The organism is Arthrobacter sp. B0316-1-20 (genome assembly GCF_059091865.1).
In genome coordinates, this window is sequence record NZ_JBNHHC010000007.1 from 225,367 (window position 1) to 281,426 (window position 56,060).

Annotated in this window: 57 protein-coding genes (2 of these 57 only partly in view); 35 read left to right on the forward strand and 22 right to left on the reverse strand. The window is 63.5% G+C overall.

Going from position 1 to position 56,060, the window contains the following annotated elements; genetic code table 11:
• On the reverse strand, positions 1–30 hold the 5' portion of the coding sequence (locus AC5RW2_RS14110; RefSeq protein WP_493963251.1) for a DNA cytosine methyltransferase. 1,452 nt of this gene lie to the left of the window's left edge; only the first 30 of its 1,482 coding nucleotides appear in the window; the start codon lies at positions 28–30; its stop codon lies off the left edge, out of view.
• A gap of 559 nt (positions 31–589) precedes the next feature.
• Between AC5RW2_RS14110 and AC5RW2_RS14115 the strand changes: the two genes are divergently transcribed.
• From AC5RW2_RS14115 to AC5RW2_RS14170, 12 genes are all read left to right on the forward strand, one after another.
• Complete coding sequence (locus AC5RW2_RS14115) at positions 590–889, forward strand: DUF3427 domain-containing protein (protein WP_493963252.1); 300 nt, start codon at positions 590–592, stop codon at positions 887–889.
• 641 nt (positions 890–1,530) lie between these two features.
• A complete protein-coding gene (locus AC5RW2_RS14120; RefSeq protein WP_493963253.1) occupies positions 1,531–7,026 on the forward strand; it encodes a DUF3320 domain-containing protein in 5,496 nt (1,831 codons plus the stop codon).
• A 101-nt stretch (positions 7,027–7,127) separates the two neighbouring features.
• Entirely contained in the window at positions 7,128–9,464 is a 2,337-nt protein-coding gene (locus tag AC5RW2_RS14125; protein WP_493963254.1) for a HelD family protein, read from the forward strand.
• Between the two features lie 522 nt (positions 9,465–9,986).
• Positions 9,987–10,463, forward strand: a complete 477-nt coding sequence (locus AC5RW2_RS14130; RefSeq protein WP_493963255.1) for a MarR family winged helix-turn-helix transcriptional regulator — start codon at positions 9,987–9,989, stop codon at positions 10,461–10,463.
• A complete protein-coding gene (locus AC5RW2_RS14135) occupies positions 10,460–11,551 on the forward strand; it encodes a polyprenyl synthetase family protein (RefSeq protein WP_493963256.1) in 1,092 nt (363 codons plus the stop codon). Before AC5RW2_RS14130 ends, AC5RW2_RS14135 begins: the two co-directional genes overlap by 4 nt.
• A 5-nt stretch (positions 11,552–11,556) precedes the next feature.
• Entirely contained in the window at positions 11,557–12,441 is an 885-nt protein-coding gene (locus tag AC5RW2_RS14140; RefSeq protein WP_493950968.1) for a phytoene/squalene synthase family protein, read from the forward strand.
• 47 nt (positions 12,442–12,488) lie between these two features.
• Positions 12,489–14,108, forward strand: a complete 1,620-nt coding sequence (gene crtI / locus AC5RW2_RS14145) for a phytoene desaturase family protein (RefSeq protein ID WP_493963488.1) — start codon at positions 12,489–12,491, stop codon at positions 14,106–14,108.
• On the forward strand, positions 14,105–14,485 hold the full coding sequence (locus AC5RW2_RS14150; protein ID WP_493963257.1) for a lycopene cyclase domain-containing protein: 381 nt from the start codon (positions 14,105–14,107) through the stop codon (positions 14,483–14,485). Before crtI ends, AC5RW2_RS14150 begins: the two co-directional genes overlap by 4 nt.
• Positions 14,482–14,829 (forward strand): lycopene cyclase domain-containing protein, encoded by a 348-nt coding sequence (locus tag AC5RW2_RS14155; RefSeq protein ID WP_493963258.1) that lies wholly within the window; start codon positions 14,482–14,484, stop codon positions 14,827–14,829. Before AC5RW2_RS14150 ends, AC5RW2_RS14155 begins: the two co-directional genes overlap by 4 nt.
• On the forward strand, positions 14,826–15,683 hold the full coding sequence (locus AC5RW2_RS14160; protein ID WP_493963259.1) for a prenyltransferase: 858 nt from the start codon (positions 14,826–14,828) through the stop codon (positions 15,681–15,683). The genes AC5RW2_RS14155 and AC5RW2_RS14160 overlap by 4 nt, the downstream gene beginning before the upstream one ends.
• Positions 15,680–16,336, forward strand: a complete 657-nt coding sequence (locus AC5RW2_RS14165; protein ID WP_493963260.1) for a DUF2238 domain-containing protein — start codon at positions 15,680–15,682, stop codon at positions 16,334–16,336. Before AC5RW2_RS14160 ends, AC5RW2_RS14165 begins: the two co-directional genes overlap by 4 nt.
• Entirely contained in the window at positions 16,333–17,121 is a 789-nt protein-coding gene (locus AC5RW2_RS14170; RefSeq protein ID WP_493963261.1) for a glycosyltransferase family 2 protein, read from the forward strand. Before AC5RW2_RS14165 ends, AC5RW2_RS14170 begins: the two co-directional genes overlap by 4 nt.
• 15 nt (positions 17,122–17,136) lie before the next feature.
• On the opposite strand, the gene AC5RW2_RS14175 is transcribed toward AC5RW2_RS14170, so the two are convergent.
• Together AC5RW2_RS14175 and AC5RW2_RS14180 are read right to left on the reverse strand one after the other, a co-directional pair.
• Complete coding sequence (locus AC5RW2_RS14175; protein WP_493963262.1) at positions 17,137–17,460, reverse strand: GYD domain-containing protein; 324 nt, start codon at positions 17,458–17,460, stop codon at positions 17,137–17,139.
• Between the two features lie 342 nt (positions 17,461–17,802).
• The gene (locus AC5RW2_RS14180) at positions 17,803–18,585 is read right to left on the reverse strand and encodes a FadR/GntR family transcriptional regulator (RefSeq protein ID WP_493963263.1); all 783 of its coding nucleotides are present in this window, start codon (positions 18,583–18,585) and stop codon (positions 17,803–17,805) included.
• A gap of 96 nt (positions 18,586–18,681) precedes the next feature.
• Between AC5RW2_RS14180 and AC5RW2_RS14185 the strand changes: the two genes are divergently transcribed.
• The 4 genes from AC5RW2_RS14185 (at position 18,682) to AC5RW2_RS14200 (ending at position 22,334) form a co-directional block, all read left to right on the forward strand.
• Positions 18,682–19,560 carry a carbon-nitrogen hydrolase family protein gene (locus AC5RW2_RS14185; RefSeq protein ID WP_493963264.1) on the forward strand — a complete coding sequence of 293 codons (879 nt, stop codon included), beginning with the start codon at positions 18,682–18,684 and terminating at the stop codon, positions 19,558–19,560.
• 16 nt (positions 19,561–19,576) lie between these two features.
• On the forward strand, positions 19,577–20,914 hold the full coding sequence (locus tag AC5RW2_RS14190) for an APC family permease (protein ID WP_493963489.1): 1,338 nt from the start codon (positions 19,577–19,579) through the stop codon (positions 20,912–20,914).
• A 25-nt stretch (positions 20,915–20,939) separates the two neighbouring features.
• The gene (locus AC5RW2_RS14195; protein WP_493963265.1) at positions 20,940–21,722 is read left to right on the forward strand and encodes a carbon-nitrogen hydrolase family protein; all 783 of its coding nucleotides are present in this window, start codon (positions 20,940–20,942) and stop codon (positions 21,720–21,722) included.
• 378 nt (positions 21,723–22,100) lie between these two features.
• Positions 22,101–22,334, forward strand: a complete 234-nt coding sequence (locus AC5RW2_RS14200; RefSeq protein ID WP_493963266.1) for a hypothetical protein — start codon at positions 22,101–22,103, stop codon at positions 22,332–22,334.
• A gap of 64 nt (positions 22,335–22,398) precedes the next feature.
• On the opposite strand, the gene AC5RW2_RS14205 is transcribed toward AC5RW2_RS14200, so the two are convergent.
• Positions 22,399–22,707, reverse strand: a complete 309-nt coding sequence (locus tag AC5RW2_RS14205) for a MerR family transcriptional regulator (RefSeq protein ID WP_493963267.1) — start codon at positions 22,705–22,707, stop codon at positions 22,399–22,401.
• Between the two features lie 113 nt (positions 22,708–22,820).
• Here AC5RW2_RS14205 and AC5RW2_RS14210 point away from each other — a divergent pair, with 113 nt between their 5' ends.
• From AC5RW2_RS14210 to AC5RW2_RS14220, 3 genes are all read left to right on the forward strand, one after another.
• Positions 22,821–23,243 (forward strand): Hsp20/alpha crystallin family protein, encoded by a 423-nt coding sequence (locus AC5RW2_RS14210; RefSeq protein WP_493950960.1) that lies wholly within the window; start codon positions 22,821–22,823, stop codon positions 23,241–23,243.
• 121 nt (positions 23,244–23,364) lie between these two features.
• Positions 23,365–23,865: a J domain-containing protein gene (locus tag AC5RW2_RS14215; RefSeq protein ID WP_493963268.1), complete on the forward strand. Its 501-nt coding sequence runs from the start codon at positions 23,365–23,367 to the stop codon at positions 23,863–23,865.
• Positions 23,866–23,875: 10 nt separating this feature from the next.
• Positions 23,876–24,271 carry a hypothetical protein gene (locus tag AC5RW2_RS14220; RefSeq protein ID WP_493950958.1) on the forward strand — a complete coding sequence of 132 codons (396 nt, stop codon included), beginning with the start codon at positions 23,876–23,878 and terminating at the stop codon, positions 24,269–24,271.
• A 67-nt stretch (positions 24,272–24,338) separates the two neighbouring features.
• Here AC5RW2_RS14220 and AC5RW2_RS14225 read toward each other — a convergent pair whose 3' ends face one another.
• Positions 24,339–24,539, reverse strand: coding sequence for a YegP family protein (locus AC5RW2_RS14225; RefSeq protein ID WP_493963269.1), 201 nt, complete (start codon positions 24,537–24,539; stop codon positions 24,339–24,341).
• Between the two features lie 152 nt (positions 24,540–24,691).
• On the opposite strand from AC5RW2_RS14225, the gene AC5RW2_RS14230 reads away from it, so the two are divergent.
• Complete coding sequence (locus AC5RW2_RS14230; protein WP_493941842.1) at positions 24,692–24,916, forward strand: hypothetical protein; 225 nt, start codon at positions 24,692–24,694, stop codon at positions 24,914–24,916.
• A gap of 2 nt (positions 24,917–24,918) precedes the next feature.
• Positions 24,919–25,080, forward strand: a complete 162-nt coding sequence (locus tag AC5RW2_RS14235) for a hypothetical protein (protein ID WP_493950956.1) — start codon at positions 24,919–24,921, stop codon at positions 25,078–25,080.
• A gap of 28 nt (positions 25,081–25,108) precedes the next feature.
• On the opposite strand, the gene AC5RW2_RS14240 is transcribed toward AC5RW2_RS14235, so the two are convergent.
• The 4 genes from AC5RW2_RS14240 to AC5RW2_RS14255 form a co-directional block, all read right to left on the reverse strand.
• Positions 25,109–25,735 (reverse strand): class I SAM-dependent methyltransferase, encoded by a 627-nt coding sequence (locus AC5RW2_RS14240; protein ID WP_493963270.1) that lies wholly within the window; start codon positions 25,733–25,735, stop codon positions 25,109–25,111.
• Between the two features lie 122 nt (positions 25,736–25,857).
• Positions 25,858–26,961 carry a CapA family protein gene (locus tag AC5RW2_RS14245; protein WP_493963271.1) on the reverse strand — a complete coding sequence of 368 codons (1,104 nt, stop codon included), beginning with the start codon at positions 26,959–26,961 and terminating at the stop codon, positions 25,858–25,860.
• Between the two features lie 165 nt (positions 26,962–27,126).
• The gene (locus AC5RW2_RS14250) at positions 27,127–28,533 is read right to left on the reverse strand and encodes a trimethylamine monooxygenase (protein WP_493950953.1); all 1,407 of its coding nucleotides are present in this window, start codon (positions 28,531–28,533) and stop codon (positions 27,127–27,129) included.
• Positions 28,534–28,991: 458 nt separating this feature from the next.
• Positions 28,992–29,615, reverse strand: a complete 624-nt coding sequence (locus AC5RW2_RS14255; protein ID WP_493963272.1) for a LysE family translocator — start codon at positions 29,613–29,615, stop codon at positions 28,992–28,994.
• 116 nt (positions 29,616–29,731) lie between these two features.
• Here AC5RW2_RS14255 and AC5RW2_RS14260 point away from each other — a divergent pair, with 116 nt between their 5' ends.
• Positions 29,732–30,187, forward strand: coding sequence for an Lrp/AsnC family transcriptional regulator (locus AC5RW2_RS14260; RefSeq protein ID WP_241913444.1), 456 nt, complete (start codon positions 29,732–29,734; stop codon positions 30,185–30,187).
• Positions 30,188–30,207: 20 nt separating this feature from the next.
• Here the strand turns inward: AC5RW2_RS14260 and AC5RW2_RS14265 are convergent, their stop codons facing one another.
• The 4 genes from AC5RW2_RS14265 to AC5RW2_RS14280 all read right to left on the reverse strand — a co-directional run bounded on the left by AC5RW2_RS14265 (position 30,208) and on the right by AC5RW2_RS14280 (position 34,351).
• Positions 30,208–31,119 (reverse strand): cation diffusion facilitator family transporter, encoded by a 912-nt coding sequence (locus AC5RW2_RS14265; protein ID WP_493963273.1) that lies wholly within the window; start codon positions 31,117–31,119, stop codon positions 30,208–30,210.
• Complete coding sequence (locus AC5RW2_RS14270) at positions 31,116–31,493, reverse strand: ArsR/SmtB family transcription factor (RefSeq protein WP_493963274.1); 378 nt, start codon at positions 31,491–31,493, stop codon at positions 31,116–31,118. Before AC5RW2_RS14270 ends, AC5RW2_RS14265 begins: the two co-directional genes overlap by 4 nt.
• A gap of 142 nt (positions 31,494–31,635) precedes the next feature.
• Positions 31,636–33,168, reverse strand: a complete 1,533-nt coding sequence (locus tag AC5RW2_RS14275) for an APC family permease (RefSeq protein ID WP_493963275.1) — start codon at positions 33,166–33,168, stop codon at positions 31,636–31,638.
• A 70-nt stretch (positions 33,169–33,238) separates the two neighbouring features.
• The gene (locus AC5RW2_RS14280; protein ID WP_493963276.1) at positions 33,239–34,351 is read right to left on the reverse strand and encodes an aminomethyl transferase family protein; all 1,113 of its coding nucleotides are present in this window, start codon (positions 34,349–34,351) and stop codon (positions 33,239–33,241) included.
• Positions 34,352–34,744: 393 nt separating this feature from the next.
• Here AC5RW2_RS14280 and AC5RW2_RS14285 point away from each other — a divergent pair, with 393 nt between their 5' ends.
• Both AC5RW2_RS14285 and AC5RW2_RS14290 read left to right on the forward strand, forming a co-directional pair.
• Positions 34,745–36,118, forward strand: a complete 1,374-nt coding sequence (locus tag AC5RW2_RS14285) for an APC family permease (protein ID WP_493963277.1) — start codon at positions 34,745–34,747, stop codon at positions 36,116–36,118.
• Between the two features lie 4 nt (positions 36,119–36,122).
• Positions 36,123–37,160: a hypothetical protein gene (locus tag AC5RW2_RS14290; protein WP_493963278.1), complete on the forward strand. Its 1,038-nt coding sequence runs from the start codon at positions 36,123–36,125 to the stop codon at positions 37,158–37,160.
• 73 nt (positions 37,161–37,233) lie between these two features.
• On the opposite strand, the gene AC5RW2_RS14295 is transcribed toward AC5RW2_RS14290, so the two are convergent.
• Positions 37,234–37,794, reverse strand: a complete 561-nt coding sequence (locus AC5RW2_RS14295; RefSeq protein ID WP_493963279.1) for a TetR/AcrR family transcriptional regulator — start codon at positions 37,792–37,794, stop codon at positions 37,234–37,236.
• A gap of 207 nt (positions 37,795–38,001) precedes the next feature.
• Here AC5RW2_RS14295 and AC5RW2_RS14300 point away from each other — a divergent pair, with 207 nt between their 5' ends.
• The 3 genes from AC5RW2_RS14300 (at position 38,002) to AC5RW2_RS14310 (ending at position 41,503) form a co-directional block, all read left to right on the forward strand.
• On the forward strand, positions 38,002–38,514 hold the full coding sequence (locus tag AC5RW2_RS14300; RefSeq protein ID WP_493963280.1) for a flavin reductase family protein: 513 nt from the start codon (positions 38,002–38,004) through the stop codon (positions 38,512–38,514).
• On the forward strand, positions 38,511–40,082 hold the full coding sequence (locus tag AC5RW2_RS14305) for a 4-hydroxyphenylacetate 3-hydroxylase N-terminal domain-containing protein (protein ID WP_493963281.1): 1,572 nt from the start codon (positions 38,511–38,513) through the stop codon (positions 40,080–40,082). The genes AC5RW2_RS14300 and AC5RW2_RS14305 overlap by 4 nt, the downstream gene beginning before the upstream one ends.
• A gap of 140 nt (positions 40,083–40,222) precedes the next feature.
• The gene (locus AC5RW2_RS14310; RefSeq protein ID WP_493963282.1) at positions 40,223–41,503 is read left to right on the forward strand and encodes a multidrug effflux MFS transporter; all 1,281 of its coding nucleotides are present in this window, start codon (positions 40,223–40,225) and stop codon (positions 41,501–41,503) included.
• A 104-nt stretch (positions 41,504–41,607) separates the two neighbouring features.
• Here the strand turns inward: AC5RW2_RS14310 and AC5RW2_RS14315 are convergent, their stop codons facing one another.
• The 4 genes from AC5RW2_RS14315 to AC5RW2_RS14330 form a co-directional block, all read right to left on the reverse strand.
• A complete protein-coding gene (locus AC5RW2_RS14315; protein ID WP_493963283.1) occupies positions 41,608–43,002 on the reverse strand; it encodes an NAD-dependent succinate-semialdehyde dehydrogenase in 1,395 nt (464 codons plus the stop codon).
• Positions 43,003–43,071: 69 nt separating this feature from the next.
• Positions 43,072–43,839 carry a gamma-glutamyl-gamma-aminobutyrate hydrolase family protein gene (locus tag AC5RW2_RS14320; RefSeq protein WP_493963284.1) on the reverse strand — a complete coding sequence of 256 codons (768 nt, stop codon included), beginning with the start codon at positions 43,837–43,839 and terminating at the stop codon, positions 43,072–43,074.
• Positions 43,836–44,222, reverse strand: coding sequence for a cupin domain-containing protein (locus tag AC5RW2_RS14325; protein WP_493963285.1), 387 nt, complete (start codon positions 44,220–44,222; stop codon positions 43,836–43,838). The genes AC5RW2_RS14320 and AC5RW2_RS14325 overlap by 4 nt, the downstream gene beginning before the upstream one ends.
• 4 nt (positions 44,223–44,226) lie before the next feature.
• Complete coding sequence (locus AC5RW2_RS14330; RefSeq protein WP_493963286.1) at positions 44,227–45,060, reverse strand: fumarylacetoacetate hydrolase family protein; 834 nt, start codon at positions 45,058–45,060, stop codon at positions 44,227–44,229.
• Positions 45,061–45,391: 331 nt separating this feature from the next.
• Between AC5RW2_RS14330 and AC5RW2_RS14335 the strand changes: the two genes are divergently transcribed.
• A complete protein-coding gene (locus AC5RW2_RS14335; protein ID WP_493963287.1) occupies positions 45,392–45,967 on the forward strand; it encodes a helix-turn-helix domain-containing protein in 576 nt (191 codons plus the stop codon).
• A 161-nt stretch (positions 45,968–46,128) separates the two neighbouring features.
• Here the strand turns inward: AC5RW2_RS14335 and purU are convergent, their stop codons facing one another.
• The gene (gene purU / locus AC5RW2_RS14340; protein ID WP_493963490.1) at positions 46,129–46,989 is read right to left on the reverse strand and encodes a formyltetrahydrofolate deformylase; all 861 of its coding nucleotides are present in this window, start codon (positions 46,987–46,989) and stop codon (positions 46,129–46,131) included.
• Positions 46,990–47,114: 125 nt separating this feature from the next.
• On the reverse strand, positions 47,115–48,437 hold the full coding sequence (locus AC5RW2_RS14345) for a glutamine synthetase family protein (protein ID WP_493963288.1): 1,323 nt from the start codon (positions 48,435–48,437) through the stop codon (positions 47,115–47,117).
• A gap of 176 nt (positions 48,438–48,613) precedes the next feature.
• On the opposite strand from AC5RW2_RS14345, the gene AC5RW2_RS14350 reads away from it, so the two are divergent.
• Positions 48,614–49,549: a VOC family protein gene (locus tag AC5RW2_RS14350; RefSeq protein ID WP_493963289.1), complete on the forward strand. Its 936-nt coding sequence runs from the start codon at positions 48,614–48,616 to the stop codon at positions 49,547–49,549.
• Between the two features lie 126 nt (positions 49,550–49,675).
• Entirely contained in the window at positions 49,676–50,491 is an 816-nt protein-coding gene (locus tag AC5RW2_RS14355; protein ID WP_493963290.1) for a VOC family protein, read from the forward strand.
• Between the two features lie 3 nt (positions 50,492–50,494).
• Here the strand turns inward: AC5RW2_RS14355 and AC5RW2_RS14360 are convergent, their stop codons facing one another.
• Entirely contained in the window at positions 50,495–51,706 is a 1,212-nt protein-coding gene (locus tag AC5RW2_RS14360) for a PucR family transcriptional regulator (RefSeq protein WP_494074086.1), read from the reverse strand.
• Positions 51,707–51,853: 147 nt separating this feature from the next.
• On the opposite strand from AC5RW2_RS14360, the gene AC5RW2_RS14365 reads away from it, so the two are divergent.
• From AC5RW2_RS14365 to AC5RW2_RS14385, 5 genes are all read left to right on the forward strand, one after another.
• A complete protein-coding gene (locus tag AC5RW2_RS14365) occupies positions 51,854–53,182 on the forward strand; it encodes an acyl-CoA dehydrogenase family protein (protein WP_493963292.1) in 1,329 nt (442 codons plus the stop codon).
• A gap of 26 nt (positions 53,183–53,208) precedes the next feature.
• Positions 53,209–53,550, forward strand: a complete 342-nt coding sequence (locus AC5RW2_RS14370) for a VOC family protein (RefSeq protein WP_493963293.1) — start codon at positions 53,209–53,211, stop codon at positions 53,548–53,550.
• Between the two features lie 311 nt (positions 53,551–53,861).
• Positions 53,862–54,377 (forward strand): flavin reductase family protein, encoded by a 516-nt coding sequence (locus tag AC5RW2_RS14375; RefSeq protein WP_494074087.1) that lies wholly within the window; start codon positions 53,862–53,864, stop codon positions 54,375–54,377.
• 128 nt (positions 54,378–54,505) lie between these two features.
• Positions 54,506–55,036, forward strand: coding sequence for an isopentenyl-diphosphate Delta-isomerase (idi, locus tag AC5RW2_RS14380; protein WP_493963295.1), 531 nt, complete (start codon positions 54,506–54,508; stop codon positions 55,034–55,036).
• Positions 55,037–55,080: 44 nt separating this feature from the next.
• Positions 55,081–55,461, forward strand: a complete 381-nt coding sequence (locus tag AC5RW2_RS14385; protein ID WP_493963296.1) for a DUF1801 domain-containing protein — start codon at positions 55,081–55,083, stop codon at positions 55,459–55,461.
• Between the two features lie 40 nt (positions 55,462–55,501).
• On the opposite strand, the gene AC5RW2_RS14390 is transcribed toward AC5RW2_RS14385, so the two are convergent.
• On the reverse strand, positions 55,502–56,060 hold the 3' portion of the coding sequence (locus AC5RW2_RS14390; RefSeq protein WP_493963297.1) for a putative bifunctional diguanylate cyclase/phosphodiesterase. 1,811 nt of this gene lie beyond the right edge of the window; the window shows 559 of its 2,370 coding nt (coding positions 1,812–2,370); its start codon lies off the right edge, out of view; the stop codon is at positions 55,502–55,504.

Below are 56,060 nucleotides of genomic sequence, written 5' to 3' on the forward strand. Positions count from 1 at the left end.
AAAAATATCGACGATGGGTACCGTTCCCAACAGAAAATCCTCCAGAGTCCGGACAACGATCCTACGGATCGCACGTATACGCGATGGCCCTTCAGCCAGCCAGATAAATCTACTACGAGCCACTGACATAACTACGCCATCCACCGCGACTTGCCGTAACATCGCAACCCGATGCGAGCAAGCACACGTTAGGGTCGACGCGTGGTGAAGGTTCAGACAGTGACTCGAAGCACAAGCGGCATCCAGCCGCATAAGACTGAGTCAATATGTACGTTTCAAACAGTCTCAGGCGTGGACGGAGAAGTCCTCCTACACATTGAACGTATGGATCCGCGGAACGAGCGATGCCTGGGAAAGCGAGCCAGCAGATTCAGTTCACCGAATCGGGCGCCCAGGACCTGCTAGAGGCGAAACGTCCCGCGGGCTCCTCGGCCACAATCGAAACCCGGTGGTTGCCGCCACGGGCACTTGCCAAGCTCGGAGTCCGTAACGCGGAGCACCGCGAGGGTGTGGCGTGGAGCTCTGAGACGGCCACGGATGGGTTCTTCGTCACACTGAATCAGGACGAAAAGATGCACGCCGCTACACCATGTACCGGGATTACGCGCTGAGCGAGAACCTCTTCCACTGGGAGTCTCAGAACACGACGTCCACGACGAGTCCTGTCAGCCGACGCTACCTTGACCGCAAAGCGCACGGTTCGCAAGTCGTTCTGTTCACTCGGGACCGTGCGAAGGATGACTCTGGAATGACCCTGCCCTACACATGTCTGGGTCAAGTCGACTATGTGCAGCACTCGGGGGACAAGCCAATTGGAATTACTTGGCGTAGATCATTCGCGCGGCCAATATTGAGCTCATGCGAAACTTCAACGATAGTCGCAAGCTGATTTTTGGTTGCACGGTTGGGGGCCATTGAACCGCCTCGATGGCAAGCGTGCCATCTTTCGGACCGAGAGTGGGAGAAGCATATGCGTGGCGGAGGTGGCAAGAAAGCGGAGCTCTAAATTTGAACTGACGATATACATCACCGGTTATTTCAGCTGCACCGCGGCGAAAAATGCGCTTAGGCGCATGGCTTTGATCGTGTTCAGAGTACTAAGAAGCCGGTCCTGCCAAAATTGTATCTCGCTAGTGGAAGCGAGGCTTCGGTCGTACTCCTCCCTTGTGACGGCGCCGATTAGAGTCTCAGGTGGATACGTAGTTCGTGGGCGACATGCCGAGTTGCTTCCATAACGCTCATTCCTGAGCTCACGAACTCAAGCACACAGCCCGCGGCCTTCTGCAAAATCTTCGCGTTTACGGTGCCGTGAGTGCGCATCCGCCCGCCCTTCGTTGTTTGGGACCTGATTCTGCAGGTACCTATGCCGGCGTAAATCAACGCTGTTCTTCCGCGGAGCCCAAATCGGGCCAGTGGATCTTACCAAGACCACCTTGGTCGACACGTTTCCGTAAAGCTCCGAGGAAAAGTCGCTCCGCCCAGGTAGGATTTACAAGGATATTTGTACGTACTGTTGGGGGATATGCAGTGGTGTCTGCGCCTAGTGCTCGGCTGAACGGTGAGTCACGCAAGAAGCTTCTTGCTCAAATGAGGTCTTGGCGTGAGGACCTGCTTTCGATCGACCGGCGTCAGAAACTTGTCTACTTCCAGCATCCGAAGAGCGGCTCGTTCGAGATCGTAGAGCCAGGGATGTTATCTGTAGAGCGGCTCATCCGTGCCGGGGACGTTCATCTGTTGGCTGAGGAATCAGACGAGGACGATGTGCTTAGCGCAGCGGACCTAGGTCTCCCGTCAGTTGACGAAAACCGAGTCCTTAGGGTCAGGAACAAGACGAACCAGCAGATCCTCGCCACCTGCAAGCGCCTGTATCAACGCTCAGAACAGGAGTACGCGGACAAGGGCATTTGGATCCTCTACATCGGTCTCGGAATGCTCAACTGGTCTGATCCAGCGGATGGCAAGAAAGTAAGCAGCCCACTGCTCATGGTTCCTGTCCGCTTAACTAAGGCTGGCCAAGTTTACGTTCTTGGGCCGACTGATGATGAGCCGTTCCTGAACTCTGCGCTGGCTCTGAAGCTGCAGCGAGACTTCGGCATTGAATTGCCCGACTTCGACGACGATGACGTATCGATAGTGGATATCTCTCAGCGGGTGCTGCAAGCTGTTAGCGTGCAGCCGACCTGGACGGTTGAACCACGCGTCATCATGATGCCGTTCAGCTTCCACAAAGAGGCGATGTACAAAGACTTAGAGCAAAACGAAGCGTCGATCATCAGCAACGATCTGATCCAGACGTTGTCCCTAGGCCCCGATGCGCCGAACGCTGCTAGCTTCTCGTACGAGCCGCCCACGGATGAAGAGCTGGATACGATCACCGTCCCTGAATCGCTTCACAGCATTCTTGATGCCGACGGTAGCCAGCGCCGCTGCATCATTGCTGCGCGAGACGGCAAGAGTTTTGTGATGGATGGACCTCCTGGGACGGGCAAGAGTCAGACGATCGCGAACATTATTGCTGAGTTGATGGCTACCAATAAAACCGTGCTGTTCGTGTCGGAGAAGGCTGCGGCCCTGGACGTCGTACGTGACCGACTTGCCGACCGCAACTTGGATCCCTTCCTGTTGGAACTCCACAGCCATAAAGCTACGCGGAAGCAAGTTGTGCAGACGCTTCACGCCGAGCTGGTGAAGAAGCCGGTTGCACGAAGTTCATTTGGGTCGTTGGAACGGAACCGTTTGGGACGCACCCGGACGGACCTGACCGACTACTCACAAGCAATGAACGAGATTAGACGTCCACTGGGGAGGTCCCTTCATGACGTGCTTGGGAGATTGTCCCAACTGACCGCCGCTGAAAACTACCCCACCGGAGACAAAGATTCGCTTTCCAACATTGGTGCCGAACAGCTGGCAGCGGTTTTGGAGGAGGCCACTCAACTGGCATCGGTCTGGCGGCCGGCCGAAGAGGGGGAGGCGTTTTTATGGCGCGGATTGCGTGGGGACTCTATGTCGATGAGCGACAGGAAGAGCGCGCAGGAGTCAGCTAGCGCGGCCGCAGAGGCCGTCCGAAGCGTCGTCGCAGGGGCCGAGTTCTTCGATTCCCAGCTCCCGTTCATTGAGCTTGAGATGAACAACGACGGAATTCGGCGCAGGTTGGAAGTGCTCAGGACCTATGGAGTCGGTCGCAAGGTGCCGGCATCGTGGTGGATCGTGAACAGCCTGGCCCAGCTGGATCAGCGAGTAGTCGAACTGCGGCGGCTGGCGGACGAGCGTGCTGAGCTAATCCGTGAGATCGAGGCAGTATTTGGCACCGCATGGGACCTTGACGATCAGAATTTGGCTGCATCGCTGAAAGAGGCCATCGACGAAGACCCTCTGGCATTCCCAGGGCCGCTTTCAACGATGCCGATGGCAGCCATTGGATTGGCGGAAGCCGGGCTCGCGGAGCTACTGGCTGCCTTTGTTCGGCTTAAGTCGCGCGCTGAGGATCTGAGCCATTTTTTCCAAGTGGATCCGGCTTCGATCTCCATGAGTCGGCTGAATGCTCTGATCGCCTTGGCCCGACTATCGCAGTCCGGCAACCTGCCCGAGGCCAACTGGTTGAACCCGAGCGTTCAGGGAGCGCTTGACGAGAGCGCACGCGTGTTGGACAAGCTCACTGCGATGGTTCGTGAGCGGGAAGAGGCCCTGCAGACAGTCTTTAAGCCTGAGGTCCTGCAACTCGACCTAGTGGGGCTCAGGGTCCGTTATACCGAGCGCAAGGGCCTGCGGGTCTGGAGCAAGCAGGCTCGGGAAGACAAGAAGACACTGCGGGCAGTCACTCAAAGTGGTGCGGTGAACAAGGACATCATCGCGAAGCTTGACGAAGCCCTGGGCTGGCAACAGGCTCAAAAGGACTTGGCGGACGGTGAAACGGAATTTTCACCCCGGCTGGGTCAGTACTACCAAGGCACCCGGACTGACTTTGGCAGATTGGGTGCAGCGCTCGAAGTTGCCCGTGAAGCCATTCGCTTGGCAGGCCAAGAGGTCGCACCCGGTGCCCTGGCCGTTCAGTTAGCACGAAACGGCGAGCCGGCCTTTGGGCTGCTGCCGGCGGCGGACAAAGCCCAGTCAGAGCTCCAATCCGTGACCGAAATGGTTCACGCGCTGCTTGGGTCAGACTACGGGCTCATGCTCACCGGGCTTTCCCTGCCAGAAGCGATTTCCCGTCTCGAGCAGGTTGCGAAACACCTGGCTCAATCTTCGAACCAGCGCGTTCGTTTGGAAACGATCGGGGGTGCAACCCTCCGGCTTGAGGACGGTCTTGGCTCTGTAACGCGTATCGGCCAGCTCTATGAATTGGAGCAGTCGGTACACCGGGATACTCCCTCTGATGAACGGCTTATCGGAGAGCGATACCAAGGCTTCCAGACGGACTGGACTGAACTGGATGCCGACCGCCAGTGGTGCAGAGAGGTACGAAGGGCTCTCGGGGCACCTTTGGACGCCTCCGCCATTCCCTACCTTGAGGAATTCCAAACACCGGACCACTCACTTGCCGAATTCGACGTTCGGTGGCGGGGAACGAAGCAAACGCTGCTCAATTTTTTCGACGAGTCCCAGAGCGCTGAGCTGTCTGCATCGCTGGATTCATCCTTGGCCTCGGCTGACGCACTTCTGGAAGACATGGTGGCTTCAGCCGGAACGGATATCGATATCTGGTTTGAATTCAACCGACTGATGAGAAATCTGTCGGATCAGGGCGTCTCTGCCACCCTCTCGGCGTTGGAGGACAAGGGCGTGCCCGCCGAAGAGGTGCGCATCGCCGTCGAACGGGCTTGCCTCGAACCTTGGGCTGAGGCAGCAATCGCCAAGGACAAGCGGTTGAAAACCTATCGCACGGATAGTCGCGAACAGCTGGTGGCAACGTTCCAGGACTTGGACCGGCGGTTGATCCAAGATTCTTTCAGCTCAGTGGTGGAAGCATGTGCAGCCCGGCGTCCGCGGTCGAACGCCGGGCCCGCCTCGATCATTACCAACGAAGCCAACAAGAAGACGCGACACAAGCCGATCCGGCGTCTACTGGCGGAAGCGGGCGGTCTAGCCCAAGCGTTGAAGCCATGTTTTATGATGAGCCCGTTGTCGGTGTCGCAGTATTTGCCCTCAGAACTGAGATTCGACGTCGTCATATTCGACGAGGCATCTCAGGTGATGCCGGCGGATGCAGTTAACTGCATCTACCGTGGCAAGCAGCTGATTGTGGCGGGCGACCAAAAGCAGCTTCCTCCCACGAGTTTCTTCTCAACCGGCGACGTAGATGCAGAGGACGACGAAGCCCCCGATGACTTCGATAGCGTCCTTGACCTATGTAAAGCATCCGGATCGCTGCCGTCGCTGCCGTTGACCTGGCACTATCGGAGCCGACACGAGGACCTGATCACTTATTCGAACTATCGCTTCTATAAGGGCAAACTCAACACCTTCCCTGGGGCTATGCAGGAGTCCGGCGACCTCGGTGTACATCACGAGTACGTCGCCAACGGCGTCTACCGCCGCGGTGGTGACCGCTCGAACCCCCTCGAGGCCGAAAGGGTTGTCGACAGGATCTTGGAGCATCGCCGCACCAACTCCGGCCTGTCCCTTGGAGTAGTGACGTTCTCGCAGGCACAAGCCGATGCGGTTTCTGTGGCGATCGAGCGACGTGCGGAATCGGAGCACCTACTGCGCGGGTTGATGGAGGACCACGATCGCTTGCAGGGATTCTTCGTCAAGAACCTTGAATCCGTCCAGGGAGACGAGCGCGACATCATCATTTTCAGCGTCGGATACGGTCCAGATGAGAATGGCAAATTCACCATGATGTTCGGACCGCTGACGAAAAAAGGCGGTGAACGTAGGCTGAATGTTGCCATCACCCGCGCCCGCCGTCGCGTGGAAATTGTCAGCTCCTTCCGTGCTGGGCAGATGCAAGAAACCGGATCCGAGGGTAACAGGCACCTGAAGAACTACCTCGACTTCGCCGAGCGGGGCCACGCGGCCTTGGCGGAGGATGTGTCGGGGTCGGTGGGCGATGTTGAAAGCCCATTCGAAGAAGAGGTCGTCAGTACCATTCGCTCATGGGGCTACAGCGCAGTGCCGCAGGTTGGATCCGCGGGATACCGGATCGACATCGGCATCCCGCACCCTGATCAGCCGGGAAGGTACGTTCTTGGCGTCGAGTGTGATGGTGCTGCCTACCACTCGGCTAAGACGGCGCGCGACCGAGACAGACTGCGCGAGTCGGTGCTGCGTGGTCTTGGCTGGGACATCCATAGGATTTGGGGCATTAGCTGGTACCGGGACAGGGCCACCCAGGAGCAGCGGTTGAAGTCGGCCATCGAGCAGGCCGTTCGAACGGCCGACGCGCCCGCCGTGGCACCGCCCGCAGTGGAGCATGCGGTCGCGCGTCAGGAAATGGACTTCCAAGAAATCGACCTTGAAGCAGCGCCTGATTGGACCGTTCCTTACCGGAAGTTCAGTCAGCGGAGCAGATGGTACTCCTACGAACCCGGTAAACCTGAGGCATTGCCTGACCTGATCGCCTACTGCGCGGCAGTGCTAGGCGTGGAGGCCCCTATGCATATGGACACCGTATTGGAACGGGTCAAGGCCGACTGGGGAGTCGGGCGTGCGGGGTCATTGATTCAGAAAAACGTAAAGCAGGCCCTAACGATGGCCAGGGTCAACGGGGTACGCGCCAAAGTCTATTCGGATGGCTTCGTTCGGGTGCCCAATGAAGCACCAGTTGCGGTTCGCGTCCCGGGAGACGACGGAGACGTCCGCAAGGTTGCCGTCATCCCGCCGGAAGAGATCGAAGAAGCGGTTGTAGGGGTAGTTGGAGATGCGGTTTTTGCCAACGAGGAACAAATTCGACAGTCCGTGCGCGAAGTGTTCGGCTGGAACCGATCAGGCTCTGACATACAAGCAGCTGTGCAGAAGGCTCTCTTTCAGGTCGTCAAGAAGCACCGGTGCGTCAAAGACGACAACGGTAACTATTTCGTCGCCTAGTTAGGCATCATGCATTCGCCCAGCCACGAAAGTGTCTGCGGTAGCGGTTAGGGTGCAATCGTAAGGGCCAGGCAACGAGGCTTGGCATATCAGGAGAAAAAGTGTCGGTTGGGGAAATGGCGTCAAACGGTAGCAAGTCGGAAGAGCTGCAGCGAGAGCAAAAGTATTTCGACTCTGCCAGAGATTCCAGAGAAAGTGCTGCCGCTGGTTGGGGTGCAGACAATTGGTCCGCCGGTACGGCATTCGAGCGTCGAGCGTTTAAGCGCGCTATTGAAAACCGTCCGAAGCATTCACCGGACGATGAGGTCGCGTTCGGCCGTATCGATCTGGACGACGGGGAGACCTACTACATCGGTAAAGCGCCGATCTTCGATGCAAACCGGAATCTCTTGGTTGTGAACTGGCAAGCACCTCTTGCCGCTGTCTACAATCAAGCAACGGCAAGGGACCCGCAGGGTGTGCTGCGGCGGAGAAAGTTCGATGCGCCGAAGAACCGTATTAAGGATTTTGAAGACACGGTCTTCAAGGAGCTAGCGGCTGCGGTAGCCGAGCTGGAAGGCTGGGAAGAGCCCGACGACGAGTTGCTGAACGCGCTCAATCGCAAACGAAGCGGCTCGATGCAGGACATCGTCAAGACCATCCAAGCTGCTCAGGACAAAATCGTCCGTGCCGACAAGGACCAACTGCTCATCGTGCAGGGCGGTCCCGGTACAGGGAAGACCGCCGTGGCCCTACACCGGGTGTCCTGGCTGCTTTTCAACTATCAGGAGGATATTAAGCCGGAGGATGTACTTGTAGTCGGACCCAACCCCACATTCACGAGGTACATCCGTCGCGTCCTTCCGGATCTCGGGGACAATGACGTCGTCCAGCGTTCGCTGCAGGAACTGTTGGGGCCGGGGCTCTCGCCTGCGGGGAAAGAGTCTGACGAAGTCGCGTCGCTGAAAGGCTCCGCGGTCATGGCCGATGTGCTGGCTGCTGCGCTCGTGGACCGGATCAAGGAGCCGCAGGAGCCGATCCGTATCCAGAGACGGGGCAGCGGCTTGAATGTTTCGATCCCCGCTGAACCGCTGGCTCAGCGAATCCGAGAGTTGAAGACCGAAATCTATCTCGACGGCCGCACCAAATTGCGTGACACGGTGATTAATTTCGCCCTTCAGGAGGTCCCAACGCGCGGCGTTCGCTCGCCGCAGGACCTGCTAGATCCGACATCGCTCAACGACGCAATCAACTCCATGTGGCCGCAGATGACTGCAGCACAGTTTGTCCGCGAACTCTTGGGCTCCAAGGACCGTCTGTTGAAGGCAGCAGGGACGCTGCTGCGAGCTTCCGACGTGGGGCTTCTGTATCGGCCCATGGCGAAGAAAATCGGGGAGGAGCCCTGGACTCTATCCGATCTTGCCCTGATGGATGAAGTATCAGAACTCATGCGTGGCGAATCGGAAATTTTCTCGCATATCGTCGTTGATGAGGCGCAGGATCTCTCGGAGATGCAGCTAATGGCCATCCGCCGCCGGTCCCGCAACGGATCCATGACTGTTGTTGGCGATATCGCCCAGTCGACGGGGCCCTACGCCACTGATTCGTGGGACAACGCCAAGCTCTTGTTGAAGTCGAACCTCTCCACAGAGGTGGTCGAACTCGAGCACGGCTACCGCGTGCCTTCCGAAGTCTTCGACGTTGCCCGGCCCGTTCTCGCCGCCGCTGCACCGGAAGTAAAGGCCCCGGAGATCATCCGTCAGGCAGGAGCAGAACCGGAGTTCAGTGAAGTTGATGGCGACGATGTGCCGTCCGAAGTGGCGAAAATCGTCACCCATCACAGTGGCAAGGGACGATTCGTCGGAGTCATTGCCGTCTCCGAGCAATGGCAGCCGATCCGAGACGCCTTCACCTATCAAGAAATCCAGTGGAGTGAATCAACCTCTGGGGACCTGAGCAACGCCATCAACCTGGTCACGCCCGAAGATTCAAAGGGCCTGGAGTTCGACGCGGTCATCGTCGTCGATCCTCAGACCATTCTCGACATGCACCATGGCGCGCGGATGCTGTACATCGCGTTGACTCGTACCACAACGCGCCTTGATGTTGTTTACCCAACGGGAGGGTTGCCGCACTTGCTGGGTGGACCTGGCAGGGAGAATGAGGTCGGCGACCTTCAGGACGATGAGTCCTCAGAATGGCAAGAAAAGCCGGTCGAGTACTATATGCACGTAAACCGCATACCGGAATGGCCGGACACAGCCAAACACCCGCTGCCCGCCTTCCAACAATTAGTTGAAGGCTCTTCCCAGCTGCAGCCACTCGAGCAGAAGGTAGTTGAAAGCACGGCACAGTTTCTTGCGGAACAGATAACTTCCAGCGTGCATCCTAAGCTCTTTGGCGCAGTTGTCTTGGAGCTTGCGCGCATCGTTCAGGGGCAAGCGTCGGGCAAAGACTAGTGCGAAGGGTTATCAGCACACCGACTGGCTGTAATTAACTGCAAGGGCCGAGCTGCCGCTGGGCCGTTGGAAAACTAGGATGCTGAAGAGCGCATAGAGGGGTGCAAGACCTTACCTAGTTGCTGCCGAACGCATGGATTCGTGGTTGGGTCCGTGCGTTGGGCCACGCGAAAGCATGGCTACCGTGGTTGGGGCTGTGCGATTAGCAGGAGGGCGCTGAATTCGTGGTTGGGTTCAGCGCCCTCCGTTCGATTTTTGAAGGGCAGTAGTCGGAGCGCTACGTGAAGTGCTTCCACGGTGGTATGGGGGAAGCGGTGGCACCCATCTCCGCCCGCGCTGCTGTGTACCCCCCCGGCTAGAAAATGAGAGGAAACTCGGGTCGCCACTCGCGAGGATCATCGCGCGGGAGTGCCCCAACGCTAGCTCGACAAACCCAGTTCCTTAGACCATCATGTAGCTAAACTTTCTGATGATCAGTGGGGTTGGGATTTGCGCGAGGGTGAAGGGCTGAGAAGGCCGGAGATGCATGACGCTTCCGTGTTGATGCGGAAGGTGTTGGTGCTCAACGACGTGGTGGAGTACCAGATGCGTCGAGCCATGGGGACTAACGAGACGGACTTCCAGGCCATGCAGCACCTGATGACCAAGGGACCGATGACGCCGTCGCAGTTGGCGGACGTCCTGCACATCACCACGGCCGCAGTAACCACTGTGGTGGACCGCTTGGTGCGGGCCGACCATGCCAGGCGGGTGCCGCATCCGTTGGACCGGCGGAGCATGTTGATTGAGCCGAAGCCCCATGCGGCCGGGCAGGTGATGTCCAAGCTGATGCCGATGATCCGGCAGACTGATCAGCTAGTCCGGGACATGGAGCCTGCACAGCAGGAAGCGGTGGTGACGTATCTGGCCGGCGTGGTGCAAGCTATGGAGCAACGCATTGCAGAGCTGGAGGGGGAGCAGCACAGCGTCCCCCAACTCGCCGGGAAGGGTCCGCCATGACCGTCAACGCCACCAGGTGGAAGCCCGCCCCGCGGTCGTCAAGCAATGGCAGTTGGAAACGGTTCGGCTCACAGGTCGATGCTGAACTGCATGCCTTTGTGGACGGGAACCGGGCCAGGGCCGGCAGGATCTCGCGGTCCTTCCCCTTGATGTGGAATCACATCGAGTCGGCGTTGAAGGGCGGAAAGCGGCTGCGCCCCAGAATGGTGCACCTGGCCTACGCAGCCTTTGACGGCGAGGATCCCGGCCGCTGCGCGAAGATGGCGGCCGCGTTCGAGCTGCTGCATACCGCCTTGGTAGTGCACGACGACGTGATTGACCGCGACTTCGTCCGACGCGGGCAGCCCACCATCGGCGCCCACTACCGAGACCACGCCTTAGATCAGGGGCTGTCCACGCCGGACGCGGAGCACTTCGGGCACTCGGCGTCGATCATCGCCGGCGACCTGCTGCTCGCCGGGGCGCTGCGGCTGGCCGGCCGCGCAGCAGCCGGACTGCCCGAGGCCGAAGCGCTGGTCGACACCGTGCGCGATGCCGTTTTCGCGTCCGCCGCCGGCGAGCTGGAGGACGTGCTGTTCTCCGCCTCCACGGACCGTCCTGATCTGCAGGACGTGCTGGACATGGAGAGCTTAAAGACGGCCGGCTATTCCTTCGAGGCCCCCTTGAAGGCCGGGGCGTTGCTGGCGGGGGCCGGGCTGGATCAGGCGGAGGCGCTTGCCGCGATTGGCCAGCGCATCGGCGTCGCCTACCAGATTGTGGACGACGTCCTGGGGACCTTCGGCGAACCTGACACCACCGGCAAGTCGGCTGAATCCGATCTGCGCGAAGGCAAGCGCACTGTGCTGACAGCCTTTGCCGCAGAGGCCGACGGGTTCGATGACTTGCTGGCCGCTTTCCGTAGGGGAGACGTGGAAGCGGACCAGGTGCGGTCGGCGCTCAAGGACTGCGGCGCAGATGTCCGGGCCCAAGAGCTCGCCCGCAACCTGGTGGACGAGGCGCTGCAGGAATCCCACAGGCTGCCGCTGCATTCCGCCGCCCGGACCGAGCTCGAACGGGTCTGCATGCACGTGCTGACCAGAGGGAAGTAGGGGCCATGGAACTGAACCCGCTGCTCCGCTATACCGACGCAGCCGGCCGCAGCGCCGGCGTCGTGCTCTCCGCCTATTCCACCTCCTTTGGCCTGGCGTGCAGACTGCTGGGCCCGGAGGGGCGGCGGGATATCGCCAGCATCTACGCCCTGGTCCGCGTGGCCGACGAGGCGGTGGACGGTGCAGCGGCCGCGGCCGGACTGGACGCAGCGGCAGTCCGGGAGCAGCTGGACCGGCTGGAACGGGAAACCGAGACGGCGATGCTCTCCGGATATAGCACCAACATGGTGGTCCACGCGTTCGCTGGAACCGCCCGCCGCAGCGGCATCGGCACCGACCTGACTCGCCCGTTCTTCGCCTCCATGCGCGCCGACATCACCGTGGCCGAACATACCGACGATTCGCTGGAGGAATACATCTACGGCTCGGCCGAGGTGGTGGGCCTGATGTGCCTGCGGGTGTTCCAGTCGATGCCCGGCTCGGTTCCCGGCCGCGACGAGGAACTTGCGGCCGCCGCACGCCGGCTGGGCGCGGCATTCCAGAAAGTAAACTTCCTGCGCGACCTGGCGGCGGACAACCTGGAGCTGGGTCGCAGCTACTTCCCGCGGGCGAATGCAGGCAACTTCGACGAGGCGCTCAAGCTGAAGCTGGTGGCCGAGATCCGCGAAGATCTGGAAGCAGCCCGGCAGGGCATCCCGTTGCTCCCGCCCGGCGCCTGCAGCGCCGTGGAACTGGCCCATGCGCTGTTCACTGCGCTGGTGAACCGGCTGGAACGGGTTCCGGCGGACGAGCTGCTGTCCCGGCGGGTCCGGGTGGGCACGCCGCAGAAGGCGACGATTGCGCTGCGGGTCCTGGCCCGGCAGCGGCTGCGCGGACGGAGCGTTGCCTGATGAGCCTGACCTCGTTCAAGCACCGGTTGGCCGCGCGCCGGGTGAAGATGGGGCCGGCCGCGCCGCCGCGCGGCTCGGCCGAGAAGCCCGTGGTGGTGATCGGCGGCGGCATCTCCGGGCTGGCGACGGCCGGGCTGCTGGCCAAGGCCGGACACCGAGTGACCTTGCTGGAGCAGCGCTCCGGCCTGGGCGGCCGCTCCGGGCGGTACGAGCGCGACGGCTTCCGCTTCGACACCGGCCCGTCCTGGTACCTGATGCCCGAGGTGGTCGACCACTGGTTCCGGCTGATGGGCACCAGCGCCGCCGACCAGCTGGACCTGGTGAAACTGGACCCGGCCTACCGGACCTGGTTCGAGGGGCACCCGGAGGTGGCCGAGGTCCGCTCCGGCCGCGAGCACGCCGTGGGGCTGTTCGAGCAGCTGCAGCCGGGCTCCGGGCCGCTGCTGCGCCGCTATTTGGACGAGGCCGCGGAAACCTACCGGCTGGCCAAGGAGCACTTCCTGTACGACGATTTCGCCAGCTTCCGCGGGCTGGCCCACCCGCAGGTGCTGCGCCGGGCGCCGCGGCTGGCCAAGCTGCTGGGCTGGAGCCTGGACCGCTACGTCCGCGAGCGGTTCGCCGAGCCGCGGCAACAGCAGGTGCTGGGCTACCCGGCAGTGTTCCTGGGCACCAGCCCGTTCCGCGCCCCGGCGATGTATCACCTGATGAGCCACCTGGACCTGGACGACGGCGTGTACTACCCGATGGGCGGGTTCGCCGCGCTGGTCGATGCGATGGAACGGCTGGCCCGCGCGGCCGGCGTCCGGATCGAAACCCGGGCCACCGTCCGCCGGATCATCACCGGGCCCGCCGGCGACAAGGCCCGCTGCGAGGCGGTGGTGTGGACCGACGCCGAGGGAGCCCAGCAGCGGACGCCGGCGCGCACCGTCGTCGCCGCCGCGGACCTGCACCACGTGGAGACCGAACTGCTGCCGGCGCAGCTGCGCAGCCACCCGGAGCCGGTATGGCGGCGCCGCGACCCGGGGCCCAGCGCAGTGCTGGTCTGCCTGGGCGTGCGCGGCAAGCTGCCGGAGCTGGCACACCACAACCTGCTGTTCACCCGGGACTGGAAGGACAACTTCGGCCGGATCCAGGCCGGCCGCGCGCTGGCGCAGGAAACCTCCATTTATGTGTGCAAGCCCAGCGCTACCGACGACGGTGTGGCACCCGAGGGGGACGAGAACCTGTTCATCCTGGTGCCCACCCCGGCGGCGCCGGCCTGGGGATCCGGCGGCGACGACGGCGAAGGCTCGGTTATCGTGGAGTCCGTCGCCGACGCGGCCATCAACCAGCTGGCCGCGTGGAGCGGGATCGCCAACCTGCGCGGCCGGATTGCGGTCCGCCGCACCTACGGCCCCGCGGACTTTGTGGACGGCTTCAACGCCTGGCGCGGCAGCGCGCTCGGGGCGGCACACACGCTGCGGCAGAGCGCGTTCCTGCGGCCGGGCAACCGGAGCAGCAAAGTGGAAGGGCTGCATTACGTGGGCAGCTCGGTGCGGCCGGGGATCGGCGTACCGATGTGCCTGATCAGCGCCGAACTGGTGCTCAAGGCGGTGCAGGGGATCAAGAGGCCTGGAGCGTTGCCGGAGCCCGAACTGGCAGCGGATACCGCGGGGAGCAGCACATGATCTACCTCGCCGTCCTCGTGGCGCTGCTGGGCTGCATGGCCCTGCTGGACGCCCGCTACAAGCTGTTCTTCTTCGCCCGCCCGCTGGCCGCCACCATCACCATGGCCGTGGGGCTGGCCTACTTCCTGGCCTGGGACGTCTGGGCCATCACGCTGGGCATCTTCCTGCACCGGGACTCGCCGCTGATGACCGGCATCATGCTCGGCCCGCAGCTGCCGCTGGAGGAAGCCTTCTTCCTGGCCTTCCTCTGCTACCAGACCATGATCCTGTTCACCGGGCTGCTGGCCTGGGGCAGGCACCGGCGCGCAGTCCGCCGCCCCGACACACAGCAACTGGCGGAGCACGACGGCGGCCCGAAGGCAGGACGTGCGGCATGAGCTTTGTGGAGCTGAACTGGATTTTCCTCGGCTTGGCCATCGCCGTGGTGGTAGCCGCGTTGCTGGCCCGACGGGTGCCTCGAGGAGCCGCAGCGGCCGCCGGCCTGACCATCGCCGCCCTGTGGGTGCTGACCGCGGTGTTCGACAACGTGATGATTGCCGCCGGGCTGTTCGATTACGGCGGCCATGCGCTGGCCGGGCTGCGGATCGGGCTGGCCCCGATCGAGGACTTCGCCTATCCGTTGGGTGCCGCACTGCTGTTGCCCGCGGTCTGGCTGCTGCTCACCGGTGGCCCCCGCCGTCGTCGTTCTGGCACAGCCGGCAGGGGAGGGGAGCACCGGTGATCCGCGAACTGGTGATCACGTCCCGGCCGGTGTCCTGGGTCAACACCGCGTACCCGTTCGCCGCCGCCTACCTGCTGGCCGCAGGCCGGATCGACTGGCTGCTGGTGGTGGGCACCATCTTCTTCCTGGTCCCGTACAACCTGACCATGTACGGCATCAACGACGTGTTCGACTATGAATCCGACCTGCTCAACCCGCGCAAGGGCGGGGCCGAGGGCGCCGTGGTCGACAAGGCCCGGCACCGCGCCATCCTGCAGGCCTGCGCCATCGCCACCGTCCCATTCGTGGTGGTGCTGGCGCTGGCCGGCAGCGTGGCGTCCAACCTGGTGCTGCTGGTCTCGCTGGCGGCGGTGTACGCGTACAGTGCGCCGGGGCTGCGCTTCAAGGAACGGCCGTTCCTGGACTCGATGACCTCCAGCACGCACTTCGTCTCGCCCGCGGTCTTCGGGCTGGTGCTGGCCGGAGCCCAGTTCACGCCCGGGCTGTGGGCGCTGCTGGCCGCCTACTTCCTCTGGGGCATGGCCAGCCACGCGTTCGGCGCGGTGCAGGACGTGGTCCCGGACCGCGAGGCCGGGCTGGGCTCGATCGCCACCGTCCTCGGCGCGCGCCGCACGGTGCTGGCCTCCGCCGCTGCCTATGCCGCCGCGGGCCTGCTGATGCTGGCCACCGACTGGCCCGGACCGCTGGCGGCCCTGCTGGTGCTGCCGTATCTGGTCAACGTGCTGCGGTTCGTCCGGATTGACGACGCCGGATCGGCCGCAGCAAACGCTGGCTGGAAGCGCTTCCTCTGGCTGAACTACGTGGTGGGATTCCTGGTCACCATGCTGCTGATCTGGTACGCGGGGATCCGGTGAGAGCGCCGGGCAAGCGGCCCGGTCCGGCGCAGGACCGGTGGTATCCGGCCGACGCAGGCCGGCTGCTCGGCGCGGTGCTGGTGCCGGTTGCCTGGCTGGCCGCGGGCTGGCCGGCGGCCGCCGCCATGGTCCTGGTGGTCGGCGGGCAGTGGCTGCTGCGCTGGTACCTGCTGGGCCGGTCCGCCGATGCGGTGGGCCAGCTGGTGCTGCTGGCGGCCGGGTGGTTCAGCGTGGTGGGCCTCTACCATCGGGTGTCCTGGCTGGATGCGGTGATGCACGTGCTGGCCAGCCTGGTGGTGGCGCTGCTGGTGGCGGAATTGTTGCGGGCGGAGTTGCAGGTTCCCCAACTGCCGCGGGCGGTGGTGCTGGTCTGCGCGACGGTAACGCTGGGCGTGCTGTGGGAATTGGGGGAGTGGCTGGGCCATACATTCGTCACCCCGGAGATCGGCGTGGGCTACGACGACACCATCGGCGACCTGGCCGCCAACCTTGTCGGGGCCGTGCTGGGCACCGCCGTCGCACTTCACGCCGGGCGCACGCCGTATGGCAACGGGCACCGGCGGCCCAGCCGCAACGGGCTCAGCCATGGCGGGCGCCGTCGTGATGTTGCGGTTGCCGCGGGGCTGGCCACCGGTCACCGGGGCACACGGTGAACGCGCTGCCGGGAGCCGGCGGGGGCCGGCCGCACGGCGGGCCGTCCCTGTCCGTGGTGATTCCGGTGCTGGACGACGCCGCTGCGCTCGCCGACTGCCTGGCGCTGTTGGCACGGCAGACATGTCCCGCGGACGAAATCATTATGGTGGACAATGGCTGCTCGGATGCCTCGGCACAGGTGGCCCGCGACGCCGGCGCGCGGGTGGTCACCGAACCGCGGCGCGGCATCCCGGCCGCGGCCGCCGCGGGCTACGATGCGGCCGCAGGCGAGGTGATTGTCCGCTGCGACGCCGATACCCGCCCGCCGGAGGACTGGCTGGCCCGGATCAGCGCAGCCTTCGCCGACCCCGGCCTGGATGCGCTGACCGGCCCGGGCCGGTTCTACGACCTGCCACGCCCGGTGGCTTGGCTGGCGTCCGCCGCCTATTCGTCCGGCTACCGCTTCGGCGTCGGTGCCGGGTTGGCGGGCACTCCGGTGTGGGGGTCCAACTTCGCCATGCGCCGCACCGCCTGGCAGCGGTGTGCAGCGGGCGTCCATCGCCACCGGGCGGGAATCCACGACGACCTGGACCTGAGCTTCCAGTTGGCACCGTGGGCGACCGTCCGGTTTGACCGGCGACTGCGCGTCGGAGCGGCGGGCCGCATCTTCACCGTCCCCGGCGCCTTTGCCCGGTGCTTCCGCTGGGCCTTCGCCACGTTGAGGTTAAACTGGGCGGTGCAGTCCGCCGGGCAGCGCTGGCTGGAACGGGTCACCGGTCGGCGGCCTGCTATTAGGCGGAGGTGAGTTTCGGAAATCGCCCTATTGCTGTCCGGGCGCGCGGTAGGACGGTGTCTTGTCCGCCGCCGCGTCGAGATCTTCGGGTGTCATCAGCGGGGTCAGGCGCAAGTCCACCGCACCGCTGGCATTGATCATCATGGACAGTGCGGCGGCGCTGGGCTGGTCCGGTATGTCAAAGACACCAACGACGTCGGTCTCCCCGAAGGCGTAGTAGATGCATTCCAGCGAGCCTCCCACCGACTCCAAGGCTTGGACCACAGCCTCCCGTCGCTTGGATCCGCCTTCCTGCATCAGGCCTTTGATTCCCTCGCCCACATACTTTCCCTGGAACAAGTACTTGGTCATGGCAGCTTCCTGTTCTGCTCTTCCAGAACGCGGCCCCCCGTCCAAACAGGTCGGACGCCCTAGGGCAAAGGTCCCGGAGGTTTCCCCGATTGGGGCTGCGGGCGCGAGTATAGGCCTGCACGAAAGAAGCTGGCAATGGCCTCGATTATGCGCTGGCCGGGAGCAGGGAGCCCGCTACCCGGGGCGACCAACCGACCAGCGGTGGCTGGAACGGGTTACCGGTCGGCGGCCGCTTCTTGGCGGACTTGAGTTTCAGCTGCACTCCGGGCAGCAACTCCCGCGACAGACCTTCGGCGGAGAGGGGCAGGGCTTCTGCGAGGGTCCTGCCGGGTCGTTCATCATCTACCCGGCCAGCCCCATAAACATTGTCCGATGCAGGATCTCCACATGCCGGTGGGACACGTCCACCGCTGCGGCCACGTCGCCGGCCCGCAGCGCGGACACCAGCGCAATATGGTCCCGGTTGGACTGGCGCAGAAGCTCGATCGGGTACGGAATGAAGTAGCAGTAAAGCTCGGCCAGGGTCTCGTTGTAGGCCTCCACCGCGCTGCCCAGTCCCGAGGACGCGGCAATCAGCCGGTGGAACCGCTCGTCCGCCTGGTGATAGTCGGACCAGTTCGTTGATCCCGCCATTTCGCCGGTAAGCCGCTCGAGTTCGTCGAGCTGCCCGGCTGTCGCATTCGCCGCGGCGTAGTGCGTTACGGCGCACTCGAACAGCAGACGCCGGTCCACCAGACGGTGGACCGCTTGGGATTCGGCCGGGGACGCGGCAAGCTCCTGCAGCACGTCCTGCGGCGGTTCGTCCGCGACAAATGTTCCGCCGCCGCGGCCGCGCCGACGCACCACGACGCCCTGCTCGGCGAGGCTGGCCATCGCCCGGCGGGCGGTGATCGGACTGACGGACAGGCCCAACGCAACGTCGCGCTGGTCCGGCAGCCGCTCACCCGGCTTCAGCAGCCCCAGCGAAATGGCCATGCCGATGCGCAGCCGCACCGCCTCGATGGCGCTGCGCCGGTCGATGCCGGTTAGGGCAGCCGCCTCGATGGCCGTGGCACGGCCGAGCACGGAGGGTTCCGCTCCGGGCGGCGCGGAGGCTCCGGCACGGCCCGCAAGGTCACTGGTCATACCCGCCACTTTACGGCCCAAGAGTCCCCCCTTTCGTAATTAGCTCAATATGATCTAATATGACACAAGCCACACCGAATACCCTGGAGATATACCGTGCAACGCATCCTGCCCCTCGTCGCAGCCCAGGCCGCACCGCGCCTGATCGGCGAACCAGTCTCGGCGTTTGCCGCCGAGGTTGGCGCTGCCGTCGAGCACCAGCCCCACACCCGGCTGGTCGTCTTCCCGGAGCTGCACCTCTTCGGCGACGGCAGCCCGGACCTGCAGCGCGCCGAGGCGCTGCAGGAATCCGCCGAGCCGCTGGACGGCCCGCGCGTAAAGGAGCTGCGGCAGTTGGCGGGCGACCTCGGCATCTGGCTGGTCCCCGGCAGCGTCTGTGAGCGCGGGCCCGAGGGGCAGCTCTTTAACACGCAGTTGGTCCTGTCGCCCGAAGGCGAGCTCGCGGCCTACTACCGCAAGATCTTCCCGTGGCGCCCGCACGAGCCGTATGACCCGGGCGACCGCTTCGCCACGGCCGATCTGGGTGGCATCGGCCGGGTTGGGCTGCACATCTGCTACGACGCCTGGTTCCCGGAGGTGACTCGCCAGCTGGCCTGGATGGGTGCCGAGGTCATCCTCAACGTCGTCAAGACCACGACGCCGGACCGCCGGCAGGAGCTCGTGCTCGCCCGGGCCAACGCCATTGTGAACCAGGTGTTCATGGTGAGCGTGAACTGCGCCGGCCCCACCGGGCAGGGCCGCAGCCTGATCGTCGATCCCGAGGGCAACGTCATTACAGAGGCGGACGACGACGCCCCGGCGCTGCTGGCCGCGGAACTGGACCTCGGCGTCGTCGAACGCGTCCGCGCGCACGGGACGGAGAACGTCAATCGCCCGTGGTCGCAGTTCAACCCGGGCGAGGCGCCCATTGAACTGCCCATCTACCAGGGCCGGATCGATCCGGCTTCCTGGACCCCTCAGGTCCCCAACCCCTAAGGAACCCTCGGTGACTATGCAACCGACCCTCACCCGCACGCTGAAGCTCCCCTCGCTGGTCCTGTTCGGGCTGGCCTACCTGACCCCGCTTATCGTGCTGGGGATCTTCGGCGTCATCGCCGAGGCCACCGGCGGCGCCTCGTCCTCCGCCTATCTGGTGGCGATGGTGGCGATGCTGTTCACCGCGCACAGCTACGGCCGGATGTCCGTCGCTTATCCGGTGGCCGGCTCCGCCTACACTTATGTGCGCAAGTCCATCGACCCGCGCGTGGGGTTCCTAGTGGGCTGGGCCATCCTGCTGGATTACCTGTTCCTGCCGATGGTGATCTGGCTGATCGGCGGCTCCTACCTGACCGCGCAGTTCCCGGCCGTGCCCATCGCGGCCTGGATTGTAGGATTCATCCTGATCACCACAGTGCTGAACATCCTGGGCATCAAGGTCGCGGACAAGGCTAACTATGTGCTGATGGCCTTCCAGTTGCTGGTGATCGTGCTCTTCGTGGCGCTGTCCATCGGTAGCGTGGTCTCCGCCTCCGGCGCCGGCGGTCTGGCCAGCCCGGCCCCGTTCTTTAACGACACCTCCAGCTTCGGCACCATCACCGCCGGTGCGGCCATCGCCGCCTACTCCTTCCTGGGCTTCGACGCTGTCACCACGCTGACCGAGGAGACCATTGAGCCGCGCAAGAACATGCCGCGGGCCATCATGCTCATCGCGCTAATCGGCGGCGGCATCTTCGTCGTGGTCTCGTACGTGACCCAGCTGGTGCACCCGGGCGGCGTGTTCGAGGACTCCGCCTCCGCGGCCAGCGCGATCGCCCTGACGATCGGCGGACAGCTCTTCGGTGCCGTCTTCCTAGCCGGGCTGGTGGCGGCGCAGTTCGCCTCCGGCCTCGCCGCCCAGGCCAGTGCCTCCCGGCTGCTGTATGCAATGGGCCGCGACTCGGTGCTGCCCAAGGCCTTGTTCGGCCGGCTGAACGCGAAGTTCCACACCCCTGTGGCGAACCTGATCGTCACCGGCGCGGTCGGGCTGATCGCGATCTTCCTGGACGTGGCCACCTCCACCTCCTTTATCAACTTCGGCGCCTTCACCGCGTTCACGCTGGTGAACCTGTCGGTCATCTTCTACTTTGTCCGGGAACGCCGGGCCGGACGGTCGCTGAACCCCATCAGCTACGTGGCGGTCCCAGTGGTCGGCGCGATCGTCTGCGCCTACCTGCTCTCCCGGTTGGACGGCCACGCGATTACGCTTGGCCTGTCCTGGCTAGTGCTGGGCATCGCGGTGCTGGCGGTCATCACCCGCGGATTCAAGACGGCGCCGCCGGAGATGACCGCGACGGAGAAAGCCGCGGTCTAAACAACAGCCGGGAGGAGGCGCACCCGTGCGGATTGCACTGGGCCAGCTGGAGTCAGGGACAGACATCGGGGCCAACCTCGCCGCCATCGACCGCTTTACCGCGGCGGCGGCCGGCGACGGTGCCCGGCTGGTCGCCTTTCCGGAATATGCCACCTACGAAAAGAAGGTGGTGGACGCGTCCTTTCCCCGGATCGCCGAACCGCTGGACGGGCCGGTCTGCACCTCGCTGGCCGGCATGGCCCGGCGCCACGGCATCGCACTGGTAGCCGGCGTCGTGGAGGCTTCCTGCGAACCGGACCGCGCCTACAATACGCTGATTGCTTTCGGGCCCGACGGAGGCCTGCTGGCTTCCTACCGAAAGATTCACCTCTTCGACGCGCAGGGTTTCGGCGAGTCCCGCTTCATCAGCCCTTCACCCACGACGACGCCGGTGGCCTTCGCGCTCGACGGCGTGCAGTTCGGGCTGATGACCTGCTACGACCTACGCTTTCCCGAGCTGGCCCGGGCGCTGGCCGGCGACGGCGCCGACGTGTTGCTGGTCTGCTCCTCCTGGGTGCCGGGCCGGCACAAGACCGAGCAGTGGCTGGCCCTGGCAGCGGCCCGAGCGATTGAAAACAGCGTCTACGTTGCCGGCGTCAGCCAGACCCCGCCAATCTCGGTAGGGCGCAGCGTGCTGGTTGACCCGATGGGCGCGATTCAGGCGGACCTGGGGCTGGAACCTGCAGTTGCCGCCGTCGACGTTTCTTTGGACGTGGTCGCAGAGGTGCGCCGCCAGTTCCCGATGTTACAGCAGCGGCGGCTGGGGTAGCCTTCCGGGGATCAGGCCTGATCGGCTTGTACAGGCTGCCGCCGCGTGCGGTCCGATGGCGCCGCTGAGAGTTAGACTGTGCGGTCGCGCTGGACCGGCCAACCACTCGCTGGGTGCCGGCGATGTTCACGGGCGCGTTCAATGCCTTCTCGGGCTTCCTAGACAGACGGAAAGGTCATGATTTCGGCCATCAGCGTTCCGTCGCCTTCCAGCATCAGTGCGCCGGGGCTGCGCTTCAAGGAGCGGCCGTTCCTGGCCTGATGACCTCCAGCACGCGCTTCGTCTCGCCGGCGGTCTTCGGGCTAGTGCTGGCCGGGGCGGAGTTCACGCCTGGGCTGTGGGCGCTGCCGGCCGCCTACTTCCTAGGGGGCATGGGGCATGGCAAGCCACGCGTTCGGTGCGGTGCAGGACTCCCGGACCGCGAGGCCGGGCTGGGCTCGATCGCCACCGGTGCTGGCCTCCGCCGCTGCCTATGCCGCCGCAGGCCTGCTGATGCTGGCCACCGACCGGTCCGGTCCGCTGGCGGCGCTGCTGGGGCTGCCTTGCTTGGTCAACGTGCTGCGCTTCGCCCGGTTGACGACGCCGGATCGGTCGCCGCGAACGCCGGCTTGATGCGCTTCCTCTGGCTGAACCATGTGACGAGCTGCCGCGGCCTCGGCTGGCGTCTGCCAACGCCTCAGCGGTCGGCGGCCCGCTTTTCGGCGGAATCGAGTTTCTGCTGCAGCACGGCGTTGTCCTCTTCCAGCGCCAGCACCTTGCCCACGCCGGCCAAATTCACGCCGTCCTCGACCAGCTCACCGATCCGGCGGAGCCGGTCCACGTCATCCTGGCTGTACCGGCGCGTGCCGCCTTCGGTCCGCTCCGGTTCCACCAGTCCTCGGCGCTCATAGAGACGCAGGGTCTGTTCGCCCACGCCCACCAGATCGCTGACCACGGAGATGCCGTAAACCCCCTTGTCCGCCTGCGGACGATTCTGCTCGACCACCAAAATTCCTCCCGAAATGGACTTGCGAACATCATACCGCAGAGTCATAATATCTATGCGCTCAGACATAGATTAAGTGAGCGCCGAAGCTAGAAGAACTGAAGGAGGCAGTCATGTTGATGAGAACTGATCCATTCCGTGAGCTGGACCGCCTGACCCAGCAGGTCTTCGGAAACCAGGCCCGCCCGGTGGCGATGCCGATGGATGCGTGGCGCGAGGGTGAGGAGTTCGTCGTCGAACTCGACCTGCCCGGCGTCGATCCGTCCACCATTGACCTGGATGTGGAACGGAACGTCCTGACGGTTGCCGCGGAACGTAAGTCCAAGATCGACGACGGCAAGGACGTGGTGGCCGCAGAACGGCCTAGCGGTACCTTTAGCCGCCAGCTGATCCTGGGCGACACGCTGGATACCGAGAAGGTCACGGCGAACTATGAGGCTGGCGTGCTGGCGCTGCGGATTCCTATCCGCGAGCAGGCCAAGCCGCGCAAGATCGAAATCAGCAGCGGAGACAAACAGCAGATGATCGACGCCTAGTCCATGCTGGTCCAGGCCGGTGGCGCCGTCCCTCCAGGGCGGAGCCGCCGGCCGCGCCGCTTGTCGGCACCGCTTTCACGCCCCGCAGTGGGCCGGCAGGGGGCCAGAGGGGAGGGGATTCATGAACGAGACCGATCTCTATGCTGTTCTGCAGGTTGCCCCGGACGCCAGCAGCGGGGATATCCGGCGCGCCTATCGGGCCTTGCTCCGCAGCCATCATCCGGACCTCAATCCCGACGGCGGTGGATCGGCTCAGCCTGACGCGGAGACCCACGCGGAGGAACGGGCGACGGCGGCGATCCTGCACGCCTACATGGTGCTGGGTGACGCCGAACGACGCGCGGACTACGACCGGAGCAGCTCCCGGCGCATCACGGCACGGCATAACCACGAGTCTGGGGAGCGCAGCGAGGCCGGCGCCGCCGAGGCCACGGAAGCAGGGGCCGCCGAGCGCGCACCGGCCGGGACGCAGCGGCGTCCGAACCGCAGCCCCTCGGTTCTCTCCGGCCGCCCGGTGTACCTGGGGTTCGACGACCCTCTCCCGCCGGATGCAGTCCGACTGGGTGAGCGGCCGCCGTCGTCTTCAGGGGAGTACCGCCGATGGATAGTTTTTGATCGCTAGAGGAGGACTAATGCCTGCTACCAGTTGGCGCCGCTACGACCATCACCTGTTTCCGGTGTTTCATGAGCGGTTCGAGGAGCGGTGGGGGCCGGGAACCGCTCCGTTCCTTGACCCCAGCGTTTTTGAGGAGGGCCAGCCGCGGCCTCGGGCCCAGTGGATCAACGTGGACACCGGCGCCGCCGCGGCAGTGGTTCCGGTCTGGGAAGACGACTCCGAGCACCGGTCCTTCGCCGTTTTCTACCTTCCGCCCGCCGGCGGAATCTGGGTGCTGCGCCCCGGGTTCACCGAGTACACAGAAAGCCTGCAAGACGGACCCGAACAGCTGGCCCTGCGCAACGACTCGTTCAAGAAGGCCGTGGCCCACGCGGAAGAATTCCTCTTCGGCCCGGAAAGCCCCCGACCCTAGACCGCGGACCGTCCTTGCTGGCGCGGTCCGCTGATCGTGCGGGTTTGTGGAAGCCGGGTTAATTCGGCTACTCGGATGACCCGTCGGTGCCCGACCGGTCGATCACGCGCCCGGTTCCCGCGATTTCGCGGGCGAGTTCGATCCCCTTCCTCGCGGCCCGGATGGACGGAAAGGTCACGGACTCGGCCATGAGTTCCCCGTCCGCGTCCAGCATCCTGACGCGGAATCCGCCGTCGGGCGCATCAATCACTTCGAAATGGCCGGCCATAATTTGCACTCCTGTCCCCTGGGAGACGCCACGGCTCTGTGGCGTCCAAACAGTATGCCACCGGCAGCCCGCGGACGTCTGGGGGGGTTGCCACACTTTGGCCGAGTGAGGAAAGTGGACAGTGCGTTAACCCATGTGGATCGGAGAACACCATGCAGATCGACAAGCAGCAGATCATCGACATCCTCAAGCAGCAGGGTAACCAGGACCAAGCCGCCAAGGCCGATTCCGAACTGCCGGAGAAGGTGGACACGGAGAAAGACTCGGGCCTGTTGTCCAGCCTGGGGATCGACGTGGACGCCCTGCTGAGCAAACTTCCCGGAGGCCTGGGGGAGAAGCTCGGCGGGTTGAAGGACAAGCTGGGAGGGTTTGGATAAACATGACCACCGGAAATGACGAAGCGCCTGGCGATCCGCAAACCAACGAGGACGACCAAGAGCAGCAGGATCCAACACAGGCAGGGGCGGGCCCTGATTCCAAGAACGTAGACGGCGAGGCCGAGGCCGAGAACGCCAAGGAAAGCGGCGGCTACGGGTACTGACGGCCGGTCATCAGCCCGGAGGCTCGGCTTAGCTGTTGCCTCCGGGCGTTGCCGTGCCCGCCACCAACGGGTTTACGGGTAGCCATCCCGGCCCCACCGTGAACTCATCCTGCACGGTCACCGTGAACCCTGCCGCGGAGATGGCGGTTACGGTGTTCCGGTTGAGCTGGCAGCCCTGCGCCGCAAAAGACCAAACCGGCCGCAGCAGATCCTGGAACGTGCCGTGCGCGCCGGTGCCGCGGACATGCTCCAGGAATAGCAGCTTGCCGTCCGGCTTGAGCACCCGTTTGGCTTCGGCGAGGGCTGCCGCCTGGTCGGGGACGCTGCAGAGCACCAGGGTGAAGACGACGGCGTCCACGCTGGCGTCCTCGGCCGGCAGCGCTTCGGCGCCGGCGTCCACCACGCGGACCTTGCCGGCGGCTGACCCAACCTTGGCCTGCAGCCGCTTGCGCATATGTGGATCGGGTTCCACCGCGGTCACCTGGCAGGACGGCGGCAGGTAGGGCAAATTCGCGCCGGTGCCGGCACCGACGTCGTACACCATCCCGCTCAGGCCGCTCAGCAGCGCAGCACGGCGCGTGGTGAGTTCTTCATGCTCGGCGCGGCGCATGGCGGAGTCGTACTGCGCCGCGAACAGTGCGCTTCTCAGTCCCATGAGCGTAGTCCTATCGTCGATGGGAAGGGCATGCACTACGGTACTGCAGCGGAAAAGGGGCACCGGATCGTGACCGGAGGCCAGCCGTCTCGGTCTGCCGCGCAGTGACCTGGCGGTTTTTACTACACCACTGACAGGCTGCCGTCGCCGAGCATGCTGATCCGGGTGCCGAAGCCGCTGCTGGCGTCGCCCAGTACGCGACGGAGCCACTCGCCGTCGTCTTTGGTGGTCCGCTCCAGGCGCATCCGCCGCGCCCGCACCGGCACCAGGCGCAAACCGCGCAGTTCCCCGGTGCGCGCATCCAGAGTAACGAAGTAGAGAAGCCGCAATTCGTCGCGGAACTCCTGGTGGCCGCCGATTCCCTCATAGTCGTTGATCAGGTCGCCGCAGCCGTAGAAGATGGGCCGGCCGCGGTAGATTTCGAGCGGACGCGGATGGTGGGACGAGTGCCCGTGCACCACGTCGATCCCGCCGTCGACCAACCAGCGGGCAAAGCGGACGTGCGCGCGGGGAACCTCGTAGCCCCAGTTAGAGCCCCAGTGCAGCGAGGCCACCGTGAGGTCGTCTTCCCGCTTGGCGGAGTGCACGAGGTGGATGAATCGGTTGGCAGTGTCTTGGGACAGACCCGGCAGGAAGCCCAGCCCAGGCCGGTCTGGGCCAGCGGCTTCCGTGGGGGAGATGCCGCTGGATTCCAGCCCGGCGGAGAACACCAGCAGGCGGTTAGGGCCGGTGTCTACCTGCGCGGGCTGCCAGGCCTGATCGGCATCGCGGCCGATGCCAGCCGTTCGCAAACCAGCAGCGTGCAGTGTTTCCAGGGTTTCCGTCAGGCCGTCGACGCCGAAGTCCAGCACATGGTTGTTCGCCAGGACGCAAACGTCCAGATCGGCAGCGGTGAGGCAACCGATGTTGTCCGGATGCATGCGGTAGTGGATGCCCTTGTCCGGGGCGAAGCGGCCGTCGCCGGTGACGCTGGTTTCCAGGTTGACCACGCGCACGTCCGGTCCGGCCTCGCCGATAATGGCCAGTGCATCGCCCCAGGGCCAGGCCGGGTCCGCCGGTTGCGGGATGGGCCCGTTGGCTGCTTCGGCCAGGGCCACGTAGACGTGGGCGTCGCGGATGTAGCCTTCGCGCAGCTTGGGGGCGCCGGGATGCGGGAGGACTTGGTCCACGCCCCGGCCGGTCATCACGTCGCCGGCCAGGAACAGGGTGATCGTGCTGGAAGCCATCGCTGCCACTCGATTCTGACTGCTGGCTCCACTGTAGCCCTCTGGACAGTCGCCGGCAGCCAAGGGATGCCGGCTGCGGTTTGTCCGGGCGCTGGAGGTGACGACGGCGGGTGGCCGGGAGACAGCGCTCCCGTGCCACCCGCCGTCGTAGGCGGTGGGGTTGGCTTACCGCCGGGAGGACGCCTGTTCTGCATCTCCGGTCAGGGCCGCCAGGGCTCCGGTGTCCATGTCCTCGGAGGGGCCGTGGAGGTAGCGGTGCAGGCTGTCATCCATAGCGTTGATCCAACGGGTGTGGTGCCGGCTGGCCATGGTGCCGGTCATGACGGAACGGTGGATGCTGTCCCGGTAGCCGAGGATGTTGTCTTCCTTGTCCTTCATCCACTGCTTGAGCAGGGTGCAGACCGTGTCCAGATCGAACTCCGGGTAGTCCGTCAGGCCGATCAGCTCGCGCAGGTAATCGGTCTGGAACTCGGCCTCGGCGTCGTGGTCGGCGAGCGTGGACTGGCGGTCGAGCCAAGCCTGGATGTCCGCGTCGCGTTCCTCGAGCGAAGGCAGTTCGATCCGGCCCAGCATCACGTCGCGGGCGAACCACGCCTGTGCGTCGAACATGTTAAAGGTGTAGTACTGGTCCTGCGCGCCTAGATAGAACAGGTTGGTGTTCTGCTGCCAGACCACGCCCTTGTAGAGGTTGCCCGGGTAGAGCAGGTTCGGCGACTGCAGCGACAGTTCGGTGGGCAGGAACGGGTACTTGTGCAGGTAGCCGGTGCAGAGCAGCACGGCGTCGAACTCGCCGGTGGTGCCGTCGCTGAAGTGCGCGGTCCGGCCCTCGAAGCGGGTCACCAGCGGGCGTTCGGTGGCAGTCTCGGGCCAGTCAAAGCCCATCGGCGAACTGCGGTAGCTGAAAGTGACGGACTTGGCGCCCATCTTGTGCGCCTGCATGCCGATGTCCTCGGCGGAGTAGCTGCTGCCGATCAGCAGCAGGTCCTTGCCGGCGAACCGCTCGGCGCCGCGGAAGTCGTGGGCGTGGAGCACCTCGCCCGGGAAGCTATTGATGCCGTCGAAGGCGGGCACGTTCGGGTAGGAGAAGTGGCCGGTGGAGACCACCAGCTTGTCGAAGACATGGGTTTCGGTGCGCTGCGCCGCGAGGTCCTCGACCGTGACGGTGAATTCCTGGCTGTCCTCGTTGTAGTCGACCCAGCGGGCCACCGTGTTGAACCGGACGTACTTGCGCACGTCGGACTTCTGGACTCGGCCGGCAATGTAGTCGAACAGGACTTCGCGCGGCGGGAAAGAGGAAATCGGGCGGCCGAAGTGCTCGTCGAAGGTGTAGTCGGAGAACTCGAGGACTTCCTTGGGGCCGTTGGACCACAGGTGCCGGTACATGCTGCTGTGAACGGGCTCGCCGGCGGCATCTAGGCCGGTGCGCCAGCTGCTGTTCCACTGTCCGCCCCAATCGGACTGCTTCTCAAAGCACACAATGTCCGGGATTTCGGCTCCCAGTTTCCTTGCCGATTCGAACGCCCGCAGCTGTGCCATGCCGCTGGGCCCTGCACCAATGATTCCGACTCGCATATAAATGCATCTCCTCATCCAGTGGATCTGTCCGTCAGGTTCGACGCTCCGAATCCACAGAACGGCCGTTTTGGCGCACCGGTAGCGGTGGAAAAGCGCATGGTGCGCAGCGGTCTAACACTGGCGGCGCGAGAGCGCGCCGGGCCCTGAACAATCAATCCCGAGAGGGAGACGGGCACCGTGTCCGCGGGCAGGCGAGGGGCCTGCGCGAGCGATTCGGAGCGGCCAACCGAAGATCCAATAACACCGGCTGGCCTGCAGTCCATGTCAACACCTAAGGGGGATTAAGTCAAAATGGTTTCGGGATTAAGCGCTCCTCAACAGTGTGCCCCTGGGCCGGAATCAGCGCTTGTGGCAAGGCCGGACGCGACGCCGAATCGCGGGCTCGCCGAGGGGAATCCTCGGCGTGTCGAGAGTGACCACTACACCTAGGCCGGGCCTGGTTTGCGCGGGCGCGCTCAGAGCAACTCCGCGGCCTTTTCCAGCAAGATGCCCAGCCCGATCAGCACCATGATCACGCCGGAGGCCCGGGCGACGACGGCGCTGGCGCGGGGCTGGGAGCGCAGGATGCGCCGGGCTAGCAGTGCGACCGCGAAGTAGATGTAGAGGCAGTTGACGACGTGCAGTCCGCCCAGGAAGAGCATCTGCGCCGCCGACGGCCAGCCGGCGGGCGAGGTGAATTGCGGCAGCAGTGCCAGCAGCAGGAGCAATCCCTTGGGGTTGATCCCGCTGACGCCGGCGCCGCGGAAAAACTGGGCGGCCGGGGCGTGCCCGAGGGGAGCGTCGCTGGCGGTAACCTGCCTGGCCTTGCTGACGAGACTGTTCACGCCCAAATAGATGAGGAAGGCCGAGCCGGCGATGGTCAGCACGGTGAGCGACGTCGGGTACTGGGTGACCAAGGCGCCCGCGCCAACGGCGATGATGCAGACCACCACCGCATAACCGAACGCCATTCCCAGCACCGACGGGGCCACCGAGGGTGCCCGCAGGCCAGCGCCGATGGCGTACGCCCAGTCCGCCCCCGGTGTGAGCGCTAGCAGCAACGCCACCACCCAAAATTGGAGGACCAGCGACATATCCATGGAGCTACTTCTTTCCCTGCGACCTTTCCCAACAGCCGTAAATGCTACGCCGAAACAGGTGAAATGTTCTGCGCTTCTCCTGCCAAAATGCCGGTTGCAGTGGAACAATTACCGGCGTGGATGCATTAAGCCGGGAGATTCTTTCACTGCTCCAAGAAGACGGACGGATGAGTGCCACCGACCTCGCCAACAGGGTGGGGCTCAGCCTCTCCTCATGCCATCGGAGGCTGAAGGATCTCGAACAGTCGGGAGCGATCGAACGCTACCGCGCCGTCGTTTCGCCGGAAGCCGTGGGGCTCCACTTTGAGGCGATTCTCTTCGTTACCCTGGGCCGGACCGATCTGGAGACCATCGCCGCCTTCGAGGCGGCCGTCACCGCGGTGCCCAACATCGTGGACGCCCAACGGCTGTTCGGCGAGATCGACTACATGCTGAGGGTCCTGACCCGCGATCTGGCCGCCTACCAAGTGCTCTATGACACCGCGCTCGGCGGTTTGCCCGGCGTCCAGCGGCTCACTTCGACCATGGTGATGAAGCGCTTCGGCCCGATCGGCACGGTGCCCATCCCATAGCCGCTGGCAGTCGCAGTGCTTCAGTCGTGGGCCGGGTGCTCGTGCTCCAGGTGCCCGGCAGGCTCCAGTTGGAACGTGGAGTGTTCCACGCTGACCACGAAGTGCTCGGCCACGCACTGCTGGAGCTGGTCCAGGACCTGCGGGGCATGGCCGTCCACGAAACAGGAATCCTCAATCACCACATGCGCGCTGAGCACCGGGACGTTGGAGGAGATCCGCGACGCGTGCAGGTCGTGCACTGCCAGCACATGCGGCACTTCCAGGATGTGCTGGCGGACGTCCTCCAGGTCGAGGCCCTTCGGCACTGTTTCCAGCAGGATGCTGCCGGCCTCCCGCAGGATCTTGAGGGTCCGCGGCACTATCAGCAGCGCGATCAGCATGGCGGCCAGCGCGTCGGCCTGGGTCCATCCGGTGGTGGCGATAACGATGGCGCTGACGATCACGGCCACCGAGCCGAGGGCATCATTGACCACCTCGAGGAACGCCGCCCGCAAGTTGAGGTTGGCATTGCGGCCGGCACTGAGGACCAGTATGGACGCGACGTTTCCCAGCAGGCCGATGATGCCGAAGACCAGCAGTCCGTCCGCGTTAACTTCCGGCGGGGCGATCAGCCGCTGGACACCTTCGACCAGCGCGTAGATTCCCACTGCCAGCAGGATCGCTGCCTGCGCCCCCGCTGCCAGCACTTCCATCCGGAGGTAGCCCCAGGTCCGGCGCGGTGTGTGCGGCCGCATCATCAGTGTCGCGGCCATCAGGGCGATCAGGAGGCCGCCGGCGTCGGTCAGCATATGTCCGGCGTCCACCAGCAGTGCAAGGCTGCCGGTGACGAAAGCGCCGATCACCATCGCGACCAGGATGGAGGCCGTGATGGCGAAGGCTATGGCCAGCCGGCCGCGGTGGGTCGGTCCGGCATGATGGTGGTGGCCGCTCATGCGGATGCCTCCGCGGCGGCCCGGCTTCCGGCGACAGTGGGGCACAGCTCGACGGCGTAGCCCGTCGCTTCAAGCAAACGCTCCGCGGCAGCCAGGGCTGCCAGCAGTTCGGGCTCGGTGGTCAGCGAGTACAGCGACGCCCGTCCCACCGGGCGCGAGGTGACAAGGCCGCAGTCGTTCAGGCAGGCAAGATGCGCGCTGACCGTGGACTGGGCCAGCCCCAGATGCTCGGTCAGGTCGCGGACCTTGTGCTCACCGGTGGTCAGGTGCTGCAGGATGGTCAGCCGGGTAGGGTCGGAGAGGCTGTGGAACAAAGCGGCCGCCGGCGCCAAGTCCCCGGCTCGGTCCGAGGTGCGCTCCCGTTGCATCGTCATACGGCGATGATATCGGTCAATCGGGTATTTGTCTCCGCAGCGTTGCGACAAGCAAACCAGCAAGACAGAAGGGCGGTCGGCCATCGCGCTGCACGCGACAACCGGCCGCCCTTCTGTAGTAGAGGGGTGCGGAAGCTCAGGTCTATTTCTCCCCGGCAATCTCCATCGTTGCGGATCTCGCACTCAGGGACTGCTCTTGGTCACGCAACTCCTGCAGTTCTTCTGCTTCTTCCGCTGTGTCTCCGGCGGCGAGGCTGCGGTAGTGGAGCGGCCGGTTCTTGCGAAGCCAGAAGCCGAAGGCCAATCCGGCCGCGCCCGCCACGGGGATGATCCAAGGCACGGCGAGCATCTCCGGAGAGTCCTTGCCGGTGATGTAGCTGAATGCGCTCAGCTCGATGATCAGGGCGGCCACCAGCAAGACGGTGGCAAGTATCGGCGCGACGGTCGTTTTCCACCAATGGCGCTCGGAGGCTGGCTGCCGGAGGAAAAAACCTACGGCGGAGCCGGACGCAAGGGCTTGCAAGGTAGTAGCTCCGACCGCTCCCAACCCAAACCCAATGGGGGCGATCTCCGTGTATGGGTCGATTCCGACGACGGAGAAGCCAAGGATGATCACAACAGCAAGGGCAGCGAGGGTGAGGATGGCCGAACCGGGTGAATTGTGGCGGTTCTTCCGGCCAAGAATAGCCGGCAGCAGTTCCTCGCGGGCCAGGCTGTTGAGATAGCGGGCCACAAAGTTTGTGGTCGCCAGGGCGCAGGCCAGTTGGGCCAGCAGCGCCAGCAAGCTCAGCGCCCACACGCCCACCTCGCCTAGATACGCAGCCGTCGTGGCGAAAACGAACCCGGCCAGGTCTGCCCCCACTGCGTCCTGCAATCCGTCAACTCCGGTTACGCCCGTCAGCGCCCAGGCTACGAGGGCGAATGAGGCAACCAGGATGATCAGCGCTCCGTAGAGAGCGCGGGGAACGGTGCGCTCAGGATTCTTCGCTTCGGGCGCATAGAGGGCCCCCGCTTCGAAGGCCTGGAAGCAGAGCATGGCGAACACGAACGCTATCGTCCACTGCCCAACGCTCAATATGTTCGGGGAAAATGCTTCCGCCGGGAAGGCCCCTGACAGCCCTTCCTTGGCGACGATGCCGATGACCAAGGCAAGGAGAATGAGCAGTTCGAGGCCGACAATGACAAAAGTGACGCGTGCGCTGAGATCGATCTTCCGGTATGCCAACACGGTGACAACCAGAAGTTGGACAACGAACCAGACCTGCCAGGGGGCATGGATGCCAAAGCCGGCCAGAATCTCCTGGTTCACCACGGAGGTCACCGCATAAATGCCGATGAGCAGGGTGGAATAAGTGACCACCGCTATCATCGCTGAGCCGACGCCAGTAGGTCGTCCGAGCCCCCTGGCGATGTAGTTGTAGAACGCCCCAGGCCGCGTGATTCGGCGGACCATTTGGACGTAGCCAACACAGAACAGTCCAATGATCAGCCCGGCCACAACATACAAGAGCGCCGTTGAGGGTCCTCCGAAGGCCAGTCCCAGCGGGAGCGTGCCGACGACGACAGACAAGGGCGTAAGGGCCGCGACGATCAGGACGATGATCTTTGTGGACGTTAGCGTTCGCCGTGCGGAGTGCGTTGCTTGCGCTTCGCCCGAGTGGGTGGGAATGGACATCGTTGTCCTCCTATGAACGGGTAATAAAACGGGTACAGATCTGACTTATCGATGGCGGAAGCCGCTACAGCTAGCTCCTGACTCGCACACGTTCTGGGTCGTGCACGGGGGTGGGTCGCACCTCAACAGCAACGTTGCGATCATCCAGACGGATGCTGAGGCGAGTGCCGACTTGAGCGAAGTCTTTTGCCAGCCGGGCGAGGCCGAGAGTGGTTCCACCGAGAACCGGAGAGGAGACGGCCATGGTCACGGTGCCGATTGCCTGTTCCTCGGCATACAAGGTTGCCCCGTCCAATGCTTCGGGTGAGGCGTCGGAAACCACGCTCACGACGCGCAGCGGCGCACTCTTCTTGCGCTCTCGCAGTGCTTCCTGACCGCGGAACGCCGATTTTTCGAGGTCCACGGTCCATCCGAGGCGACACTCGAACGGGGTGATGTCCTGGTTGTAGTCAACGCCGGCCAGCATCAGGCCAGCCTCGATGCGAGCCACCATCAGCGTCCCGCCAGCAAAAGGAAGGATTCCCAGATCGGTTTGAGCGAAGACAGCTTCATAAAGCGCTGATGCGTCGTCGGCACCCACCATCACTTCGTATCCGAGCTCGGCGGTGAAGCCCAAGCGGAAGATGCTCACCAGAACGCCTGCAACTTTGACGTCCGCTAAGAGCGAGTAGTACGGGAACGCCTCGTTGCTGAGATCGACGTCCGTCAGCCGCTGGAGCAGCGCACGACTGTTGGGGCCTTGGACCGAGAGGACGGCGAAGTCCTCTCTGCGTTCCTGCACCGTGGTTCCCCCCGGTGCCGCAGCTCTGAGCGCGTCAGTGACGTCCGGGTTGCCGCCCATCACCACGACTCTGTCAGCGTCGAGCACGCTCACGGTCACGTCATCGACCATGCCGCCGTCATCGGCCACAATGACGCCGTAGGCAATCCGGCCTACGCCGATCGCATGGACATTGCGCGAAAAGAGTGAATCAACGACGGTCTGGGCCTCCGGCCCCTCGACGAACCACTTGTAAAGCATCGAGTAATCCTGCGCGACGACGGTGTGCCGGAGTGCACGGTATTCGGTGTCCAAGCCGGCTACCGTCGTCGGCATCCGGTACCCCATGACCTCTTCCCATTCGGTCACGTCCTCTTCGTACAGCGGACTGAATGCCGTGCGGAGTAGATTCTCAGTCTTCATGGGCCTAGGTTCCTTTAGGTCGATCTTGTGGCTGTTTCCACACAGCCGGCCCCGGTCCCCGATGGTCCGATGGGCCTGGTTCTCTTTACGATGACACGAATACTCGCAAAGTGTACAGGAGGGGAAATGCGGACACTATAGTTTGTTCCTTATAGGGACCAGATGTGTTAGTGCATGGAACACAGAAGAGGCTGTAATCTCTGTTCCCCAAGGACATAGGGGCTCCGGCCCCGGTTGCCTAGAGTGCTTTCAACCTCTGTACGGTTGTGCTCCGCAGCCAATGTCAGCGTTCGGAATGAAAGGCGCTCTGTGTCCCAAGGTCTAGCTACAAGTACATCTCCACAGGTTCAACGCCAGCTGTCCGGGAAGCTGGGGACGGCTTCGATTGTCTTCATGGTGGTGGCGGCAGCGGCGCCTTTGACCGTTGTGGCAGGTGCGTCGATCAACTTGATGCTCAGTAACGGACCGGGCATTGCATTTGCCTACGGTTTGGGCACGCTCATCATGCTGCTGTTCGTCGTTGGATTTACGGCGATGACTCGACACGTGAAGAAGCCGGGAGCCTTTTACTCCTATGTTTCAGCAGGTATCAGCCGGCCCGTCGGCGTGGGTGCTGCCTTCGTAGCCATGCTGACCTACGTCTGCATTCAGATCGCTGTCTATGCCTACATGGGCTTTGTCCTGAGCGATTTGGTAGGGACCTGGACGGGAGGCGCAACGACTTGGATCCCCTGGTGGGGCTACGTGTTGGCTGGCATAGCCTTGACGGCATTCTTCAGCTACCGAAGCATCGATCTGAGTGCCAAAGTACTCGCCATTGCCTTAGTGATTGAAGCCGGGCTGGTGTTGGTGGTCAATGCGGCGGTGCTCTTGCGCGGTGGCGGTCCGGAGGGGTTGTCCGCTACCTCCTGGTTGGCAACGGAGAACATCTTTACCAGCACCCTCGGTTTGGCTGTTATGTTCGGTGTCAGCGTTTTCATGGGTATTGAGGCCACGGCAATTTACCGGGATGAAGCAAGGAACCCGGACCGAACCATCCCGCGAGCAACCTACGTTGCGGTTGTCGGAACCGGAGCATTCTACGTTTTCGCCCTGTGGTCGCTGATTCAGGCGTGGGGGGCCAATGGCCTTCTGTCCGCCGCGGAGGCCAATCCTGGCGACCTGTTCCTGGTGACCGCGACCGCCTTCGTGGGGAAGGTATTCGCGGACATTGTGGGCATCTTCCTGATTATCTCCATGTTTGCCTGTGTCCTGTCCCTGCAGAACGTGATCGCCCGTTACATGCATTCGCTGGGCAACGCCGGGCTCCTTCCTGCGCGGCTCGGTCATGTCCACGCGCAGCACAAGTCGCCCCACGTCGCTGCGGTGGTGACCTCACTGGTCACGCTCGCGGCGGTGGCCGTTTGGGCCGTGCTTGGCCTAGATCCCGCCTTGCAGATCTTTCCGTGGCACATTGCAGTGGGAACCATCAGCATCATGATCCTCTTTGTGATCACCAGCATCGCCGTCATGCGGTTCTTCCGAAAGACCAAGGCGGACAGCCGGGCATGGAACACCTTAATTGCACCGGCACTAGCCGCAAGCCTTCTGGTCATCATTCTGATCCAGACCTATGCGAATTTTGACCTGCTCGCAGGTGAAGCTCCCTTTGCGATCACGCTGTTCCTCCAATTGCTGCCCTTCATCGCCCTGGCGGCAGGCTTGGCTACAGCCCTGCGCATGAAGTCCCGCCGGCGCGCGGAGTACGAGAAACTGAACATCGACTGATTGGATGGAAGCAGTGCAAAATCCCCGCTATCTCGTTTTCGGCCTCGGCGCAGTGGGCGCAGAAGCAGTAGGCTCACTTCTTCGGGACGGGGCGGACATCGTCGGCGCCTTCACCCGCTCCAGCCACGTGGGAGAGGACCTGGCCGAAGTTCTGGGAATGCCGCCCTGTGGCGTCAGCGTCCAGTCGTCGGCCGAGTTCCGAGCAGTGTCCGGCATGGCGGACATTGCCTTGTTCTTCACGACGACGGCGCTCACCGACCTGCTTGGCCCGGCGAAAGAGTGTCTGGACAAGGGCATCAATGTTCTGACCATCGCCGAAGATGCAATGTATCCGTGGGACTTTGACCCAGCGACGGCTGCCGAACTGGACGCCGCGGCCATCGCCGGGAACGCCACCTTGGTGGGAACGGGTGTCAATGAAGTCGCGATGGCTCAGGTGCCTGCCATGTTGGCAGGCGTCGTTCCCGGGGTGAACCGGATAGAGGTTGAGTGCGCCGGCGATTTCGGAGCCTTCGGGGCCGAACTGCTGTCCTTCCTGCAGATCGGCGTCAACCCGGCCGATTTCCAGCCGGAGACTGGTGGCGGCCAAGATGTCATATCCCGGCAGTGCGCCCGCATGATTGCTGGTGTCATCGGCACGGAGGTGGTCTCCGAGGACATCTCCATTGAGCCGACCGTCGCGGCTTCGCCGTTAAACGTGGCTGCACTGGGGCGCGAGTTCCCGGCAGGCGTAGTCAGCGGACTGCTGGAAAGGACAGGCGTCGCTACCGCCAGCGGGGTAGAAATCGAAGTCCGCTTGATCGGCAAGGTGTTCGAACCGGGCGACGAAGAGTATGTGCTGGCAACAGCGCATGCCCCGGCCTTGTCCGCGCCAATTTCCTTGCGCATCAATCCGCTTCCGGGTGTGGCCTGCACCGCCGGCATCGCCCTCAGCCGGGTGTGGGACGTGCTCGAAGCTCCCGCTGGATATCTGCGCGCGGAGAAGTTGCCGAACCTGAGGTTCCGAGCCCCGCTGGCCTTCCAAGCGGTCGCCGGTCAGTAGAGCGACCCGCCCGAAGTCGTACCCTAAGCACCGCCCGAAAGCGCGTCCAAGCCGCTTCGGGCGGTGCTTAGGCTTAAGCCGGATCAATAATCCGGCGCAGAAGTGGCTCCACGTCAGAGGCAAAGAACATGGTGTCTTCCATGACCGACTGCAGCAGGATGCCTTCCAAGGTGTATCCCAGCAGTACCGCCGTCTGCCGGTCGCAGTATGGGGCGACCACCTGGTCCATCCGCCATTCCCTAATTTCCGGCCGCAGTGCCGCACGGTGCAGGGTGCTCAGGTACAGCCCGTACTCCAGCACCAACTGGGGATGCTGCCGGACAGTGACTTCTTCGATGAGGCCGGCCAGCCCGCCGGCCAGGCCGTGCGCCTCGACCAAGGGTTTGAGAACCTCGTGGAACGACCGCTCGTTCCGCTCGCGGATCACCCGGATGGTCGAGACCAACAGGTCGTCCTTATCGGTGAAGTAATACGTGGTCGACCCCAGGGGGACTTTTGCCGTATCGGCAACCGCTCGGAAGGTCAGCGCGTCCACACCGTGCTCGGCGACGACGCGGGCCGCCGCTTCTATGATGCGCTGCCGTCGCGCGGGGTCATTGGGGCGGCGTCGGCCGGTGGTCGAAGAAACGGTCACGTAGTAACTGTACATACCGGTGGGAGCTACATGGCCAAACCAAGATGTCAAGGAAAGTGTGTACAGGTAACTGGCAGCTGTGTAGGCGTCACACTGACAGGATTCTCGCTTGCCATTACTGCCCAAAGGTGCGGTCGTCCGCTTGTTCTTTAAAATAAATTTCAAACCTCTTGTATTATCTCTGTGAGGTGCCTAACATCCATAAGTATGTACAACAGTACGCAAACCTTGATCAGAGAACAGACCTTGGATCCGATGGAATTTCGCCGCACTCTCGGGAGCTTTGCCAGCGGAGTCGTCGTCGTCACCACCGTCGCAGAAGACGGGGGAGTACACGGCATGACCGCTAACGGTTTCGTGTCGGTTTCCCTGGAACCGCCCTTGGTACTGGTGTCGGTTGGAGAAAAGGCAAAGATGCACGCGCTTCTCAGCCACACCCCGCGCTACGGCATCAGCATCCTGGCAGAAGACCAGCTGGACATTGCATCCCACTTCGCGGGCAAGCCAAGAGAGACACTGCCGCAGTTCACCTGGCAGGACGGCATGGCGTTGGTCGACGGAGCCGTGGGGTACCTGTCCTGCAGCATCGTCGACCGCCACCGGGCCGGCGACCACACATTATTCATCGGGCACGTCCATCAGCACAGCCACACCGGCGCCGCCCCCCTCACCTTCCATGCCGGCCAGTTCGGCGCCCTCGCGAAAGGACCCAATTCATGACCATCGTCAACGAATCCACCGAAACCGCCCCTGTCACTCCGGCCTCGACAGGACGGATGCAGACGGGCGACGAGTTCCTCGAAAGCCTCCGCGACGGACGCGAGGTCTGGATCTATGGCGAGCGCGTCGACGACGTCACCACCCACCCGGCATTCCGGAACTCGGCACGGTCGCTGGCTGCACTGTTCGATGCGCTGCATGACCCCGAGACCCGCGACCGGACCACCGCACCGACAGACACCGGAAGCGGCGGACTAACGCACCCCTTCTTCAAGTACGCCCGCACCAAGGACGACCTGCGCGCCAGCCGCGAGGCCATAAGGACCTGGCAGGAACTGGTGTTTGGCTGGATGGGCCGCACCCCGGACTACAAAGCCTCGCTGATCACCGGGCTGGGCGCCAACCCTGAGTACTTCGGCGAGTTCGCCGACAACGCCCGCTTCTGGTACAAGGAAACTCAGGAACGCGTGCTGCACATCGGCCACGCCATTGTGAATCCGCCGGTGGACCGCTCCCGCCCCGCCGAGGAAGTCAAGGACGTTTACGTCCACGTGGAACGGGAAACCGACCAAGGCATCATTGTCAGCGGGGCCAAGGTGGTGGCTACCGGATCCCCGACCACGCAGTATGTCTACGTCTCCCACGCCGGTGCCCCGTTGAAGGACAAATCCCTCGCCATCACCTTCCTCGCCCCGACAAACGGCAAGGGGATCAAGATGTTCTCCCGCGCCTCTTACGAATCAACGGCGGCACGGGCCGCGAGCCCCTTCGACTACCCGCTGTCCTCCCGGCTGGATGAGAACGACGCCGTACTCATCTTTGACCAGGCGCTGATCCCTTGGGAGAACGTGTTGATCTACGACACGCAGCGGATGGCCGAGTTCGACACCGTCTCAGGCTGGGAAGGCCGGGCCGTCCTTCAAGCCTCCACCCGCTTCGGCGTCAAGCTGGACTTCTTCGTGGGCGCGCTGAGCAAGGCGCTGGAGATCACCGGTGCCGGGCAGTTCCGGGGCGTGCAGGCTGCCCTGGGCGAAGTGATCGGCTACCGCCACGCCGTCAACGCCCTGCGCGATGGGATGATCGAGAACGCCACCCAAGGCTGGGGCGATGACCTGGTTCCCAACCGGGCGTACGGGTGGGCCTACGCCTCCATGGCGTCCTCCATGAACCGGCGCATCCGCGAAATCATCGAGACCGTGGTGGCCTCCGGGCTGATCTACCTGAATTCAAACGCCGTGGACTTCCAGACCCCCGAGATGCGCCCGTATCTGGACCGCTACCTGCGCGGCTCCAACGGGAAGACCGCCTTGGATCGTTCCAAGACCATGAAGCTGCTGTGGGATTCGATCGGATCGGAGTTTGGCGCCCGGCACGAATTGTATGAGCACAACTACTGGGGCCAGCCCGAGCTCTGCCACCTGACGCTCAACGAGTCGGCACAGCAAGACGGCACGCTCGATCATGCGCGGTCGCTCGTGGAAAAGTGCATGGATCAGTACGACCTCAATGGTTGGACCAGCGACAAGCTCTTCTCGCCCGATGATGTGAACTTCATAAGCCAGCGTTGAGCCATTCGGCCGGTAGGCGCCCCGCTTGGGGCGACCACATGGATAACGGCTAACGACGGCGGTGCTCACTTTTGGTGGAATTCCCACCTTGGGAGGGCGCCGCCGTCGTCCTCATGTTTGAGAAGAACAGGAAAACCGAGATGGCCAGAGACTCCATGCTTCCCGGTGTGGGCCACCCCGCCCGGGACGGCGATCCGATACCGTCCGGCAGTACCACTGCCGATTCCCCGTCCCCGATGGTTCCACCGTCGGCGTTCCTGGTGATGGTATTGGCGGCAGTGTCAGCCGTGCCGCAGTTGGCCATCGACATGTACCTTCCCGGGTTCCCCGAGCTGGCCGGGGAGCTTAACGCTCCGCCGTTCGCCGTGCAACTGACCTTGACGGCCTTCATGATCGGGCTTGCGGGCGGCCAATTGGTTATTGGACCTTTGTCGGACCAGTTCGGCCGCCGTAAATTGCTGCTGGCCGGCTCAGCGCTCTGCGCTCTTGCCACGGCGCTGTGCGCTATGGCTCCAACTGTGGAGGCGCTGATCGCTGCCCGCTTCCTGCAAGGGGCCTCGGGCGCCGCCGGGGTAGTTTTGGCCCGGGCTGTGCTGGCCGATCGTGCGTCGGGACGCCAAGCCGCACGCTTGTTTTCGCTCATGATGGCCATCCAAGGCCTCGCCCCGATCCTCGCTCCCTTGGCTGGCGGCGTGGTGGTACCGCTCCTTGGGTGGCGTGGAGTGTTCTGGGTCCTGACCATCCTGAGCGTGCTGCTGTGGCTCCTGGCGCTGCTGTTTATCCACGAGAGCCTGCCAAAGGATCAGCGGCGGGCCGGGGGAGTTGCTGAGCTGATCTCTCTGACCCGGACTGTCCTGCTAAACCGTGCTTACCTCGGCTATTGCCTCGCAGTGGGTTGCGGGTTGGGAGCGATGTTCTGCTACATAGCGGCTTCGCCTTTCATCTTGCAGGAGACCTACGGCTTGGGCACCGGTTGGTTCTCGGTGATTTTCGCAGTGAATTCCGCTGGGCTTGCCGTTGCCAGCCTGATCAGTGCCAAGCTCGTCAACCGCTTCAGGCCGGCAGCCGTGATGATGCTGGGACTGGTGCTGATGATGGCCGCTTCGGCGCTCTACGCCGTCATGGTGTTTACCAGCCTTGCGAGTCTGGCGGCCACGGTGCTGCTGTTCTTCCTGATCGTTAGCAGTTTGGGGTTCATCCTCGGGAACGGTACCGGACTGGCGGTGGAAGAGGTCCCGGGCGCGGCAGGAACTGCAGTGGCGGTGATCGGTGCCGCGGAATACTTGATCGGTGCCGCGGCGGCTCCATTGGTCGGGCTGGGCGGCGCGGACCTGCAGATATCGCTGGGCGTCGGCATGCTCGCCTGCGCGCTGTTGGCGGCCGGCGGCGGATGGGCCGCCATCCGCCAGCGTTCCCGTTAGACGTCCAGAAATAGGCAGGCGCCGGGTTCCGGACAGGAACGGACCGTGGTCTTCGTCCTGACCAGAACTCGGCGCCTTGTCAAGGGCTGAGTCTGTCTGCGGTGTTAGATCCGCACCAGCTTCAGGTTGGCGAACTCGTCCATGCCCCACGGTCCGAGCTCCCGGCCGAAGCCGGACCTTTTGACGCCACCGAAGGGCAAATCCGGTTCGGAATCCGGAGCTTGGTTGATGAAGACCATGCCGCAATCCAACCGCTCCGCCAGGTCCAGCGCACGCTGTTCATCGGTGGTGAAGATGGATGCCCCTAGCCCGTACGCTGAATCGTTGGCCAGAGCGACGGCTTCGTCTTCGTCCCGCACCGGGTAGACCACAATGGCCGGGCCGAAGAGTTCCTCACGGAAAGCGCGCATGCCGTCGACGACGCCGGTCAGGACCGCAGGGGTCACGAATGCCCCGGGACCGTCCAGCCGCTGGCCGCCGGTGTGCAAGATGGCTCCTTGCGCAACCGCATCGGCGATCTGTTCGGTCAGTTCGTCCGCAGCTGCCGCCGAGGACATCGGCGCAATCGTCGTGGAGGCGTCGGCAGGGTCCCCGGGAACCAGACCGGCGGCCAGAGCCGAGAGCTCGCGGACAAAGGCATCGAAGATTCCCTCCGCGACGATCATCCGCTTGGGGGAGTTGCAGGCTTGGCCAGCGTTGCTCAGCCGGGCACGGAACGCCTTGCGCGCGGTGGCAGGTACGTCGTCGCTGTCCAAAACGATCAGCGGATCCGACCCGCCGAGTTCCAGCACCACCTTCTTGAGGTGCCGTCCCGCGATCTCGGCGACCGCTGCCCCGGCGCGTTCGCTGCCGGTCAGCGAAACACCCTGGATGCGGTCGTCGGCGACGATCAATTCGGTCTGGGTCGTGGCCGCGTAGAGGTTGACGTAGGCGCCGGAAGGCAGCCCGGCATCCCTCAATACCTCTTCGATGGCCTGGGCGGAACGAGGGCAGTTGGAAGCGTGCTTGATCAGCAGGGTATTGCCCAGCACCAGGTTCGGTGCCGCGAAACGCGCCACTTGGTACAGCGGGTAGTTCCAAGGCATGATGCCCAGCAGGGCACCCACCGGCCGCTTCTTGATCAGCGCCCGGCCGCCACTGCGCGGGACGAACTCCTGGTCAGCCAGCATCGCCGGGCCTTCGGAACCGTAGTAGTCAAAGATCGCCGCGACAATCCCAAGTTCACCCTTGGCCTCGGCCAGCCGCTTGCCCATCTCCTGGGTGATGATGGCAGCCAGTTCATCGGTTCTCTCGGCGAAGAGTTCACCGGCCCGTTTGACGCGGCGGGCACGCTCGGCTGCGGGCACGGTGCGCCACTGGAGGTAGGCTTCGTGCGCCGCGGCAACGGCCGCCACGACCTCCTCGTCCGAGGCGGTGGGTACCGTCTCCAGCACCTGGCCCGTGGCTGGGTCGGTTACTGCGAAACGACTCTTCGCGTCAGGGGTAACTGTCTGGTTCATGGGTGTCCTAAAGATCGAGAGGCAGGCCAGCGAAACTTCGCTGCTGTTTGTCCAGATTCGCGGGGCCGGTTAACCGTGAAGCGTTTCCGCCGGTTGCGGGCTGAGGCGCCGGTAGCGGTCGGAGGCTTCGACGAAGGAGGTCAACAGCTTGAGGCCCTGCGAATCCAAGCGTTCCTCCGGGTGCCACTGCACGCCCAGGACGAAGTCGTCTCCGGGAGCTTCAATGGCTTCGACCACGCCGTCGTCAAAATATGCCGAGGCGATCAGGCCGTCTCCGAGGGATTCAACTGCCTGGTGGTGGTGGGAAGCGATGTCAAAGGCATCGGAGCCCAATGCACGGGCGAGCAGGGTTCCCGGAGTCACGGACACTCGGTGCGACGTGAACTTGCCGACGATGTTTCGATGCGGGGTCATGTCCACTCGGTCATCCAGGTGTTGTTCGAGGGTGCCACCGAGGGCGACGTTGAGGACCTGCATGCCGCGGCAGGCACCCAAAACAGGCATGCCGCGCCGCCGGGCGCCGTGAACCAGCGCAATCTCCAGTTCGTCGCGAACCCGCAGCGGCTGGTCGTTGAAAGGGTGGTTTTCGCGGCCGTACAGATCGGCGTCCAGGTCCCGGCCGCCGGCCAGGAAGACACCGTCGGCCAGATCCAGCAGCCGCTCCGCGTTGTCCCGCAGGACCTCGGTGGGAGGCAGCAAGAGCGGCATTCCGCCAGCTTGTTCCACCGCATCAATATAGGTGTGCGGGAGTGAATCGTTGGGAATGTTGGCCCAGGCCCCGGACGTGACGGACTTGCGGTCCGCCACGACCAGGATCACCGGAGGTGCGCCGGTCACGGTGCCCCCAGTGTGGAATGCTCCAGCGGGGAATGCTCGTGCCAACAGGTGACGCCCCACGTGGTTGCCAGCCAGACCGCATCGGCGCCTTCGTCCGCCCCGTGCCAGTGGTTCTCATCGACCGGGGTTTCAACCAGGGTGCCAGGCACGATGCCGGTATGTTCGCCGTCGTTGTTTCCCACTCTCCCGGTGCCGCTGACTAAGTAGAGCAGCTGGCCACCGGGATGGGAGTGCCAATTGGTCACTGCACCGTCGTTGAAATGTACGCGGGCAATGTCCGGATCACCGTCCTTGGCCGCTTCGAGGATCATCTCCAACTGCACGGGACCGGTGAACTTACCTCCGTAGACGTAGTTCTTGTTTCCTTCGACGATGAGTTTCATGGCATTAGGCCTCGGTACGCACGGGGTTGCTGATAGTTCCGACGCCGGAGACGGTGACCTCAACGACGTCGCCGTCGCGCAGGTAGCGCGGAGGCTTACGCTCGTCGCCGACTCCGCCGGGGGTGCCGGTGGCGATGACGTCGCCCGGCTCTAGCGTCATGCCGCGGGACAGGTATTCGATCAGCGTGGGGATGTCGAAAATGAGATCCCGGGAGTTGCCCTTCTGCATCGTCTCGCCGTTGATCACGGTCTGCACGTCCAAGCCGTCCTTGTTCACGGAATCCACGCTGGCAACTACGGGGCCCAGCGGGGTGAAGGTATCGAAGCTCTTGCCGAGCGTGAACTGCTTCATCGGGGTTTCCAGCTGAGCACGCCGGCCGGAGACGTCGTTGAGGGCGGTGAAGCCGCCGACATAGTCCCAGGCGTCTTCCAGAGCAACGCGGTAGCCGCGCTTGGAGATGACGATGCCGACCTCACCCTCGAAGTCGGGGCGGGTTTCTTCGCGCGGGATCACGATCTCGTCGTTCGGGCCGGTGATGGACGAAGGGAACTTCGCGAAGACAACCGGAGCGTCCGGGTGCTTGAGGTTGGTCTCCTCGACGTGGGACTGGTAGTTCAGGCCAATAGCGATCAGCTTGCCCGGGTTTACCGGGGCGAGGACCTTCACGTCCTGCAGGGCATACGAGGTGCCAGACGCACTGGCGATGTTCTCCCAGGCTTCGGTGGAACCGTCAAAGCCGACGGCCGGTGCAGCACCTGCATCAACAATGGTCTCGCCGTCGAGGCGTCCGAGACGAACTTCTCCCGCAGCTGTTTCAAAACGGATTGCCTGAGTCATCTGTGACCTCCGGTCGATAGTATGGGTGGTTACTTTAAGAGTATATAAGGGTTGCTAAAAAAGACAAGAGGCTCGGGGCTCAGGCCCAGTGCCGCCGGAGTCGCCCTGATCCCGAGTCGCCCTGATGTGGAGACGGACTCCGCCGGCGGGCCGAGGCTGTCGCCGGTCGTGGTGTCGTGTCCAGAAGCACGAGTCATGCTGCAGGAAACAGGCCGACGTGCATCTCTGCGTGCCACTGGCAGCGCGGGAAACATAGGAGGATAAAGTTACTGTCAAAAGGACTACGCCGGCATGCGGTGACAGCGGGAACCCCGCGATTGAGGATGGACTGATGAATGACCACATAGAGGCGCTGTCGGCCAACGTCAGGCGTCTTCGGGAGACACACGGCTTGTCCCTGTCCGAGCTGGGGGAGCGTTCCGGCGTCGCAAAGGCAACTCTGTTTAAGGTTGAGCGAGGGCAGACCAATCCCACGTTGGAAACGATGCTCGCCATCGCTCGAACGTTCGATGTTTCTGTGCCCGACCTCATCGCGCTTCCGGAGCACGCGCCGGTTGAGGTGGTTCACGATGGAGAGGGCGAAGATATCTCGGACGCTGCCTCCTTCGGGCACATCCTGCGAAGCCAAGTGATTGGCGCTGGAACCTTGGAAATCCATGCTCAGTCCTTCAAGAAGGATGTGGCGGAAGTGTCTGCTTCACATGGTGCGGGTGCTCGGGAGCATGTGTTTGTCCGGGCCGGCAAGATTCGTTTGGGGCCCGTCGGACATGAGGTTTTGTTGGGGGAAGGCGACTACGCCACTTATCCTGCGGATCGAACGCATCGATGGCAAGCAGAGAATGCTGATGCTTCGGTCTGGATCGTCCATACGTTTCCTAGGGCAGCGGCGTTCAACGAAGGCAAGTGAGTTGCAGCTTCCGTTCGCCGCGTTGGAATCAGTTTCGTGGGCTGGTCTTGTAGCCCCGGTGCACAGTGGTTCTACGGCACTCCTGTGCACCGGGGAAGACTGCTCATCGGATCGGCAAGAATCAGGAGTCTCTAGGCCAACCCCTTAACCGGTCGGGCCGGTTAGAACACGATGGTGGTATTGCCGTCGCGCATCACCTTGTCTTCGCAGTGCCAGGTGACGGCGCGGGAAAGGACGGCACGCTCGACGTCGGCGCCAAACCTCATGAGCTGGGCGGTGCTGTCGCGGTGTGAGACGCGGATGACGTCCTGCTCGATGATTGGGCCTTCGTCAAGATCCTTGGTCACGTAATGAGCGGTGGCACCGATAAGTTTTACACCGCGGTCCTTGGCCTTCTGGTAGGGACCCGCCCCGATGAACGCGGGCAGGAAAGAATGGTGGATGTTAATGACCGGCACTCCGACATCCTCCAAAAATTCGGCCGAGATGATCTGCATGTACCGGGCCAGAACCACCAGGTCGACGTTGCCCTGCAGCAGTTCCAGGTGCCGCAGTTCGGCATCTTTCTTGTCGCCGGAGACCGGGACGTGGAAGTACGGTATGTCGAAGGGGCGTACCTGGTCTGCCAGATCGGCGTGGTTTGAAATGACCATGACAATGTCCATGGGGATCTCACCACGCCGGTGCCGCCACAAGAGATCCAGCAGGCAATGATCTGTCTTCGAGGCGAAAATCGCGACGCGCTTGCGTTTCGAGGCCTCGGTCAGAGTCCAGTGCAGGTCCAGCGGACCGGCCAATTTTGTCTCAATCTCCGACTCCAGGTTTTCGCGCAATGCCGCAAAGCCTGGGAGGTGGAACACCGTACGCTGGTACAGCGTTCCGCCCATTACGCCGGTGGAGAATTGGTCCAGCGAGATGATGTTGGCACCGTGCCGGCTCAAAACATCGGCGACCTGGGCAACAATCCCGGGTTCGTCCCGGCATGCGATATTAAGGCGCCCAATATCCCGGAGATCGGATATGGACTGGTTTTTGGGCGGCAGAGTAGCGGTGGATGTTTGCAAGGCGACGACCTCACTGATGGTAGGAAATGGGGCCAAAGGTTTCCGCGCCGGTGGGCCGTGATTCGGCTGATGGCGCGAGTTGGTTAAGCATGGTGGCGGTAGAGGTTCCACTCCCAGTCGGTGACACTGGATTCGAAGGCTTGGACCTCGCGCCGCTTGACGGCGGCGTAGATGGACGTGAACTCATCGCCAAATCCTGCGCGCATCACCTCGTTCTTCTCCAATGCCTCAATGGATTCGGCCAGGCTGCGGGGCAGCGGTTGGCCAACAGGGTCGGGCGAGAGCTCTCGACGGATGCCGTCGACGGCGGCATGGATCATGGCTGCCATCAGCAGGTGCGGGGAAGCGCTCGCGTCTCCAGCGCGCAGCTCCAAGCGGGTGGCGCCGCCGCGTTCTGCCGGCACGCGGACGAAGGTGAAGCGGTTGTCTTCGCCCCAGTTGCTGGTTCGTGGACTGAGGCCTTCACCAGTCAACCGCTTATACGAATTGACCGTTGGGGCGGCAAAGGCCATGATGGCCCGCGCATGGAGTTGGATTCCGGCTATGGAGGCGAGGGCCGCTGGGCTCAGGGTGCCGTCCGGGGCGGCAAAGACGTTGTCCGACTCCTGCCAGAGCGACAGGTGGACGTGCAGGCTGCTTCCTTCTTCACCGGTCAGCGGCTTGGCCATGAAGTTAGCGTCCAGGCCTTCGGCGATGGCAAGTTCCTTCACTCCGGTCTTGAGCAGGAAGGCCGCGTCAGCGGCCTCAAGTACGTCGTTGTGCTTGAGGTTGATTTCAAACTGGCCGGGGGAGAACTCCCGGTTCACCACGGTCACGCCGATGTCCATGCCGATCAATTGCCGGTGCATGCGGCCGACTGCGCCGTCGGGGTCAGTGATCCGGTCCATGGTGTAGGAGACGCCGTTCAGCGCGTAAGGCGTGCGCCCGCCGTCGTCGTTTTTGAAGAGGTAGAACTCCGGTTCGCCGGCGGCGATGGCGCTGAGGCCAAGCTCCGCTTTCAGCTGGTCGGATGCACTGGTTAGCTGGCTGCGCGGGCAAAGTGCTGAGGGCAGTCCGTGTTCATTCAGCCGGCTGAGCACCCAGAGGGAATCCGGTTCCCACGGCGGCACGAACGCTGTTTCCATGTCCAAGCTGGCGTGCTGGTCCGGGTGGTTGGCAAGCGCCGGGAATTCCTTCTCGTCCACCGGGACGCCCAGCAGATCCTCCGCATTGGCCATCTTCGAGTAAGCAACCCCGGAGGCTAGCTCCAGCAGTGACGCCACTGGATATTGCTTGCCGCGCTGTCTCCCAAAGAGATCCGAATGGATGACGCGGATAACTTGGATGCCGCGCGCCAGCAGCTGCTCCAGGTAGTCGGGGTCAAAGGCCGGCAGGACCGCTCCTCGGTCCAGCATGGGGCTTGTCATGGTTGCCTTCCTCAGGGTCAGGGGCTCAGTGGCGGCTCGAAAAGTCTTGCCGAGGTTCGTTCTGTTGATTATAGTAATCTACGTGTTCAGCAAAATAAACAGCTGAAGGAAAAATTCCAGGATTGAAAGGCCCGGCGGCTGCCGGCCACCACCGGAACCGTGAATAAGGAGCAACAATGATCAAGCTGCACGACATCGACCATGTGGTCATGGGCGTAGAGGACCTGGATGCTTCCACTCAGCAGTGGCAGGACGAATTTGGTCTGACCGAGATCGGCCGGGAGGGCAAACAGACCTTCCTGGCCTGCAACTACGAGAAGCCGTCGCTGATTCTGGAAAAGGCTCCGTCTGCCGGCATCATCCACGCCGCCTACCAGTTGGCGCCGGAACTGACCCTCGACGACGCCGAGAAGCATCTGAAGGAACACCGGGTGGAATTCACCCGCTCGGACGAGGGCGTGACCTTCTCCGACCTCGAAGGCAACGGCATCCAGTTCGTGGAGTACCGGCCGAAGCAGGGCCAGGACCGCTACCCGCGCGAATGGCGCCAAACCACCCGCAATCACCGCATTGGTGCACCCCGCAAGCTGGGGCACGTCAACTACCTGACTGCGAACATCGGCGAACAGGTGGACTTCTACCTGAACGTGGTGGGCATGAAACTGGCAGATAAGCTGGGAGCCGACGCCGGTGCGTTCCTGCACGTGGGTGCCGACCACCATGTCATGGCGTTCGTCAACACCGGCCAGGCGCATTTCCACCACATCGCATTCGACATGCTTGACTGGGGCCAGATCCGCCAGTCCTTTGACCATCTGGCCCAGTACGGACGAGTGATGCCCTGGGGCCCGGTGCGACACGGCATCGGTGGGAACCTGGCTGGCTACGTCCGGCTGCCGGAAGCGGACTGCTTCATCGAGCTGTACTGCGACATTGAACAGTTGGATGAGACGCACGTGCCACGCGAATACCCGGATGACCGGCACTCTTCCAACGTGTGGGGCATGCTGCCGCCGCGCTCGTACTTCCGGTTCGATGCCGAATCCATCGCCGCGGAGCGCGAGTCCCTGCAGTCCATCTGGGAGAAGGAGCCCGCTCTGCTGGGTGACTGACACCTGTTCCGGATAGCTCCGGTTCGCTGGCCCCGGGCGGGATGCCCGGGGCCAGTTTCGTCCAGAAGGGTGGTGACTGCCGTGGAGTAACTGCGCGGGCATGGCCCCATGCGGCATACTCAAACTGTGCACACCAAGATTTCCACCTGCAGGCTGTCCGGCATGGAACTAGTCAGCTCGGACCCGGCCGCCAGCGCTGACTTCTATGCTTGGCTGCTGGGTGCTCCGGAGACCGATGCCGGCACATGGGACACCAGCGCCAGGCTGCGTGGACGGGGAATTTTCTCTGTCGCCCTCAAGCGGCCCGAGGGGCCGAGCGGCGGCTGGATCCCGTTTTTTCAGTTGCCGGACGTTAAGGCCGCGGGGCAGAGGGCCGCAGCAGAAGGGGGCTCCGTCTTGGTCCTGACGGAGCCCGACGGCGAGCGGCGCACCTACGTGGTCGATGGCCAGGGCGTCTGGACCGGCGTTGCCGATTCCCCACCGGCCGATGTTCAGGGCGTGGGCCAAACGAACGTCGACTATTCCGCAGTCGACACACAGACTGCTGCCGACTACTACCAGCAGGTGTTGGGTCTGCAGCGGTTGGACGTTGTCAATGATCCCTATGACTTCCGGCTGCTGTACGACAACCGCCAGATTGTGGCAGGGTTCGTGCAGTTCGGCGGCTATTTCCTTGAAGCTGGTGAATCTGGCTGGCTCGTCTACTTCGACGTCGACGATGTAGACCTCGCCGTCGCGCGGGCAGTCGAGGCCGGTTCCCGCATCATTGTGCCGGCTAATAACAGCACGATGAACCGTTATGCAGTGCTCCGGGATCCTTTTGGCCAAACATTCGGGCTGAGCCGCTACTATGCGCCCGAAAAGCGCATGCCGGTCCCGGTCGAAGGGGCGGACCGCGCGGGGATGCTGGAGGACTTTGTTGATCTGGGGCAGCAGGACTAGGAACTAGCGTTCGTCCGAAACGGACGTGACGTGCAGGGCGAGCCATAGGTTTGTGAGGTGGCGCGTGGATGCGACGTCGTGCCCCAGAAGATCATGGATTTGCCGGAGCCGGTAACGCAGCGTATTGCGGTGGATGAACAAGGCTTCAGCTGTTTCCGCAAAGGAGCGGTTGGCCGCAAGGAACGCCCGCAGCGTCGTCACGAGTTCCGTACCGTGGCGGCCGTCGTAATCGGCCAAAGGTTTCAGCGCGGATGCGGCCAAGTCCGCCAGCGGCAGCGTGGTATTGGTCAGCACCAGCAACTGGCCGAGGTCGACGATGTCCGGCCGGCGAACTCCGGTGCCGCCGGAAGCTGCCGATAGGGCTTCGAAATATCCGGCCCGGATGCCGGTGGCGCCGGTATGGACCGAACTGACCCCTACCACGGCATCATTGCCCACCTCCTTCATGTGGTTGAGCAGAGAAGCGGCGATCCGGTCCACCATCGGATCCTCCGGCACGATCATGAAGATGCGGCCGTCGACCACAACCCGAACGAATGGCTCGTGCTGGTTGCTCAGCAGCGTGTGAATGTTCCACGGTACTGAGAGCAAGCGCTCACGCCGCATGTTGGCCTGTCCCAAAAGCACTCTGTACTGCGATTCCGGATCAAACCCGATGCTGCGCAACCGGCTTCGTCCCTCCGCCTCGGAGACGCGATGCTGGACCAGGTCTTCGATGACATGCTGCGTAAGCTCGCGCTTGCCATCCTGGCGGGCGCGCAGCCGGCCGATCTCCAGAGTTACCAAATCAACGGCCGCTTCCAGCAAGCGGCCGGTGGGCGCTGGGTCATGGACGGCAAGGATGGCGACGGCCTCGTTATCGACGAAGACCCGTGCTGCGGCGACCTGAAGGCCGGTTCCGGCGCCGAGGCTTGCCTCCAGAACCAGTGAGTAGTTCCAGATGGTTCGTGAGGGCGCTGCAGCCAAGGTGTTTCCGTTGATATCGAACAGTGCGCTGTCTGCGCCCAGCGCCTGCCTCAATGCAGCCACGATGTTTTGCAGTCCACCGATACGAGCGGCGCGGATCAAGCTCCACAAGCCGGTTTCGGATGTGCCGGCACCCTGCGAAACGGGTGCGGCTGGCTGGACACGTTGAGCGGCGTGCTGCCCAATATCTGCAGCATAGTCATCATCGGCATCTTGCATCAGTCGGTCCAACTTCTGTGATTTACGCACTGTCAAAGGGTGAAAGGGACAAGGTGATTGTGCGTCAGGCACCACTGTGGCGTCAATTGTTGTCAGCCTCGGACATTGTTCGTGACCTCCCCGAGTCCCAGACTTGAGCCACAAGTCACACCTCGTGATGCGCAAGGAGACCTCACAATGACACGAGCATATGTCGCGACCGCCCCTGCAAAGGCCTCGGTGCAGACCGCTCCCGATACGGCGGTTGCTACGGCAGCATCCGTAGAGCCTGGCCTGGCTGGCCCCTTCAGCCTGCAGGTTCCCACAGAGAAGGATCCGCGGATCCGGTACGAACTGGAGCGGCTTCTGGAACGCGCCCGCGACATTCGCCCGAAGCTGCGTGAAGCCCAGGCCCAGACAGAAGTGGACGGGCAATACTCGCAGGAGGTGCATGAGTACTTCTTGGAGCACGGTTTCTACCGCATGCTGCAGCCGCAAATGTTCGGCGGCCTTGAGTTGGGCGTCTCCGCGTTCTACCAAGTCATTGCCGAAGTGGCGCGTGGCTGCCCCTCCACGGCGTGGTGCCTATCCCTGTCGTCCGGGCATGCGCTGACGCTGGGGTCGTTCTTTGAAGAGCGCGCGCAGCGTGAGGTCTTCGGCGAGCACGGCCACATCGTCTGCCCGGCCAGCGGAAACGGGAAAAACACTACTGTGGAACGAGTCGACGGAGGCTGGAAAGTCAGCGGCTTCTGGCGGTACTGCTCCGGCGCCCCTTACTCCACCCACTTCATGGCGACCGCTTTCCTTCCGGCAGAGCAGCCAGACGAACCGGAACGCCGGGTCTGGATGATCCTGCGCCGCGAAGATTATGAGGTGCAGGATGACTGGGGCCGGGTCATCGGCATGCGCGGTTCGGGCTCGAACAGCATCAAGGCGGAGAAAGCGTTCGTTCCCGACCATTGCATCTCCGAGGAAAAGTGGACTGCCGCCAACTCGGGTGAAACTGTCGGGTCAAAGCTGCACAACAATCCTGTCTACGCCGGCACGTTCTTCGGGTTCGCGGAAGGCGAAGTGGCCTCAACGTCGGTTGGTCTGGGGTACGCGGCCGTTGACGAATTCGAAAAGGTCATCATGAAGACCCGGCATCCGTGGATCAAAGATGGCGGTATTCGAGGAGACTACGAGGAATGGCAGCGGGTCCTCGGCATGGCGATTTCTTACGTCGACGGAGCGCAGTCCATCCTGGTCAACAGCTCGCGGCTCTACGAGGAATATGCAGCACGGTCCGCTGCCGGGTTCGAAGCCTTCGACGAATCACGGTCCATGCGACTGAACGGCGTCTACTTTGTTGTCGAGGAACTGGTCTGGAAGGCCGTTGAACTGATGTTGCGCAACGCCGGCAGCCAGAACAGTGCGGACGGTGCCCGCCTGCAGCGCTACTTCCGCGACATCCTGACCACCCGTACGCGCACCGACACCTTCGAACTGTTCTCGGTCAACACCGGAACCGCGCACCTGCGCGCGTGACCAGGATCGAAATGAGAGGAACACACATGACTCCAACACACTCGACCACCTCCCTGGCCGCCGGAACCAGCGTCTGGCAGGAACTGACCGTTGCCACAACGGTCGGACTTGCCGAGTTCTACCAGCAGATTCTAGGCTGGGAGCTCGTCCTCGATGGCGACACGGGCCTCTTCACCCTGGACGGCATCCCGGTTGCTGGATTGCGCGTCGATCCGTCGGCAGAACCTGCAGCAGTGGGTTGGCTGGTCTACCTCGGCGCCGACGATGTCGATGCCGCCGTTGCCCGTGCCGTCGCGGCCGGCGCGCTGCCGGAGGAGGGGTCAACGTCCAGGACCAGCCCATTGCCTTCGGCCGCTGGGCCGTCTTGACGGACCCGTCGGGAGCTGCGTTCAAGGCGCTCCAGCTGGACCGTCCCATCTGAACCTGACGCAGCATCAGCGAGCGTCTTCAGGCTGCAAGCCCCGTCCTTCTCCGGACGGGGCTTGCAGCATTTAACCCGGCTGGTCGCAGTAGCAACCGGAGCGCCGTTGGCAAACCTTCAGTGCCTTCTGTGGCTTGTCACTCAGGCACAAAGGATTTGCTTTTCACTGTGTTGGCCTACATCGCGGCGCACATCTCGCCCAACCAGACTGGAGATAACCGGAAAGCCGGAAATCAGCCCCAACAGCAGGAGTCAGCCATGACAGCTACCGCCGTCGATCAAAGCCCCGTCATCGTTGAACAGGCGTCCAGCGCCACGACGAAGCAGGTCTTTGCGCAGTTCCCCAGCGGTGTAGTGGCTGTCTGTGCGTTATTGGACGGAGTGCAGGCCGGATTTGCGGCTTCCTCTTTCCAGACCGTCTCCTGGGACCCTGCGCTGGTATCCATCTGCGTCCAGAACAACAGCAACACCTGGAACGCCTTGCGGTCCAGCGAACGGATCGGCATTTCCGTTCTGTCCGAGGAACAGGGCGGCATGGCCCTCCAGCTCTCGTCCCGGACACTCGACCGCTTCGCTGGCGTGGAGACGCATGCTTCTGCCGGTAACGCACTCTTCATCCGGGGCGCCGCTGCCTGGATGGAATGCTCCGTCCAGCAAGAGATCCCCGCCGGCGATCATGTGCTCGTGATTTTTTCCGTACACAATCTCGGCACCGCCGAACAGGCGCCCATGGTCTACCACCGTCGATCAATTGGCCGCATCGTCGCGGCATAGCTGCCATCTGACCCGAGCCGGCTCCGTCCTCAAGCGACGGATGTCGACCATACAATGGCTGGTATGACCATGACTGACCGCTGCGTGCGTTCTTGGCAGGGGCAGCAGCCCGGAATCCGTTGGCCGCGATGAGCCAGCTAACCATCGAGCAGGTAGTGCTGCTGGACGAGAACCTGAAGCCAGCCGGAGTGGCCGACAAGGCCGCAATCCACACGGGAGAAACGCCACTGCACCTGGCATTCTCCTGCCACATTTCCGACGCCGACGGCCGAGTGCTGGTGACGCGGCGCGCCTTGAACAAACTGACCTGGCCGGGTGTCTGGACCAATTCCGCCTGCGGACACCCTGCGCCAGGGGAGGAGATGGCCGACGCCGTGCGGCGCCGCGTGCGCTACGAGCTGGGGCTGGAACTCGAAGACCTGCAGTTGGTGCTGCCGGACTTCCGCTACCGGGCGGTGGACGCTTCCGGAATCGTGGAGAACGAGTTCTGCCCGGTCTACACCGCGCTGGCGGTGGGCGAGCCCGATCCGAGGGATGACGAAGTGGCCGAGTACCGCTGGGTGCGCCCGTCGGACCTGCAGACCGCCGCAACTGCGGCTCCCTGGGCCTTCAGCCCGTGGATCGTGCTGCAACTCCAGGCCCTGGAGCAGCTGGCGTAGCTTCAAAGCAGGAGAAACCCACTAGCCACTAGAGGAGCCGTGTAATGGCAGCTGAGCCCAAAACCACCGAGAAGCAGAAGAAAAAAGCAGCAGCCGATGAGTCGGCAGTGCTGGCGAAGATCGCGGAGATGCCCCTGCCGGACCGCGATATCGCGGAGCGCGTCCACAACATCGTGACCGCTGCAGCTCCAGAACTGCTGCCCAAGCTGTGGTACGGCCAGCCCGCCTACGCCAAATCCGGGAAGGTCGTCTGTTTCTTCCGCAGCGGGCAGGTGGACAAAGTGCGTTACTCGACTTTCGGATTCAACGAGGACGCGAATCTCGATGACAATGACGGGATGTGGCCCACGTCGTACGCACTGTCGCAGCTCAGTGAAGCCGGGGCGGTCAGAATCGCCGAGCTAGTCAAGCAGGCTGTGAGCTAAGAAGTGCCCGGCCGACGGCGGGAGGTGAGCTCCGCCGTCGTTATTCAACCATGGCGGGGCTGGAGGCTATGACCGAGGCCGGGCGGGCCGCCGTGCCGTGGGTTTCCAGCCGGGCAACGAGCTCGTCCGGCCACATCGGGCGGCCGAAGTAGAAGCCCTGGGCGTTCAGATCCGGGCAGCCGGCCAGCCATTCCACGGCCTCGGCGGTCTCGATGCCCTCAATCACCACATCTGCCTTCAGCGCGGTGAACATGGCGATCAGGTGGCTGACCACGATGTTCCGGGCACTGCCGTCGGGCCCGCTCACCAGTGCGCGGTCCACCTTGACGATGTCGAAGGCGAACTCGGTCAGCGAATTCATCGAGGAGTAGCCGGAGCCGAAGTCGTCCACGGCGATCCTGAAGTCCTCGCCGCGCAACTGTGCCAGCATGGTCCGGCACTCCTCGGTCATGGTGTCCAGCGAGTTCTCGGTCAACTCAATGATGATGTTCAGTTCCGGTCCTTCGGCGCGCATCCGGCGCAACCGGTCCACCACGGGGGAGCCCGGGGTGAGCTGGCCCAGCTCCACGTTGATGGCAATGGAACGGACGCTGGCGACC

Coding starts and splice junctions, on each gene's coding strand:
- AC5RW2_RS14385 (WP_493963296.1), top strand. CDS start 55,081: ATGGCAGCTGAGCCCAAAACCACCGAGAAGCAGAAGAAAAAAGCAGCA.
- AC5RW2_RS14345 (WP_493963288.1), bottom strand. CDS start 48,437: ATGACAAGCCCCATGCTGGACCGAGGAGCGGTCCTGCCGGCCTTTGAC.
- AC5RW2_RS14210 (WP_493950960.1), top strand. CDS start 22,821: ATGTTGATGAGAACTGATCCATTCCGTGAGCTGGACCGCCTGACCCAG.
- AC5RW2_RS14285 (WP_493963277.1), top strand. CDS start 34,745: ATGGTGGTGGCGGCAGCGGCGCCTTTGACCGTTGTGGCAGGTGCGTCG.
- AC5RW2_RS14230 (WP_493941842.1), top strand. CDS start 24,692: ATGCAGATCGACAAGCAGCAGATCATCGACATCCTCAAGCAGCAGGGT.
- AC5RW2_RS14290 (WP_493963278.1), top strand. CDS start 36,123: ATGGAAGCAGTGCAAAATCCCCGCTATCTCGTTTTCGGCCTCGGCGCA.
- AC5RW2_RS14250 (WP_493950953.1), bottom strand. CDS start 28,533: ATGCGAGTCGGAATCATTGGTGCAGGGCCCAGCGGCATGGCACAGCTG.
- AC5RW2_RS14270 (WP_493963274.1), bottom strand. CDS start 31,493: ATGACGATGCAACGGGAGCGCACCTCGGACCGAGCCGGGGACTTGGCG.
- AC5RW2_RS14310 (WP_493963282.1), top strand. CDS start 40,223: ATGGCCAGAGACTCCATGCTTCCCGGTGTGGGCCACCCCGCCCGGGAC.
- AC5RW2_RS14365 (WP_493963292.1), top strand. CDS start 51,854: ATGACACGAGCATATGTCGCGACCGCCCCTGCAAAGGCCTCGGTGCAG.
- AC5RW2_RS14155 (WP_493963258.1), top strand. CDS start 14,482: ATGAGCTTTGTGGAGCTGAACTGGATTTTCCTCGGCTTGGCCATCGCC.
- AC5RW2_RS14375 (WP_494074087.1), top strand. CDS start 53,862: ATGACAGCTACCGCCGTCGATCAAAGCCCCGTCATCGTTGAACAGGCG.
- AC5RW2_RS14200 (WP_493963266.1), top strand. CDS start 22,101: ATGGCAAGCCACGCGTTCGGTGCGGTGCAGGACTCCCGGACCGCGAGG.
- AC5RW2_RS14240 (WP_493963270.1), bottom strand. CDS start 25,735: ATGGGACTGAGAAGCGCACTGTTCGCGGCGCAGTACGACTCCGCCATG.
- AC5RW2_RS14350 (WP_493963289.1), top strand. CDS start 48,614: ATGATCAAGCTGCACGACATCGACCATGTGGTCATGGGCGTAGAGGAC.
- AC5RW2_RS14180 (WP_493963263.1), bottom strand. CDS start 18,585: ATGACCAGTGACCTTGCGGGCCGTGCCGGAGCCTCCGCGCCGCCCGGA.
- AC5RW2_RS14235 (WP_493950956.1), top strand. CDS start 24,919: ATGACCACCGGAAATGACGAAGCGCCTGGCGATCCGCAAACCAACGAG.
- AC5RW2_RS14305 (WP_493963281.1), top strand. CDS start 38,511: ATGACCATCGTCAACGAATCCACCGAAACCGCCCCTGTCACTCCGGCC.
- AC5RW2_RS14225 (WP_493963269.1), bottom strand. CDS start 24,539: ATGGCCGGCCATTTCGAAGTGATTGATGCGCCCGACGGCGGATTCCGC.
- idi (WP_493963295.1), top strand. CDS start 54,506: ATGAGCCAGCTAACCATCGAGCAGGTAGTGCTGCTGGACGAGAACCTG.
- AC5RW2_RS14115 (WP_493963252.1), top strand. CDS start 590: ATGTACCGGGATTACGCGCTGAGCGAGAACCTCTTCCACTGGGAGTCT.
- AC5RW2_RS14275 (WP_493963275.1), bottom strand. CDS start 33,168: ATGTCCATTCCCACCCACTCGGGCGAAGCGCAAGCAACGCACTCCGCA.
- AC5RW2_RS14140 (WP_493950968.1), top strand. CDS start 11,557: ATGGAACTGAACCCGCTGCTCCGCTATACCGACGCAGCCGGCCGCAGC.
- AC5RW2_RS14130 (WP_493963255.1), top strand. CDS start 9,987: ATGCATGACGCTTCCGTGTTGATGCGGAAGGTGTTGGTGCTCAACGAC.
- AC5RW2_RS14215 (WP_493963268.1), top strand. CDS start 23,365: ATGAACGAGACCGATCTCTATGCTGTTCTGCAGGTTGCCCCGGACGCC.
- AC5RW2_RS14255 (WP_493963272.1), bottom strand. CDS start 29,615: ATGGATATGTCGCTGGTCCTCCAATTTTGGGTGGTGGCGTTGCTGCTA.
- AC5RW2_RS14280 (WP_493963276.1), bottom strand. CDS start 34,351: ATGAAGACTGAGAATCTACTCCGCACGGCATTCAGTCCGCTGTACGAA.
- AC5RW2_RS14220 (WP_493950958.1), top strand. CDS start 23,876: ATGCCTGCTACCAGTTGGCGCCGCTACGACCATCACCTGTTTCCGGTG.
- AC5RW2_RS14315 (WP_493963283.1), bottom strand. CDS start 43,002: ATGAACCAGACAGTTACCCCTGACGCGAAGAGTCGTTTCGCAGTAACC.
- AC5RW2_RS14265 (WP_493963273.1), bottom strand. CDS start 31,119: ATGAGCGGCCACCACCATCATGCCGGACCGACCCACCGCGGCCGGCTG.
- AC5RW2_RS14135 (WP_493963256.1), top strand. CDS start 10,460: ATGACCGTCAACGCCACCAGGTGGAAGCCCGCCCCGCGGTCGTCAAGC.
- crtI (WP_493963488.1), top strand. CDS start 12,489: ATGGGGCCGGCCGCGCCGCCGCGCGGCTCGGCCGAGAAGCCCGTGGTG.
- AC5RW2_RS14370 (WP_493963293.1), top strand. CDS start 53,209: ATGACTCCAACACACTCGACCACCTCCCTGGCCGCCGGAACCAGCGTC.
- AC5RW2_RS14330 (WP_493963286.1), bottom strand. CDS start 45,060: ATGACTCAGGCAATCCGTTTTGAAACAGCTGCGGGAGAAGTTCGTCTC.
- AC5RW2_RS14190 (WP_493963489.1), top strand. CDS start 19,577: ATGCAACCGACCCTCACCCGCACGCTGAAGCTCCCCTCGCTGGTCCTG.
- AC5RW2_RS14325 (WP_493963285.1), bottom strand. CDS start 44,222: ATGAAACTCATCGTCGAAGGAAACAAGAACTACGTCTACGGAGGTAAG.
- AC5RW2_RS14175 (WP_493963262.1), bottom strand. CDS start 17,460: ATGACCAAGTACTTGTTCCAGGGAAAGTATGTGGGCGAGGGAATCAAA.
- AC5RW2_RS14245 (WP_493963271.1), bottom strand. CDS start 26,961: ATGGCTTCCAGCACGATCACCCTGTTCCTGGCCGGCGACGTGATGACC.
- AC5RW2_RS14335 (WP_493963287.1), top strand. CDS start 45,392: ATGAATGACCACATAGAGGCGCTGTCGGCCAACGTCAGGCGTCTTCGG.
- AC5RW2_RS14150 (WP_493963257.1), top strand. CDS start 14,105: ATGATCTACCTCGCCGTCCTCGTGGCGCTGCTGGGCTGCATGGCCCTG.
- AC5RW2_RS14300 (WP_493963280.1), top strand. CDS start 38,002: ATGTACAACAGTACGCAAACCTTGATCAGAGAACAGACCTTGGATCCG.